This window comes from Flavonifractor sp. An100 (assembly GCF_002161175.1).
Classification (GTDB): Bacteria; Bacillota; Clostridia; order Oscillospirales; family Oscillospiraceae; genus Lawsonibacter.
In genome coordinates, this window is sequence record NZ_NFMA01000010.1 from 51819 (window position 1) to 93534 (window position 41716).

33 protein-coding genes and 1 pseudogene (1 of these 34 running past the window's edge) are annotated in these 41716 nt (G+C 62.6%); 23 read left to right on the forward strand and 11 right to left on the reverse strand.

The features are described from left to right. The 9 genes from recF to B5E43_RS07590 all read left to right on the forward strand — a co-directional run. Nucleotides 1–547 carry the 3' portion of a DNA replication/repair protein RecF gene (gene recF / locus B5E43_RS07550; RefSeq protein ID WP_087395263.1) on the forward strand. 557 nt of this gene lie to the left of the window's left edge, so 547 of the gene's 1104 nt are visible here — the last part of the coding sequence; its start codon lies off the left edge, out of view; the stop codon is at nt 545–547. 12 nt (nt 548–559) lie between these two features. Beyond that, nucleotides 560–823 carry a DUF370 domain-containing protein gene (locus tag B5E43_RS07555; RefSeq protein ID WP_087395266.1) on the forward strand — a complete coding sequence of 88 codons (264 nt, stop codon included), beginning with the start codon at nt 560–562 and terminating at the stop codon, nt 821–823. 91 nt (nt 824–914) lie between these two features. Then, nucleotides 915–2861 (forward strand): DNA topoisomerase (ATP-hydrolyzing) subunit B, encoded by a 1947-nt coding sequence (gene gyrB / locus B5E43_RS07560; protein WP_087395269.1) that lies wholly within the window; start codon nt 915–917, stop codon nt 2859–2861. Nucleotides 2862–2870: 9 nt separating this feature from the next. Then, nucleotides 2871–3533 (forward strand): hypothetical protein, encoded by a 663-nt coding sequence (locus B5E43_RS07565; RefSeq protein WP_087395272.1) that lies wholly within the window; start codon nt 2871–2873, stop codon nt 3531–3533. Nucleotides 3534–3562: 29 nt separating this feature from the next. Continuing rightward, nucleotides 3563–6145: a DNA gyrase subunit A gene (gene gyrA, locus B5E43_RS07570; RefSeq protein WP_087395275.1), complete on the forward strand. Its 2583-nt coding sequence runs from the start codon at nt 3563–3565 to the stop codon at nt 6143–6145. Nucleotides 6146–6183: 38 nt separating this feature from the next. Beyond that, the gene (locus B5E43_RS07575) at nt 6184–6654 is read left to right on the forward strand and encodes an SHOCT domain-containing protein (protein WP_087395278.1); all 471 of its coding nucleotides are present in this window, start codon (nt 6184–6186) and stop codon (nt 6652–6654) included. Nucleotides 6655–6687: 33 nt separating this feature from the next. Next, nucleotides 6688–7125, forward strand: a complete 438-nt coding sequence (rnhA, locus tag B5E43_RS07580) for a ribonuclease HI (RefSeq protein ID WP_087395281.1) — start codon at nt 6688–6690, stop codon at nt 7123–7125. A gap of 176 nt (nt 7126–7301) precedes the next feature. Then, a complete protein-coding gene (locus B5E43_RS07585) occupies nt 7302–8111 on the forward strand; it encodes a MoxR family ATPase (protein ID WP_087395284.1) in 810 nt (269 codons plus the stop codon). A gap of 150 nt (nt 8112–8261) precedes the next feature. After that, nucleotides 8262–9458, forward strand: a complete 1197-nt coding sequence (locus tag B5E43_RS07590) for a VWA domain-containing protein (RefSeq protein WP_087395287.1) — start codon at nt 8262–8264, stop codon at nt 9456–9458. Nucleotides 9459–10128: 670 nt separating this feature from the next. Here B5E43_RS07590 and B5E43_RS15240 read toward each other — a convergent pair. Together B5E43_RS15240 and typA are read right to left on the reverse strand one after the other, a co-directional pair. Beyond that, nucleotides 10129–10305, reverse strand: a complete 177-nt coding sequence (locus B5E43_RS15240; protein WP_164475081.1) for a YlcI/YnfO family protein — start codon at nt 10303–10305, stop codon at nt 10129–10131. 327 nt (nt 10306–10632) lie between these two features. Continuing rightward, the gene (gene typA / locus B5E43_RS07600; RefSeq protein ID WP_087395293.1) at nt 10633–12462 is read right to left on the reverse strand and encodes a translational GTPase TypA; all 1830 of its coding nucleotides are present in this window, start codon (nt 12460–12462) and stop codon (nt 10633–10635) included. A 289-nt stretch (nt 12463–12751) separates the two neighbouring features. Here typA and B5E43_RS07605 point away from each other — a divergent pair, with 289 nt between their 5' ends. Together B5E43_RS07605 and B5E43_RS07610 are read left to right on the forward strand one after the other, a co-directional pair. After that, entirely contained in the window at nt 12752–13030 is a 279-nt protein-coding gene (locus tag B5E43_RS07605; RefSeq protein ID WP_087395296.1) for a hypothetical protein, read from the forward strand. Nucleotides 13031–13323: 293 nt separating this feature from the next. Further along, a complete protein-coding gene (locus tag B5E43_RS07610; RefSeq protein ID WP_143382970.1) occupies nt 13324–14871 on the forward strand; it encodes a M23 family metallopeptidase in 1548 nt (515 codons plus the stop codon). Nucleotides 14872–14959: 88 nt separating this feature from the next. Here the strand turns inward: B5E43_RS07610 and B5E43_RS07615 are convergent, their stop codons facing one another. Continuing rightward, complete coding sequence (locus B5E43_RS07615; RefSeq protein WP_087395302.1) at nt 14960–16834, reverse strand: LTA synthase family protein; 1875 nt, start codon at nt 16832–16834, stop codon at nt 14960–14962. A 443-nt stretch (nt 16835–17277) separates the two neighbouring features. Here B5E43_RS07615 and B5E43_RS07620 point away from each other — a divergent pair, with 443 nt between their 5' ends. After that, on the forward strand, nt 17278–18699 hold the full coding sequence (locus tag B5E43_RS07620; RefSeq protein WP_087395304.1) for a glycine--tRNA ligase: 1422 nt from the start codon (nt 17278–17280) through the stop codon (nt 18697–18699). Between the two features lie 120 nt (nt 18700–18819). Here B5E43_RS07620 and argB read toward each other — a convergent pair whose 3' ends face one another. From argB to B5E43_RS07640, 4 genes are all read right to left on the reverse strand, one after another. Further along, entirely contained in the window at nt 18820–21192 is a 2373-nt protein-coding gene (argB, locus tag B5E43_RS07625; protein WP_087395305.1) for an acetylglutamate kinase, read from the reverse strand. A gap of 35 nt (nt 21193–21227) precedes the next feature. After that, nucleotides 21228–21947: an amino acid racemase gene (locus B5E43_RS07630; RefSeq protein WP_087395308.1), complete on the reverse strand. Its 720-nt coding sequence runs from the start codon at nt 21945–21947 to the stop codon at nt 21228–21230. Between the two features lie 245 nt (nt 21948–22192). Further along, nucleotides 22193–23410, reverse strand: coding sequence for an ATP-grasp domain-containing protein (locus B5E43_RS07635; protein WP_087395311.1), 1218 nt, complete (start codon nt 23408–23410; stop codon nt 22193–22195). 21 nt (nt 23411–23431) lie between these two features. Further along, the gene (locus B5E43_RS07640) at nt 23432–24499 is read right to left on the reverse strand and encodes an alanine racemase (protein ID WP_087395314.1); all 1068 of its coding nucleotides are present in this window, start codon (nt 24497–24499) and stop codon (nt 23432–23434) included. A gap of 232 nt (nt 24500–24731) precedes the next feature. Between B5E43_RS07640 and miaB the strand changes: the two genes are divergently transcribed. The 11 genes from miaB to B5E43_RS07695 all read left to right on the forward strand — a co-directional run bounded on the left by miaB (nt 24732) and on the right by B5E43_RS07695 (nt 39482). Beyond that, entirely contained in the window at nt 24732–26150 is a 1419-nt protein-coding gene (gene miaB, locus B5E43_RS07645) for a tRNA (N6-isopentenyl adenosine(37)-C2)-methylthiotransferase MiaB (RefSeq protein ID WP_087395317.1), read from the forward strand. 55 nt (nt 26151–26205) lie between these two features. After that, nucleotides 26206–28809, forward strand: coding sequence for a DNA mismatch repair protein MutS (gene mutS / locus B5E43_RS07650; protein ID WP_087395319.1), 2604 nt, complete (start codon nt 26206–26208; stop codon nt 28807–28809). A gap of 76 nt (nt 28810–28885) precedes the next feature. Beyond that, a complete protein-coding gene (gene mutL / locus B5E43_RS07655; RefSeq protein ID WP_087395322.1) occupies nt 28886–31042 on the forward strand; it encodes a DNA mismatch repair endonuclease MutL in 2157 nt (718 codons plus the stop codon). 336 nt (nt 31043–31378) lie between these two features. After that, nucleotides 31379–32323, forward strand: coding sequence for a tRNA (adenosine(37)-N6)-dimethylallyltransferase MiaA (miaA, locus tag B5E43_RS07660; RefSeq protein WP_087395325.1), 945 nt, complete (start codon nt 31379–31381; stop codon nt 32321–32323). 48 nt (nt 32324–32371) lie between these two features. Beyond that, nucleotides 32372–32608, forward strand: coding sequence for an RNA chaperone Hfq (hfq, locus tag B5E43_RS07665; RefSeq protein ID WP_087395328.1), 237 nt, complete (start codon nt 32372–32374; stop codon nt 32606–32608). Nucleotides 32609–32679: 71 nt separating this feature from the next. After that, the gene (locus tag B5E43_RS07670) at nt 32680–33942 is read left to right on the forward strand and encodes an HlyD family efflux transporter periplasmic adaptor subunit (RefSeq protein ID WP_087395331.1); all 1263 of its coding nucleotides are present in this window, start codon (nt 32680–32682) and stop codon (nt 33940–33942) included. Nucleotides 33943–33972: 30 nt separating this feature from the next. Further along, nucleotides 33973–34683, forward strand: coding sequence for a YggS family pyridoxal phosphate-dependent enzyme (locus tag B5E43_RS07675; protein ID WP_087395334.1), 711 nt, complete (start codon nt 33973–33975; stop codon nt 34681–34683). A 65-nt stretch (nt 34684–34748) separates the two neighbouring features. Next, nucleotides 34749–35228, forward strand: coding sequence for a cell division protein SepF (locus B5E43_RS07680; RefSeq protein ID WP_087395337.1), 480 nt, complete (start codon nt 34749–34751; stop codon nt 35226–35228). A gap of 64 nt (nt 35229–35292) precedes the next feature. Beyond that, complete coding sequence (locus B5E43_RS07685) at nt 35293–36048, forward strand: DivIVA domain-containing protein (protein ID WP_087395339.1); 756 nt, start codon at nt 35293–35295, stop codon at nt 36046–36048. Nucleotides 36049–36221: 173 nt separating this feature from the next. After that, entirely contained in the window at nt 36222–37670 is a 1449-nt protein-coding gene (locus tag B5E43_RS07690; RefSeq protein WP_087395343.1) for a nicotinate phosphoribosyltransferase, read from the forward strand. A 60-nt stretch (nt 37671–37730) separates the two neighbouring features. Then, the gene (locus B5E43_RS07695; protein WP_087395346.1) at nt 37731–39482 is read left to right on the forward strand and encodes an S-layer homology domain-containing protein; all 1752 of its coding nucleotides are present in this window, start codon (nt 37731–37733) and stop codon (nt 39480–39482) included. Nucleotides 39483–39611: 129 nt separating this feature from the next. Here B5E43_RS07695 and secG read toward each other — a convergent pair whose 3' ends face one another. The 4 genes and pseudogenes from secG to B5E43_RS07715 form a co-directional block, all read right to left on the reverse strand. Further along, nucleotides 39612–39860, reverse strand: coding sequence for a preprotein translocase subunit SecG (gene secG, locus B5E43_RS07700; RefSeq protein ID WP_242964759.1), 249 nt, complete (start codon nt 39858–39860; stop codon nt 39612–39614). Between the two features lie 181 nt (nt 39861–40041). Next, a complete protein-coding gene (locus tag B5E43_RS07705; RefSeq protein WP_087395354.1) occupies nt 40042–40419 on the reverse strand; it encodes a RidA family protein in 378 nt (125 codons plus the stop codon). An 82-nt stretch (nt 40420–40501) separates the two neighbouring features. Beyond that, nucleotides 40502–41398 carry an MBL fold metallo-hydrolase gene (locus B5E43_RS07710; RefSeq protein WP_087395357.1) on the reverse strand — a complete coding sequence of 299 codons (897 nt, stop codon included), beginning with the start codon at nt 41396–41398 and terminating at the stop codon, nt 40502–40504. Then, nucleotides 41395–41716 (reverse strand): annotated as a pseudogene (locus B5E43_RS07715) (tRNA uridine-5-carboxymethylaminomethyl(34) synthesis enzyme MnmG); the annotation flags it as partial. The gene B5E43_RS07710 and the pseudogene B5E43_RS07715, both read right to left, overlap by 4 nt.

Here is a 41716-nt window from a genome sequence, read left to right on the forward strand (position 1 = left end):
CCAGACGGGGGCCATCCTCATCCATTACCGGGCCCACTTTATCCGCCGCCTTTCGGAGCACGCCCCCGCCATCCACGCCGACTTCTCCGGCGGGCGGGAAGCGCTGGGGCTGGAGTACCAGACGGTGTCCACGGTGGCCGACCCGTTGAAAACGCCCCGGGAAATTTTAACCCACCTGCTGGACCACCAGCAGGCCCACCGCCAGGCGGAGCTGGACAGCCGGCAGTGTCTCTCCGGCCCCCACAAGGACGACCTGCTGGTGACCATCGACGGCGCCCCCGCCAAGGTCTACGGCTCCCAGGGCCAGACCCGGACGGCGGCCCTGTCCCTGAAGCTGGCTCAGCGGGAGATCTTTCAGGAGGAGACCGGGGAGTGGCCGGTGCTGCTGCTGGACGACGTGCTGTCTGAGTTGGACGGAAAGCGGCAATCCTTTGTATTGAACCGCATCCAGGGGGGACAGGTATTCATCACCTGCTGTGAGGAGGAAAAACTCCACGGCCTGGAGGGAGGCAGGGCCTTCCACATCCAGGGCGGACGGCTGGTGTGAGGAGGAAGTTTCATGTATCTCCATCTGGGCCAATCGGTGGTGGTGCCCCACCGGGAAATTTTAGGCATCTTTGATTTGGATAACGCCAGCTGGGCCTTTAAAACCCGGGAGTTTTTGGAACGGGCCGAGGCCGAAGGGAGAGCGGTGTGGCTGGGGGATGATCTGCCCCGGTCCTTCGTGGTGGTGGGCCGGCAGGGAGAGCCCCCCACCGTCTACCTCTCCCAGCTGTCCTCCGCCGCCCTCTCCCGGCGGCTGGAGCAGAACCTGATATCGTAAGTAAACAACCCAAGGAGCGGAGAGTGGAGAAGGAAGAACCACCCTCTCTTCCCTCTCCAATCTCCACTCCCAACTGATCCGGAGGTAAACTATGTCTGAAGAACTGAATGAACTGAGCTCCACCCAGGTGGACCACGAATACGGCGGCTCGGAGATCCAGGTCCTGGAGGGCCTGGAGGCGGTGCGCAAGCGCCCGGGCATGTACATCGGCTCCACCTCGGAGTCCGGTCTTCACCACCTGGTGTATGAGATCGTGGACAACTCCATCGATGAGGCCCTGGCCGGCTACTGCACCGACATCACCGTCACCATCAACCCGGGAAACACCATCACCGTTACCGACAACGGCCGCGGTATCCCCGTGGACATCCAGCCCCAGACCGGCCGGCCCGCTCTGGAGGTGGTCTTTACCGTCCTCCACGCCGGCGGCAAGTTCGGCGGCGGCGGATACAAGGTGTCCGGCGGCCTCCACGGCGTGGGCGCCAGCGTGGTCAACGCCCTCTCCGAGTGGCTGGAGGTCCAGGTCCACAAAAACGGGGAAATTTATGAGATGAAGTTTGCCCGGGGCAAGATTACCCAGGAAATGAAGGTGGTGGGCCGCACCGATCACACCGGCACCACCGTCACCTTCAAGCCCGACCGGTCGATGTTCGACACCCTGGAGTATAACTACGAGACCCTCCACACCCGCATGCGGGAGGAGGCCTTCCTCAACGCCGGCCTGCGCATCCAGACCGTGGACCTGCGTCCCGGCCAGGAGCAGGAGGACGACATGTGCTATGAGGGGGGCATCCGGGAGTTTGTCACCTTCATCAACCGGAACAAGGACCCCCTCCACCCCGAGGTCATCTACATGTCCGGGGCCAAGGAGGACTCCATGGCTGAGGTGGCCATGCAGTATAACGACGGCTACAACGAGATCATGGTCTCCTTCGCCAACAACGTCCATACCCCCGAGGGCGGCATGCACGAGGAGGGCTTTAAGCGGGCCCTGACCAACGTGCTCAACGCCTACGGACGGAAAATTAAGCTGCTGAAGGACGACGAGAAGGTCTCCGGCGAGGACTGCCGGGAGGGCCTCACCGTGGTCATCTCTGTGAAACTCACCGAGGCCCAGTTTGAGGGCCAGACCAAGGCCAAGCTGGGCAACAGCGAGATGCGCACCCTGGTCAACGCCATTGTCTCCGAGAAGCTGGAGACCTACCTGGAGGAGAATCCGGCGGTGGGCCGGGCCATTCTGGATAAGGCCCTCACCGCCAACCGGGCCCGGGAAGCCGCCCGGAAGGCCCGGGAGTCCATTCGCCGGAAGACTGCCCTGGGCGGGGCTGCCATGCCCGACAAGCTGCGGGACTGCAACGAAAATAACCCCGAGCTCACCGAGCTGTACATTGTCGAGGGCGACTCCGCCGGCGGCTCGGCCACCCAGGGCCGGGATTCCCGCTTCCAGGCCATCCTCCCCCTGTGGGGCAAGATGCTCAACGTGGAGAAGGCCCGGGCGGACAAGGTCTACGGCAACGACAAGCTCCAGCCCGTCATCACCGCCCTGGGGGCGGGCATCGGGGAGGAGTTCGACTCCTCCAGGCTGCGCTACCACAAGGTCATTATCATGGCCGATGCCGACGTGGACGGCGCCCACATCCGCACCCTCCTTTTGACCTTCTTCTTCCGCTTTATGCGCCCCCTCATTGAGGAGGGCTACGTCTACTCCGCCGTGCCCCCCCTCTACAAGCTCACCCGGGGCAAGACTACCCGGGTGGCCTTCTCCGACGAGGAACGGGATAAAATCTCCGCTGAGCTCCGGGGGGACAACCCCAACGCCAAGGTGGATATCTCTCGGTTTAAGGGTCTGGGCGAGATGAACCCCCACGAGCTGTGGGAGACCACCATGGACCCGGAGAAGCGTACCCTGCGGCGCATCGAGCTGGACGACGCCGTGGCCGCCGATGCCACCTTCAACATCCTCATGGGGGAAAAGGTGGAGCCCCGGAAGGAGTTCATTGAGAAGAACGCCAAGTACGCCGTGAATCTGGACTATTAAGGAGAACCTATGAGAAAAGTGATCTCAGCCCTGCTCTGCATGGCTGCCCTGACCCTGGCCCTCACCGCCTGCGGCAAGGAGAGCGGCGGGGAGCTGGAGTCCCTCCAGGCAGAAAACAGTCGCCTGGAGCAGCAGTTGTCCCAGATGGAGGAGGAGAAGGCCGCCCTGGAGGAGCAGCTCCAGAGCCAGACCCAGCAGCCCTCCCAGGAGGACAGCGCCCAGACCGGGAGCGACCAGGAGGAGGAAAATCCCATCGACACCTTTTATGACGGGGTGGACAGCGACGGCCCCACCGCCGTGCTGGACGCGGTAGCCGGCTGCCGGGCGGACGCCTGGCAGGCAGAGGTGCAGAACCTGGCCCGGGTGTTAAAAAGCCAGCTCCCCCTCCCCGAGGACCAGGGGCTGGTGGACGCCTATGTAACCGCCGCTCAGGAGCAGGTGGAACGGATGAATGTGATGGCCATCTACCCCATCTCCGACCTCACCCTCTCCCAGCAGGACCGGGTCATGACCTCGGGCACCCTGCGTGGGGTGCTGTGGGCGGGGAGCCGGGCCCGGATTTGGCGGGACACCTTCTACCAGCTCCAGGCCGCATCCCCTGACAGCTACACCTTCACCTTTGACCCAAGTGCCGCCCAGGCTCAGCTGGATGAGCTGCTCCAGGCGGGCTGATATCCCCATGTAAGGAGGCAATTTCACCCATGTCCAAGAAACCCCAATACGATCCGGAGGAGATTCGCTATCCCAACCAGATCATTGTCAACTCCCCCCTGGTGCCGGAGATGGAGAAATCCTACATCGAATATGCCATGTCCGTCATCGTGGGCCGGGCCCTGCCCGACGTGCGGGACGGCTTAAAGCCGGTCCACCGGCGCATCCTCTACGCCATGTATGAGGACAACCTCACCTCCGACAAGCCCTTTAAGAAGTCGGCCACCTGCGTGGGCGACGTGCTGGGCCGCTACCATCCCCACGGCGACGCCTCCGTCTATGACGCCCTGGTCCGTCTGGCTCAGGATTTCTCCATGCGCTACATGCTGGTGGACGGCCACGGCAACTTCGGCTCCGTGGATGGCGACCCCCCGGCCGCCTACCGTTACACCGAGGCCCGGCTGAGCAAAATTTCCAACGAGATGCTCCGGGACATTGAGAAGGACACCGTGGACTGGGACCCCAACTTTGACGAGACCCGGAAGGAGCCCAAGGTCCTCCCCTCCCGCTTCCCCAACCTGCTGGTCAACGGCTCCTCCGGCATCGCCGTGGGCATGGCCACCAACATCCCGCCCCACAACCTCAAGGAGGTCATCAACGCCACCATCTGCGTCCTGGACGACCCCAACGCCACCCTGGGCGACCTGATGGAGCACGTGAAGGGTCCCGACTTCCCCACCAAGGGAATTATCATGGGCCGCAGCGGCATCCGGGCGGCCTACGCCACCGGACGGGGTCGGATTATGGTCCGGGCCCGCCACGAGTTTGAGGAGTTCGGCAAGGACCGCACCCGCATCGTCATCACCGAGATCCCCTACCAGGTGAATAAGCGCATGCTCATCAAGAGTATGGCCGACCAGGTGGAGGACAAGCGGCTGGAGGGCATCTCCGACATTCGGGACGAGTCCGACCGCAACGGCATGCGTATCGTCATCGAGCTCAAGCGGGACGCCAATCCCCAGGTGGTCCTCAACCGCCTCTTTGCCCAGACCCAGCTGCAAACCACCTTCGCCATCAACATGCTGGCCCTGGTGGAGGTCAACGGCAAGCTCCAGCCCAAGATCCTCTCCCTGCGCCACATTCTGGACGAGTACATCGCCTACCAGGAGCAGGTCATCATCCGCCGCACCCGCTATGACCTGAAAAAGGCCCAGGAGCGGGCCCATCTGCTGGAAGGCCTGCTGGTGGCCCAGGACAACATCGACGAGGTCATCCGCATCATCCGCACCAGCTACGACAACGCCAAGGACCGCCTCATGGAGCGCTTTCAGCTGGACGACGTCCAGGCCCAGGCCATCTGCGACATGCGCCTGATCGCCCTCCAGGGCCTGAACCGGGAGAAGCTGGAGGCGGAGTACAAGGAGCTGGAGGAGCGCATCGCCTACTTCAACCAGCTGCTCTCCGACGAGGGCATGCTCCGGGGCGTGCTGAAGGACGAGCTCATCGCCATCCGGGACAAGTACGGCGACGAGCGCGTCACCGAGATCCAGGATGTGGAGGACGAGATCGACATCGAGGACCTCATCGAGGAGGAGCAGTGCGTCTTCACTCTCACCCAGGCGGGCTACATCAAGCGCACCCCCGCCAGTGAGTACGCCGCCCAGTCCAAGGGGGGCATGGGCAAGAAGGGCATCACCACCCGGGAGGAGGACTGCGTGGTGGACGTGTTCACCGCCTCCACCCACGACTACCTCTTCTTCTTCACCGACACCGGCAAGGTCTACCGCAAGAAGGGCTACCAGATCCCCGAGAGCGGCAAGACCGCCAAGGGCACCAATATCGTCAACATCCTCCAGGTGGAAAGCGGCGAGCGCATCCAGACCATGATCCACACCCGCCAGCTGGATAACGAGAACCTCTTCCTGGTCATGGTCACCCGCAACGGTACCGTCAAGCGCCTGCCCGTCACCACCCTGAAAAATATCCGCTCCAGCGGCATCCGGGCCCTGCGCCTGGAGGAGGGGGATGAGCTCATCTCCGTGCGGGAGACCGACGGCACCAAGAAGATCCTCATCGCCACCCACGACGGACAGGCCCTCTGCTTCGACGAGAACGACGTCCGGCCCATGGGCCGGGAGGCCGTGGGCATCCGTGGCATCCGCCTGCGGGAGGGAGACTATGTGGTAGGGGCCGCCCGGGCCACCGCCGGCAAGTCCGTCCTCACCATCACCGAGAAGGGCTACGGCAAGCGCACCCCCGTGGAGGAGTACCGCATCACCAACCGGGGCGGCTTGGGCATCAAGAACTACATGGTCACCGAGAAGACCGGTAAGATCGTGGGCATCAAAGTGGTGGACGGCAGCGAGGATCTGCTCCTGGTCACCCAGGCGGGCATCCTCATCCGCACCCATGTGGACGCCATCCGCATGGCGGGTCGGGCCACCCAGGGTGTCATCGTCATGCGCTTCAAGGAGGAGGGAGACCAGGTGATCTCCCTGGCCCTGGCTGACCGGGAGGAGACTGCCGACACCCAGCAGCCCCAGGAGCCCGAGGGGGAAGAACTTCCCGCCCAGGAGCCGGAGATGGACGCGACCGACGATCCCCAGGAAGAAGCTAAGTCCGAAGAGGAATAATACCGAAATAAAATACAATTAGGACAGGAGGAGAGGCCATGAGCCGGAGAAGACGGGGACGGTTTACCGTCCAGTACCAGCCCACCGGACCCGCCCGGGCCACCCGAAGGATGGGGGGCGCGGTCCAGGCCATCTTTGGATTTGTATTTGTGTGTGTCGCCATTGGACAGATCATGCCCATTTCTTTTCTGTTCAGCCTGCCTTTTTTGGCCATGGGCGGCTTTGCCATGGTGACGGGGCTCATCAACCTGTTCTCCAAAAACGGCTTTGCCCAGCGGGTGGGCTATGACGTGGAGACGGGAGTGGAGGAGGAGACCATCGTGGGCCTCATGGACGAGGTCACCAAGGAGGAGTCCTCCTCCCCCGCCCCGGAGGACCACGACCACATCCCCTCCACCGCCCTGGACGCCAAGGGGCGGCTGGAGCAGCTGGAGACTCTGAAAAAAGCCGGACTCATCACCCAGAAGGAGTATGAGGAGAAGCGCCAGGAGATCCTCTCCCGCCTGTAACGGAGGGAACCACACCAAAAAAGGAATCTGACCATGAAAACTGTCACCATCTACACCGACGGAGCCTGCTCCGGCAACCCCGGCCCCGGGGGCTGGGGGGCCATCCTCATGTACGGCGCCCACAAGAAGGAGCTGTCCGGGGGCGAAAAGCAGACCACCAACAACCGCATGGAGCTCACCGGGGTCATCACCGCCCTGGAGGCCCTCACCGAGCCCTGTATCGTGGAGCTCTACTCCGACTCCAAGTACGTCATTGACGGCCTGGGCAAGGGCTGGGCCAAGGGCTGGCGGGCCCGGGGCTGGGTGAAGAGCGATAAAAAGCCCGCCCTCAACCCCGACCTGTGGGGAAAGCTGCTGGACCTGTGTGAGCGCCACCAGGTGAATCTCCACTGGGTCAAGGGCCACGCAGAGAACCCCTACAACAACCGCTGTGACCAGCTGGCTGTGGAGCAGAGCAAGCGTTTTCAGTAACACCTGTGGAAGAAAGAAGCCGGACCGGGAAGAGAGTTTTCCCGGTCCGGTTTTGATGTGAAGTAGGGCTGTATTTTGAAAAACAAGGGGAAAGGGTTGCAATTTGGGGTAAAAAATTATACAATTCGGAGCATGAGTTTAAAAAGGCCCTCGGGGCCGGGAAGGATCGCAAAACGATGAAGGAATTTCACGGAAGTCAGAATTATGTGGCCGACCAGGAGCTGCTCCAGGCGGTGAATATTGCCATGGTGCTCCAAAAGCCCCTGCTCATCAAGGGGGAGCCGGGCACGGGAAAGACCATGCTGGCTGAGGCCATTGCCCAGGCCCTGGGGAAAAAGCTGATCATCTGGAACATCAAGTCCACCACCAAGGCCCAGGACGGCCTGTATGTCTACGACGTGGTCCAGCGGCTTTATGACAGCCAGTTCGGCGGAAAAAATGTGGATAATGTGGAGCAGTACGTGAAGCTGGGCAAGCTGGGCGAGGCCTTTACCGACGAGGAGCAGGTGATTTTGCTCATCGACGAGATTGACAAGGCGGACCTGGAGTTCCCCAACGACCTGCTGTGGGAGCTGGACCGGATGGAGTTCCACATCCCCGAGACAGGCCGGACGGTGAAGGCCAACCACCGCCCGGTGGTCATCATCACCTCCAATGCCGAGAAGGAGCTGCCCGACGCCTTTCTGCGCCGGTGTGTGTTCCACTATATCGCCTTCCCGGATAAGGAGCTGATGGCCCAGATCGTCCGGGTCCACTTCCCCGACCTGGACGACAAGCTCCTCACCCAGGTGCTGGAGGCCTTTTATAAGATTCGCCAGCTGCCCCAGATCAAGAAAAAGCCCTCCACCAGTGAGATCATCGACTGGATCCAGGCCCTGGTCCACGGGGGTGTGGACCCCAAACGGGTGGTCAAGGAGGTGCCCTACCTGGGGGTGCTGCTGAAGAAGAACGAGGACATGGACGCCCTGCGCCGCACCTGGCGGTGAAGTCCTTTTTCTTGAAAGAAAAAGGACGCAAAAAGAACTTCCACGGCTTCTCTTTGGACTGGATTTTTGTTTAGAACCCCATCGGTCTCTTGTCTGTGGTCCGGTCGGGTAAAAGAAATGTAGGAAACTGTGGATGGGAAAGGAAGCACCATGTTTGAGGATTTTCTCTATCTGCTGCGGAAAAATGGGTTAAAAGTCTCTCTCACCGAGTGGATGGCCCTGATGGAGGGGTTGGAAAAGAATCTTCACGGGGCCAGCTTCACCGGGTTTTACCACCTGTGTCGGTGCCTGCTGGTGAAGAGTGAGGCGGATTTTGACCGGTTTGACCGCTGTTTTTTGGAATATTTTAAAGACGTGCCCTTCCAGCAGGAGGTATCCCAGGAGCTGATGGACTGGCTGAACCGGCCCGACGTGCTCAACGACTACGCCAACTATGACGAGGCGGCGGCCCTCCGGGCCCTGGGGCTCAGCGAGGAAGAGATCGAGCGGATGCTCAAAGAGCGCATGGAGGAGCAAAACGAGGAGCACAACGGAGGCAGCTACTGGGTGGGGACCCACGGCATGTCCACCTTCGGCAACTCCGGTCTGGCCCCCAAGGGCATCCGGGTGGGCGGCCAGTCCATGTACAAGCGGGCCTTCCGGGTGGCAGGCGAGCGGAAATTTCGGGACTTCCGCCGGGACAACACCCTGGACACCCGCCAATTCCAGGTGGCCCTGCGGAAACTGCGGCAGTTCTCCGGATTGGTGGACCTCCCCCCTACCGAGTTCGATGTGGACAACACCATCAAGGACACCGCCGACAATGCGGGGATGTTAAAGGTGCGGTACAAGCGGCCCCGGGAGAATACGGTGAAGGTTCTCCTTCTCATGGACTCCGGCGGCTCCATGGACTACTACTCCCAGCTGTGCTCTGCTTTGTTCCAGGCGGTGAGCAAGTCGGGCCACTTTAAGGACCTGCGGGTCTACTACTTCCACAACTGCGTGTATGGGCGGCTCTACAAGGACCCCATGCTCCTCTCCCGGGACTCGGTGACCACGGACTGGGTACTCTCCAACATTGCCACCGACTGGAAGATTATCTTCGTGGGAGATGCTCAGATGGCCCCCTACGAGCTGATGGGAGGCTATTACGGCAGCGGGCGCAGCGACGGTCCCCAATGTGGGATGGATTATTTAAAATTATTCCGCGGCCGCTACCCCGGCTGCATTTGGCTCAACCCCAGCCAGCGGCCCCAATGGGGGCAATATTGGTCCCAGACCTACGACGACATTGCCCGCCTCATCCCCATGTTCCCCCTGACGGTGGATGGATTGGAGGAGGGCATGAAGAAATTATTGGCCCGGTGAGAAGAGATTGATTTTCGGCCGCCTGGGGGCGGGGGATTTTTCGCATGCAGGTTGGGGATATTTCGCCTGCGGGCGGGACGGGGATTGGGGATGTTTCGCCCTCCGGGGCGAGTGACTTTCTGGGCGCCCAGAAAGTCACCAAAGATGCGTTCAAGGGAAGGGGGATTTCGATTTCCCCCTTCCCTTGAAAATCCTATCCCCTTAAAACGACCAATCAGGGGGGGCTTCGGCCCCCCTATTGGATGTACCCCCGGGGAAAGCAGCTACCACCCGATGCGTAACGGCGGCCGAAGGCCGCCTTTTTCGTTCATTGTTCCTTTCATTTACAAGACAGTAAGTCAAAAACTAGAGCTGTTAAAAGAAAATAATCAGAACGAATTGTATTTTACCTTCTAAGCATGCATTTTATCAAAGCACTTCATTTTGATTGAGCGGTCCCTTTTCCGGGGGGTACATCCAATAGGGGGGACCGCAGTCCCCCCTGATTGGTCGTTTGTGTGAGAGGGGATTTCAAAGGGGAGAGAGGAATCGAAACCTCTCTCCCCTTTGACGGCTCTTTGGTGACTTTCTGGCCGGCCAGAAAGTTACTCGCCCCGGAGGGCGAAATATCCCCAACCCCCGCCCCGCCCACAGGCAAATAAAAAGACCCTCGAACCAAGCGGCTCGGGGGTCAAGTTTCTTCTTCTTTTAAGTTTTCCAAGGCTACGCGGACAGCTTCGATAACAAAGGCGCTAAAGGTACAGTTTGTTCCTCGAATGGCCTGCTCTACTTCTTCAATGACATCATTTGGAAAGCGAATACTCTTTGATGTGGTGGGCGGATCATTTGGAATTTTAAACTTTCTCATGTGCATCACCATGGTTAGTGTACACATATAAATGAATTACGTATGCAATACAAATGAATTGCAATAAATAGAAATGTATGCTACCATAAACAAAAGGTGGTGACTGAGTTGGATGAGTATAAAAAGCCATATTTTACCTTGTTTAATCAAATCACAGATGCTATGCAGGCATTAGAATCGAAAAAATTATGGTCAGGCAGAAGAAATTTTGCGTCGGGCCCAACAGCAGGCAGAAGAACAATTTATTTCCCAGAACGAACCGTAATATAAAAACTCCCTGTATTCTGCATGACGCAAAATACGGGGAGTTTCCCATTTTCCTAAGAATTAACCTTTTTTCTTAGAGGCAATCCGCATCCGCTCGCCGTGGTCCAGAATCCGCTTGCGCAGGCGGAGATTCTCCGGCGTGCACTCCAACAGCTCGTCGTCGGCCAGAAATTCCAGACACTGCTCCAGAGACATCTGCCGGGGAGTGGTCAGACGCAGGGCGTCATCAGAGCCGGAAGCACGCATGTTGGTCAGCTGCTTTTTCTTGCACACGTTGACGGAAATGTCCTCCTGCTTGGGGGACACGCCCACGATCATACCGGCATACACGGGAGTGCCCGCGCCGATGAACAGCTGGCCGCGCTCCTGGGCGTTGAACAGACCGTAGGTTACCGCCTCGCCGGTCTCGAAAGCCACCAGGGAGCCGGTGTTCCGGCGCTGGATCTCACCCTTCATGGGCTGATAGCTATCAAAGACGGAGGCCATGATGCCCTCGCCCTTGGTATCCGTCAAGAACTCATTGCGGTAGCCGAACAGGCCGCGGGAAGGCACCAAAAACTCCACCTTCATCCGGCTGCCCACGGGGGTCATCTCCACCAGATCGCCCTTCCGGGAACCGATCTTCTCCATGACCGGGCCCACGCAGTCGGCAGGCACATCTACCACCAGGCGCTCAATGGGCTCGCACTTCACCCCGTCGATCTCCTGATAGAGCACGCGGGGGGGCGAAACCTGGAGCTCATAGCCCTCTCGGCGCATGGTCTCAATGAGGATGGACAGGGACATTTCGCCCCGGCCCGCCACATTGAAGGAGTCGGTGGAATTTTCCACCTCAGTCACCCGCAGGGACACGTCCTTCAACGTCTCCCGGAACAGCCGCTCCCGCAGTTGACGGCTGGTGACAAACTTGCCCTCCCGGCCGGCAAAGGGAGAGTCGTTGACGGAGAAGGTCATCTCGATGGTGGGGGCGGAGATCTTGACAAACTCCATGGGCTCCACACAGTCGGGGACACAGATGGTGTCGCCGATGGTGATGTCCCCAATGCCGCTCATGGCAATAATATTGCCGGCGGTGGACTGCTGAACCGGGACCTTGGCCAGGCCATCAAACTCGTACAGGGCGGTCGCCTTGGCCTTCTTGGGGGCAGCGTCGGGGTCGTGGTAGTTGCACACCGCGATCTCCTGGTTCTGCTTGATGGTGCCCCGCTCAATGCGGCCGATGGCGATGCGGCCCACGAACTCATTGTAATCGATGGAGGACACCAGCATCTGGAAGGGGGCGTCCAAATCCGCCTCGGGGGCGGGAATATACTCCAGGATGGTATCGAACAGGGGCTTCAGGTCGCTGCCCGCCACGTCAGGCTGCACCGAGGCGGTGCCCTGCCGGCCGGAGCAGAAGAGCATGGGGCTGTCCAACTGCTCGTCGGTGGCGTTCAGGTCCATGAGCAGCTCCAACACCTCGTCGATAACCTCATACACCCGCTGGTCGGGACGGTCGATCTTGTTGACCACCACAATTACCCGGTGGCCCAGCTCCAGAGCCTTGGACAGCACGAACCGGGTCTGGGGCATGGGGCCCTCGGCGGCGTCCACCAGCAGGATGACGCCGTTGACCATCTTCAGAATGCGCTCCACCTCGCCGCCGAAGTCGGCGTGGCCCGGGGTGTCCACGATGTTGATCTTCACGCCGTTGTACTCCACGGCGGTGTTCTTGGCCAGGATGGTGATGCCGCGCTCCCGCTCCAGGTCATTGGAATCCATCACGCGCTCCACCACAGCCTGGTTCTCCCGGTAGACGCCCGACTGCTTGAGCATCTCGTCCACCAGGGTAGTCTTGCCGTGGTCGACGTGAGCGATGATGGCTACATTTCTTAGCTTTTCGTTGCGCACGTTTTCGCACCTCAAATCTTTGAATTTCCCATACAGACGTGGTATTATACCCCTTTTCTCACAAAAACGCAACGTCTTTCCACAAAAAAACCCGATTTGCCTGAAACGGCTCCCCCAGGGGCAAAAAAGGTCGAAAAAATGTTCGAATCCCTCTTGACAAAATCGAACGTATGTTGTAATTTAACGTTAGAACATTCGTTCCCAGAACGGGGGGCCGCAATGGTCCGGTTTTTGGGACATTTTGGGGAATAAACTGGGGAAAACAGACCAAAGTGGGAGGGAACACACCATGCAGACCATCTATTGTACCACCGCGAACATCACCAGCCGGCCGGAGAAGGTGGTGAATTTGGAGGACTACCGCCGCCGTCTGGAGCTGGAAGAGGAGGGGAGCTTAGCCCCTCAGCCCCGGGATTGGAAGGAGGATCCGGTGGTCCAGGGCCCCTGGGCCCCCCGGGAGCACCGTCCCCGCCGCCGCCGGTCTCTGCCCGCCCTGCTGGACCTGTGGTGCAGCCTGGGGGTGCTGGCCATGACCCTCACCTTTACTCTACGGGTACTTATTGCCTGAGCAGTCTTTGTGATTTCGACGAATTTACCGCCCTACTGGTTAGACTCCGGTGGGGCGGTCTTCTGTTTTTTGTGGGCGGTCCCCTCCCCCGCCGGTATGGGGCACAACATATAGAAAAATGGGGCTTGGGTAAAAATTTCATTTGATTTTCCAACAAATATCCAGCCAAAGCCAGGAAAAGGGTTGACGCAGGCCGGGAAAGCGTGTATAGTAACGTTGTTACCAATTTGTAACCCTTTTGTATGAATTGTTATTTTTTCCCCAGAAGCCAGCAAGAGATGAAAGAGGCGTCTATGGAACATATTTTGCATCCGATGGCGGAGGAGGATTTGACTCCCCAGCCGGAACAAATGAATCAGGAAAAAACCTCGCCCCGGTTCCAGTTTGACCGCCAGGCCTGGGAGGACCGCCGGAAGCAAGTGGTTCAGGACTGGAAGATTTTTCGGGAGTGGGCCCGCATCCACCTGCGCCGGGCAGCCCACATCACCCACGGCGCTCTGGCGGTGCAGCGGGCGGTGGGACCGGCCACCTTTTTGGGAATCGCCGCAGCCCTGGGTGTGGCCCTCACCCTGACCACCCTGTACACCCCCAGCTATGCCGTCACCTTGGACGGGGAGCCGGTGGGCGTGGTGGCCGACCAGGGGGTGGTGGAAAACGCCATCGACCAGGTGGAGTCGGCAGGCACCTCCCTGCTGGGCTATGACTACCAGGTGAAGGGGGATGTGGAATATCAGTTCGCCCTCACCTTAAAAAGTGACATCACTCAGGACTCCGATATCCAAAACTTTTTCTACGGCCAGCTGGATGAGGCCAGTGTCCACCTGCGGCAGTGCCAGGTGAGCGTGGGCGGCCAGGTGATTGGCGTGGTGAAGGATGAGGACGCCCTCAACGAGATGCTGGAGGAGCTGAAAAACCAGTACGTCAACGAGAACACCACCTCGGCGGAATTTGTGGAGGACGTGTCCATGGACTACGTCTACGCCGCCGAAAACCTGCTCACCACCGACGAAATGCGCCAGGCTCTGGAGGCCAACTCCACCGGCGAGACCACCTACACCGTGGTGAAGGGAGACACCTTCAACGCCATCGCCTACGCCAATGACATGTCGGTGAGCGACCTGAAGGCCCTCAACCCCGATGTGGACATTAACCGCCTGATGATCGGCGACGTGCTCAACGTCAAAGAACTAATTCCCGTTTTGTCGGTGCAGACCACCGAGCACCAGGTGTACACCCAGGCCATTGAGTGCCCGGTGGAAGAGGTGGAGGACAGCTCCATGTACAAGGGTACCTCCAAAATCCTCACCCAGGGCGTGGAGGGCGAGGCCCAGATCGAGGCCGACGTCACCTATGTCAACGGCTACGAGAAGGAGCGCACCGTGCTCTCCTCCACCACCCTCCGGGAGCCCACCACCACAGTGAAGGCTATCGGCACCAAGGAAAAGCCCAAGACCGCCTCCACCGGCAGCTTCTCCTGGCCCATTTCCGGGCGGATTACCTCCTACTTCGGCGGACGGTATATCTTCGGCAGCTACAGCTACCACTCCGGCTTGGATATCTCCTGCTCCTATGGAGCTTCCATCAAGGCCGCCGACGGCGGACGGGTCACCTTCGCCGGGTACAAGGGCTCCTATGGCTACCTGGTGATTATCACCCACGACAATGGCACCCAGACCTATTACGCCCATAACTCCTCCCTGCTGGTCTCCGCCGGCGACAAGGTGTATAAGGGTCAGACCATTGCCAAGGCGGGCAGCACCGGCCGGTCCACCGGCACCCACTGTCACTTTGAGGTCCGCGTCAACGGCAGTGCAGTTAACCCCCTCAATTACCTGAGATAATCTGCCAAATCCCGTACAACGAACAATCCCCGCAGGCCTGTAACAAGCCTGCGGGGATTCTTTGTGGAAAAACCTGTGCAAAATGTGACTAATTTCCGGGAATTATTTCCATTTCCCGGTAATATTGGGCACCCAGGAAGGCGCTGAGGAAGGTTTCTTTCCCCTCAGACAGGTGATCGGTGAGGGAGCCGTCCTGCCAGAAGAGATCCTGAACGTGGACCAGAGGGGTGATGTCCCGAAGCTGGCGGGAGAGCTGCATGAAAGCAGGGCCCTCCCAGGAGCACTGGTCGAAGAGCTCCGTCATGAGGAAGCAGGGGGAGAAGTCCCCGCCCTCCCCCACAAAGTCGTTGCCTAAGGTCTCCCGGGCCGCGGAGTTGGCCCAGATGAGATAGGGAGTGGAGTAGTAGTCGTAAAAGCCCTGGACGGTGGACACGTCAAAGTCCACCCCCAGCTGGGCGTAAGCGGAGTTGCCGTTGCCACCCCAGGGCTTGTGGTCCCCGAAGAGGACCAGCACCACCGGCTCCTCCAGCTGTTCCAGCCCTTCCACCAGGCCGGTCATGGCGTCGATGGTGTCCTTTACCCCTTTAAGGTAGTTGTTCCAAATGTTGCAGGTCTCAGCGGTGTAGCCGGTGGAGGCGGGGGTGAGATATTCCACCGCGGAGGTGAAGGTGGTCTCATAGGGGCCGTGGTTCTGGTAGGACACGGCAAAGGAGAAGCAGGGACCCTGGGAAATGTCTGCCTTCAGCTGTTCCAAGAGCTCCTCCACCAGGATGTGGTCGGAGTTATAGATGGCAGAGGTGGGGTCCACCAGCTCCCCGTAGCGGTTCTCGGTGAACCAGCTGTCCTCAAAGCCCAGGTACTCCACCACGTTCTGCCGGTTATAGAACCAGCCGTAGCCTGGATGGCTGAATGTGGTGTGGTAGCCCTGGTCCTGGAAGTACCACACATAGGAGTCGGTGTTTTTCCGGAACTCCTCGTGGTCGGTGTAGCCGGTGAGGAAGGCCCACTCGCTGTCCACCGTCCCGCCGGCGAAGATGTTGGTGAGCAAATCGCCGCTCACCGACTGCTCCTCCAGCTGGTGCCAGGGCTCGTACACCTTGGCCACCTCCGGGTGGTCCCCCAGAGCGGGGAAGTCGGTGAGGTCACAGAAGGCCTCCAGCATAATGCCCATCACCGACACCTGCTGTTCCGGGGGAATATCTGCATCGGTATAGGACCCCAGCAGCTGGGCGGCAGCGGCCTCCTCGTACCCCGGAGGGGGGGTGGGAAAGACATCCCACAGCGAGTAGAGAAAGGGGTAGATACAGCCCTTGGACAGGTAGACCTCCACGTCGGACCACTGGTTGATAAAGCGGTTGTTCTCTGTCTCGTCGTAGTGGACGGGGCTGAGAAAGAGCACCGGCAGAGCCACCCCCATAAGGGCCAGGCAGGACAGGGCCCCAAAGGTCCGCTCCCGCCAGCCCCGCAGGCCGTTGGGCATAAGGAAGATGGCAAAAAGCAGCCCAGCCACCAGACAGAACAGGGTGAACCAGGTCAGCCAGGTCACATCCAGGGAGTAGCCCCCCACAATGCCCCCCGCCTCGGCGGCCAGACGCAGATCCCCGGCCAGGAGGGGGTCGGAGCGCAGGCGGATTTTAAAATAGTTGACCATGGACAGCCCCACCACGGTACAGAAGCTGACCAGAAAGCCCGCCCAGGCCCGGCGGGTGAGAAAGTAGACCAGCCAGAGGATGAGCACAGGGGGCAGCAGGTTCAAAAACAGAATGAGGGGGTGGGTGAGGTAGGAGTAGAACATGGCCAGGCCGTTGAGCTTGAGGTAGGCGGTGGCGGCATAGAGCAGGGCCAGAAGGCCGATGCAGCAGCCCAGGCCGTTGAGCGACACCGCCAGCCAGACGGTGTGGGCGGTGGAGTAGCGCTCCTCCGAGCCCTTGGGCAGGCGGAGGATCTGCAGCAGGTGGTTCATGGTTTCGAACTTCCTCTTCCCTTCCCGGGAAAATCTCCCGGGCAAATTTTACGCAGATTATACCATACTTTAAAAAAAAAGAAAAGACAGCTCCCCTTTTCCACTGGGAATGGGGAAAAATCCGCCGCCTGGGCCTTGACAAGGGGGCTGTGTGTGTAATAGAATGTTGGGCACAGCGATGACAGGAAACAGTACCTCGTGCCGGGGCGCAAGAGAGAGGATGGCCGGTGCAAATCCTCCGAGGGCATGGTGGGAAAGGCGTCCTGGAGCGCGGGCAGGAAATGGCCCGCCGGTCCCCGCCGTTACCGGGAAGGAAGTGCGCGTACACCATACGCGAATTCAGGTGGAACCACGGACATGTTATTTGTTCGCCCTGAGCCCAAAAGGCTCAGGGCGTTTTTTATGCCCTGAGTCACAATTCAAGACGAGAAGGAGCTGGAAACATGAAGAACACGGAAAAGACCATGGAGAAGATCGTAAATCTGTGCAAAGGCCGGGGCTTTATCTTCTCCGGCAGCGAGATCTACGGCGGCCTGGCCAACACCTGGGACTACGGCCCCCTGGGTGTGGAGCTGAAGAACAACGTGAAGAAGGCCTGGTGGAAGAAGTTCGTCCAGGAGAACCCCTACAACGTAGGGCTGGACGCCGCCATCCTGATGAATCCCCAGGTGTGGGTGGCCTCCGGCCACGTGGGCGGCTTCTCCGATCCTCTGATGGACTGTAAGGAGTGCAAGGAGCGCTTCCGCGCCGACAAGGTCATTGAGGACTGGTGCCAGGAGAACAACTTCGACCTGGGCCACAGCGTGGACGCCATGAGCCAGGCGGAGATGAAGGCCTTTGTGGAGGAGCACAACATCCCCTGCCCCACCTGCGGCAAGCACAACTGGACGGACATCCGCCAGTTTAACCTGATGTTCAAGACCTTCCAGGGTGTCACCGAGGACGCCAAGAACACCGTGTACCTGCGTCCCGAGACCGCCCAGGGCATCTTTGTCAACTTCCAGAACGTCCAGCGCACCACCCGCCGGAAGCTGCCCTTCGGCGTGTGCCAGGTGGGCAAGTCCTTCCGCAATGAGATCACCCCGGGCAACTTCACCTTCCGCACCCGGGAGTTCGAGCAGATGGAGCTGGAGTTCTTCTGCAAGCCGGGCACCGAGCTGGAGTGGTTCTCCTACTGGAAGAAGTTCTGCCACGACTGGCTGCTGGGCCTGGGCATCAAGGATGAAAACCTTCGCCTGCGGGATCATGAGCCCGAGGAGCTCAGCCACTACTCCAACGCCACCACCGACTTTGAGTTCGTCTTCCCCTTCGGCTGGGGCGAGCTGTGGGGCGTGGCCTCCCGCACCAACTTTGACCTGACCGCCCACCAGAACACCTCCGGCAAGGACATGACCTACTTCGACCAGGAGGCCAACGAGCACTATATCCCCTACGTGGTGGAGCCCTCCCTGGGCGCCGACCGGGTGACCCTGGCCTTCCTGGTGGACGCCTACGACGAGGAAGTGGTGGACGAGGCCAAGAACGATGTGCGCACCGTCCTGCGCCTCCACCCCGCTCTGGCCCCCTACAAGTGCGCCGTGCTGCCCCTGAGCAAGAAGCTGGGCGACAAGGCCCGTGAGATCCAGAGCGAGCTGTCCAAGTACTTCATGGTGGACTACGACGACGCCGGCTCCATCGGCAAGCGCTACCGCCGCCAGGACGAGATCGGCACCCCCTACTGCATCACCGTGGACTTCCAGACCGTGGGCAGCGACACTGAGGAGGCCGACCACGCCGTCACCATCCGGGACCGTGACACCATGGACCAGGTCCGGGTACCCATCAGCCAGCTGAAGGCCTGGCTGGAGGAGAAGATGGCCTATTAATTTCCCATATGGATAAAAAAGGATGGCTGATTCAATCAGCCATCCTTTTTTCTAACGTTCTTTTGATTCTTTTCTTTCAAGAAAAGAATCCACAACCAAAACACATCCCAACGGGACCCTTCACCCAGTGATGGTGGTGCCCTGGAACCGCTGGCCCAGCATCTCCAGAAGGAGGGCATGCTCCACCCGGCCGTCCAGGATGGACACCGAGCCCACTCCGGCCCGGATGGCGTGGACGCAGCCCCGGACCTTGGGGACCATGCCTCCGGCGATGAGACCGGTGTCCATGAGCTCCTCCGCCCGTTTCACGTCCATGTGGGAGATGGCGGTCTTGGTGTTGTGGCTGTCGATGAGCACCCCCGGAATATCGGTGAGGAAGATGAGCTTATCCGCCCCCATGGCCTCGGCCACCGCCTGGGCGGCGTCGTCGGCATTGCAGTTGAGGGTGCCGCCGTCCTCCCCCAGGGCCACCGGGGAGATGACGGGTAAAAATCCGGCGTCCAGAAGGGTGTTGACCACCTTGGGGTCCACCCGGCGGATCTCCCCCACCCGGCCCAGGTTGGGGTCCTTGATGCCGGCGGTGATAAGGCCGCCGTCCTTGCCCGAGATGCCCACGGCGGACACCTCCAGCTTGGCCAGCTCCTGGACAATGCCCTTGTTTACCTGGGCGGACAGGGCCAGCTCGGCGCACTCCAGGGCGGCGTCGTCGGTGTAGCGGTAGCCGCCCACAAAGCGGGTCTCCACCTGCTGCTTCTTGAGCATGGCGGTGATGTGCTTGCCGCCCCCGTGGACCAGCACCACCCGGACCCCCACCATCCGCAGGGCGGCCACGTCCTGAAGGGCGGTGTCGGCCTCGGCCTGGGCCCCGATGGCGGAGCCGCCGTACTTCACCACCACCGTCTGGCCCTCCGCCCGGTTGAGCACGGGCAGCAGGGAGAGCAGGGAGCGCACTTTCTCCAGGCCGTCCAGGCCGTGTTTGACGTCGTACTCCTGGAGGAAGGTGTGGACATAGTCTACATCGGAAGGGGTGTCGATATACTGAGTGCCCCGCTTCTGGCGGGTCTCCGCACCCTTGCCGGTGATAAGGAGGACGGATGGCTCCGAACAGCCCAGAATGGCCTGGCGGATGGCCTCGCCCCGGTTGGGCTCGATGGAGTATTCACAGCCCGCCGCCGCCACGTACTGGGCGATCTCCTGGCAGATGGACCGGGTGTCCTCCTCCCCCGAGTCCTCCTCGGTGAGGACAACCAGGTCGGAGTACTTCCCCGACACCTCCCCCAGATCCTGCCGCCGGTCCAGGGCCTTCAGGCCGGGACAGCCGAAGACGGTGACGATGCGCCGACCGGGGTACTCGGCCTGGACGGAGCGGAAGAGGGTTTCAAAGGACATGCGGTTGTGGGCATAGTCCACAATGGCGGTGACGGTGTTGTCGGCGTTGGAGTAGACCTCCATCCGGCCGGGCACCCGGGCCTTCATCAGGCCCACATAGACGCAGCTTTCGGGGATGGACAGCCCCTCGCACACGGCGATGGCGGCCAGGGCATTTTCCACATTGAACAGCCCCGGCATGGTCAGCCGGAACTGGCGGAGGAAGCGGCGGGTGCGCACCCGGAAGAGGATGTCGTCCCCCCGCTTGTGGACCTGGGAGGCGTAGACGTCGGCGCTCTCATCTTTTTGGGAAAAGGTGATCACCGGCTTGCCCGTGTCCCGGGCGGCCTGGAGGATGCGCTGGGCGTGGTCGCAGTCCAGATTGACGCAGCACACCTTCCCCTGGGCGAAGATCTTCAGCTTGGAGGAGAAGTAGTCCTCAAAGTCGGGGTGCTCGATGGGCGAGATGTGGTCCAGGCCGATGTTCAAAAAGCAGGCGGCGGCAAAGTCGGTGCACAGGGTGCGGTGGTACTTCAGAGCCTGGCTGGACACCTCCATGGTCAGGTACTCCAGTCCCGCCTCCCGGGCGTTGGCGAAGTGGCGTTGCAGCTCCAGGGGCTCGGGGGTGGTGAGGTGGGACTCGAAGCGGTCCACTCCGTCGTAGGTGTCGATGGAGGAGATGATTCCCGTCTCCCCCTTCCCCTGCCCGGCGCGGTACTCGTCCAGAATATACTTCAAATAGTAGGCGGTGGAGGACTTGCCCTTGGTGCCTGTGATACCGATGACCTTCACGTCCCCGGAGGGGTGGTTGTAGTAGAGGTCGGCCAGGGGGGCGATGGTGCGGCGCATGTCGGAGACCAGGATGCAGGGCAGGTCCACCTGGGGATAGGCCTGCTCACTGACGTAGGCGGCGGCCCCCAGGGTCTGGGCCTGAGTGAGAAACTCCGGGCGGAAGTGGGCCCCCTTGCAGAGAAACAGGGTGCCGGGGACCACCAGCCGAGAGTCGTAGGACACCAGAGGGACCAAAGCGGACAGGTCCAGGGCGTCGGGGACGGGGGCGGCCAGCAGGCCGTCCTTCTCCAGCAGACGGAGATAGTCCCCCAGGGTGTGAAGGGTCAGGTCCATGGGAAGTCACCTCGTTATTGTAAATATAAAATGGTTTATTTCATGAAGATGGTGCGCAGGGGCTTGCCGCAGGCCTCTACCGCCCGCTCGGCCAGCACGGCCATGGCGTCGGTGTAGAAGGGGGGCAGGTGGTGCTTATCGGCGAAGACGGACAGCTCGGTGCAGGCCAGCACCCCGCAGTCACAGCCCTGGGCCACCAGGTCCCGGTGGACGGCGGCAAATTTCTGGGGGTCGCCGTCCCGGCCCGCCTTCACGTCGTCGTAGATGAGGGACATGACCAGTTTCTGGGCGGCGGGGGTGGGCACCACCGCCTGGATGCCCAAGGCGGCGAACTCCTTCTGGTACAGCCCCGTCTGGATGGTGCCGTCGGTGGCCAGGATGCCCGGCCGGGTGCGGCCCTGGGCGTGGAGGGCCTTGGCGGTCTCCCGGATCATGTGGAGGATGGGGATGGAGATCTCCTTTTGCACATCGTCCAGGAAGAAGTGTGAGGTGTTGCAGGGGACGGCGATGACGGTGCAGCCCGCCCCCTCCAGCAGCCGGGCGTCGGCCAAAAGACGCTGAAAGACCGCCCGGCGCGCCTCCTGGGTGCCCAGAATGGCTCCGGTGCGGTCGGGCATGCCGCTGTCGGAGAGGATCAGGGCGTTGACATGCTCCTGGTCGGTGGCGGCGTCGGTGCGGTCGATGACAAATTGATAGAAGGTGTTGGTGGCCTGGGGGCCCATGCCGCCCAGGACACCGAGACGGTAATCAGGCATAGATACGCTCCTGTCGTAGGTGGGGCCCCATCGCAGATGGGGCGGCGCCTTTGCGCCGTAAATTCGGAGCCGCCCAGGGGCGGCGGAGAATTGCGCAGGCGGAATTTACTTCCGCCGAGCATTTAAGAGAAAAGGGGTCCCCGCCCGGCCTGCCGGGTGGGGAGGGCCTGGGGGCCCATGCCGCCCAGGACACCGAGACGGTAATCAGGCATAGATGTTCTCCTATAATGTGTGGGAGGAAAGGGTCAGTCCTGGGGGACCTTGTTGTACTGGTCGAAGCGCTTGATGTTGCCCAGGTGATTTTTCCACACCCGCAGGCGGCGCTTCAGGGAGTTATCCCCGGAATAGACCAGGGAGTGGGTGTCCGCCCCGGCCCGGATGAGGGCGCGCATCTCCTGGTGGTACTTCTTGGGGGTGAACTTGAAGGCCACCTTCTTGGGCACCATCCGCCACAGGGAGCGGTTTTCCGTCATGAGGAAGGGCAAGTCCTTCCCCTCCACCCAGTCGGCCACCACCAGCTTGGCGATGTTGTGGCCGGCGCCGGTGACGTAGTAGTTGCTCCGGCCCTGGCGGCAGTTGATCTCAAAGGCCTTGTACTTCCCATCCCGGCTGTCGTACTTGATGTCGAAGTTGGAGAAGCCGGTGAAGTGGAGGGCCTCCAGCAGACCCTTGATCTTCTCCTCCAGCTCCCGGTCGCACTCGGTGAGGATGACGGCGTGGTTGCCGATGCCGTGGGGGGAGTGCTCCTCCAGCAGCACGTGGCCCAGACACATGAGCTTGACCTGGCCGCTGCGGTCGGAGTAGTTGGTCAAAACCCGCATGTAGCTGTCGTCCCCGGGGATGAACTCCTGGAGCACCATGTGGTCCTGGTAGCCGGCGGCGTAGACGTGGTCCAGGCTTTGGAGCAGCTCCTCCCAGCTCTGGCAGATGTACACCTTGGAAAAGGAGTGGTCCCCGCAGCCCCAGTAGGCCACGCTGTCGGCGGGCTTGGCGATGTAGGGAGGGCCCCAGGGGAGGGTGAAGTCGTGGCCCATGGACTTGTCGTAGATGAAGGTGGCCGGGTGGTCGATGCCGTACCGGTCGCACAGCTGGTAGAATTTCTCCTTGTTGATGAGGGTGTCCAGCAGCTCCCCGTCAATGTAGGGGGCGATGACGTTGTCGGGCAGCTCGTCCTTGCAGTGGGCGGCCAGCTGGACATAGCTGTCCCCGCAGCCCAGGAGGATGACCTTCTTGTCCGAAAATTCCTGGGCCACCGCCCGGGCGTTGCGGAGGAAGGCCTCCCGGCTCTCGTTGTCCGGGCACACCCGGTAGTCGATGATGGCGCTGCCGTGGCAGGGGAAGGAAGGATACTTGCCGAAGGCCACGCTCTTGACCCCGTAGGCCTCGTGGAAGGCCCGGGCCACACTGTATACGTTGATGTCGCCGCCGAAGAGCAGCGGCTGGAAGGGCAGGGATGTATTCATAACAGAACCTTCTTTTTTGTGTTATCGAAATTCCGGAGTAAACCCTTTGGCGAAGAGGGGGTCCATCTCAAAGGTGGCCAGATCCCCGGCGGAGCAGCGCAGGTTGGTCACGTCCAGGATGGTCTGGGTGGCCCCGATGGCCCCCAGCACCCGGGCACGCTGCTCCCCAATGCGCACGGTGCGCCGCCTCTGGCGGCGCCAGCGGCGCACAGCGGCCCAAAAGCCCGTCTCCCGGGGCCGGGTCACCCCGAAGCCGTTCTGGTAGCCCACGGGGAGGACGGCCACCCGGGTGGGCTTTTTCAGCACCAGGGGCTTGTCTGTACCCAGGGTGTGGCCCTTGGGCAGCCAGCGAACCTCGCTTAAGGAAGCCTGGCCGTAGCCCACGGTTTTCAGGTTGTCGTCCTTGGTGCGGCGGCACCGGCCCAGAATGGCCGAGCCCACCCGCACCCCGTCCAGGCGGGGCAGATCGCTGTGGAGAAGGGCGAAGGAGCCGGCGGCGTGGACCATGCCCGTCTCAAACCCGGCGGCATGGATGTTGGCCAGCACCTGCTGGAACTGCTTGAGCTGCTCCCTGGCCTCCGGGTCGTTGGGTCGCCCGGCGTGGAGCTGGGTGTAGATGCCTGACAGGGCCACGTTGGGCAGGGAGCGGTAGGCCAGCAGGATCTTCTCCGGCTCCCCCACCAGAAAGCCCCCGAAGCCCATCCCCGTGTCCACCTGGATGTGGGCCTCCACCACGGTGGAGCGGTTCTCCGCCAGGGCGTTGAGGGCCATGCCCGTGTCCACGGAGGAGATGGTGCACACCACGTTCAGGTCCACCAGCCGCTGCAGCTCCTCGTGGTCGGTGGTGGAGCGGAGCATGAGGATCTCCTCGTCCACAAACCCCGCCTTGCGTAGAGCCTCTGCCTCACTCACCTCGCTGACGGCGAACCGGCCGATGCCCTCCGCCCGGAGCAGCCGGGCCAGAGGCACCACGCCGCAGCCCCCTCCGTCTCCCGTGAGGACCCCGTAGATGGCGCCCCCGGCGGCCTTCGTCTTGAGGACGGACAGGTTGTGTTTGACAGCGGAGGTTTCAATGACCAGCTTGCGCATAGGGGGTGCTCCCTTCTCTTTCTCTCAAAAACTGGGATGGACCATGTGGGTATTGTAACCAGGTAACATCTTATTTTATCACCTCCCTGTCCAAAAGGCAACGGAAAGGTGGCGTTTAGCTGGAAAAGGAGGCGGCTCCCGCTTGAGTTTTCGGGGAAAAAATGATATGATATAAGCTCTGAACCCATGCCCCCGGCTGTGGGGCGGACTACCCCCAAAGGGAGGCTCATCTATGAATCGACAGACTACCACCATCCCCCCCGCCGACGTGGAGCGCCAGCTGGCCTGCTGCCGGGAGGTGGCCCAGCTCACCAGCCAGTGGCCCCAGCAGCCTCTGGCCTTTGTGGACACCTACGGCTGCCAGCAGAACGAGGCCGACTCCGAGCGCATCCGGGGCTACCTCCGGGAGATGGGTTTTGGCTTTACCGACGATGAGGAACAGGCCCGGATCATCGTCATCAACACCTGCGCCATCCGGGAGCACGCCGAGCAGCGGGTGCTGGGTAACGTGGGCGCTCTGGTCCACGTCAAGCGCCGCCACCCCGAGCAGCTCATCTGCCTGTGCGGCTGCATGATGCAGGAGCCCCACGTGGCCCAGAAGATCCGCCAGTCCTACCGCCATGTGGACCTGGTCTTCGGCCCCCACGCCCTGTGGAAGTTCCCCGAGATGGTCCGGGACCTGCTCCAGCAGCGAGGCCGCATCTTCTCCGTGGCCGACGAGGCCGGGTCCATCGCCGAGGGCATCCCCGTGGTGCGCCAGGACAAGGTGAAGGCCTGGGTGTCCATCATGTACGGCTGCAACAACTTCTGCTCCTACTGCATCGTCCCTTACGTCCGGGGCCGGGAGCGCTCCCGGAAGCCCGAGGACATTTTGGCCGAGGTGCGCCAGCTGGCGGAGGAGGGGTACAAGGATATCACCCTCCTGGGCCAGAACGTGAACTCCTACGGCAAGGACCTCCCCGAGCCCATGGACTTTGCCGACCTCCTCCGGGCGGTGAACGCCATCCCCGGGGACTTCCTCATCCGCTTTATGACCTCCCACCCCAAGGACGCCACCCACAAGCTCTTTGAGACCATGGCCCAGTGCGAGAAGGTGGCCCCCGTCCTCCACCTGCCCTTCCAGGCGGGCAACGACCGGATTTTGAAAGCCATGAACCGCCGCCACACCCGCCAGGAGTATTTGGCTAAGATCCGGGACCTGAAGGCCCTCATCCCTGACATCGTCCTCACCTCGGACATCATCGTGGGTTTCCCAGGGGAGACAACGGAGGAGTTTGAGGACACCCTGAAGGTGCTGGAGGAGGTACGCTTTGACGCCCTGTTCACCTTCATTTTCTCCCCCCGGGTGGGCACCCCCGCCGCCCAGATGGAGGACTCCATGCCCCGGGAGGAGAAGCTGAAGAACTTCAACCGCCTGGTGGAGCTCCAGGACTCCATCTCCGAGGAGAAGCACGCCGCCTATGTGGGCAAGACGGTGCGCTGCCTCATCGACGGGGTGTCCGACGACGCCCGCTACGACCTCACCGCCCGCACCCCCGGCAACCGGCTGGTCCGGGTGGTGGGCCCCAGCCAGGCGGTGGGCCAATTCCGGCTGGTGAAGATCACCGACTCCAACAAGTGGTCCCTCTACGGGGAGCTGGCGGAGGACTGACCCCCTCCCCTAAACAATTCTCCAGTGAGTTTTGAGAAAGAAAGACGGTGAACCCATGGCAGAGATGACCCCCATGATGCAGCAGTACCTGGCTATGAAGGAGCAGAACCCCGACTCCATCCTCTTTTTCCGGCTGGGGGATTTTTATGAGATGTTTATGGAGGACGCCAAGCTGGTGTCCAAGGAGCTGGACCTGACCCTCACCACCCGGGACCGGAACAAGCCCCCGGAGGAGCGAGTGCCCATGTGTGGGGTGCCCTACCACTCCTGCGACAGCTACATCGCCCGGCTCATCGCCAAGGGGTACAAGGTGGCCATCTGCGAGCAGACCGAGGACCCCGCCCTGGCCAAGGGACTGGTGGACCGGGACATTATTCGGGTCATCACCCCGGGCACCGTCATCGCCTCCTCCATGCTGGAGGAGGGGAAAAATAACTACATCTGCGCCATCTTAGCCGACGAGGAGCAGTTCGGCCTGTGCCTGTGCGACATCTCCACCGGGGAGATGCACGCCACCTCCTTCCCCGCCGGGGAGGAGGCTCTGGAGCACCTGGAAAACGAGCTGGGCCGGTTCCACCCGGCGGAGGCGGTGCTCTCCGACGGGGCCTGGAAGACCCCCGGCCTGGTGGAATTTTTGAAGGAGCGGCTGGAGTGCCCCTGTGAGAACGCCGGGGAGGCCCGCTTCCGACTGGACGCCGCCCAGCCCCTGGTAAAGAAGCAGTTCAAGACGGGTCTGGACACCCTGCCCCCCGGAGATGAGGGGGCAGTGCGGGCGGCAGGCGGCCTGCTGTCCTACCTCTACGAGACCCAGAAGACGGACTTGGGCCACATCGCCGCCTTCTCCTACTACACCTCGGGGCAGTACATGGAGCTGGACCTCACCGCCCGGCAGACCCTGGAGCTCACCGCCACCCTCCGCTCCAAGGACAAGCGGGGGAGCCTTCTCTGGGTGCTGGACAAGACCAAGACCGCCATGGGCGGGCGGCTCATCCGGGGCTGGATGGAGCGGCCCCTCCTCTCCCCTGTCCAGATCGCCCGGCGGCAGCAGGCGGTGGGAGACCTGGTGGAGGATATCATCACCCGGGAGGAGCTCTCTGCCGTGCTGCGGGAGGTCACCGACCTGGAGCGGCTCATCGGCCGGGTGGTCTACGGCTCCGCTGGGGGCCGGGACCTGGTGGCTCTGGGGACGGGGCTGGGCAAGCTGCCCCAGATCCGGTCCCTGCTGGACCACTGCTCCTCCGCCCTTCTCCAGAGCCTGAAGGAGGAGCTGGACGACCTGCCCGACCTGCGGGAGGAGCTGAGCCGGGCCCTGGTGGACGAGCCCCCCTTCTCCGTGCGGGAGGGCGGCTTCATCCGGGAGGGCTACGACGCTGAAGTGGACAAGCAGCGGAACATTTTAAACCACTCCGCCGAGCTGCTGGCCGACCTGGAGGTGCGCACCAAGGAGCAGACGGGTATTAAGAACCTGAAGGTGAAGAGCAACAAGGTCTTTGGCTACTACATCGAGGTGGCCAAGTCCCAAATTGACCTGGTCCCCGCCGACTGGACCCGGAAGCAGACCACGGTGAATGCCGAGCGGTATATTTCCCAGGAATTGAAGGAGCTGGAGCATGCCATCCTCTCCGCCCAGGACCGGGTGACCGCCCGGGAGTACCAGCTGTTCTGCCAGCTGCGGGAGCAGGTGTGTGAGCGGGTGGACCAGGTCCAACACTCCGCCGCCGCCGTGGCCCAGGTGGATGTGCTCAACTCCTTTGCCACCGTGGCCGCCGCCAACGGCTACTGCATGCCCCAGGTGGACGACTCCAGCAGCCTGACCATCGTGGAGGGCCGCCACCCGGTGGTGGAGAAGGTGCTCAAGGGGGCACCCTTCGTCCCCAACGACACCCACATGGACTGCTCCGGGGACCTGTGCGCCATCATCACCGGCCCCAACATGGCGGGCAAGTCCACCTACATGCGCCAGGTGGCCCTCATCGTCCTCATGGCCCAAATGGGCTCCTTCGTCCCCGCCAAGTCCGCCCACATCGGGGTGGTGGACCGGGTGTTTACCCGCATCGGGGCCAGCGACGATTTGTCCTCCGGCCAGTCCACCTTCATGGTGGAGATGAATGAGGTGGCCGCCCTGCTGAAAAACGCCACCAAGAAGTCCCTGCTCATCCTGGACGAGATCGGCCGGGGCACCTCCACCTACGACGGCATGGCCATCGCCCGGTCGGTGCTGGAGTACTGCGCCGACCAAAAGCGGCTGGGGTGCAAGACCCTCTTTGCCACCCACTACCACGAGCTCACCGCCCTGGAGGGCCAGATCCCCGGGGTGAAAAACTACAACATCGCCGCCAAGAAGCGGGGGGGCGAGGTCATCTTTCTGCGAAAGATCGTCCGGGGCGGGGCCGACCAGAGCTACGGCATCGAGGTGGCCAAGCTGGCCGGGGTGCCCGACCGGGTCATTAAGCGGGCCCGGGAAATTTTGCAGGAGCTGGAGAGCGGCAGCGGGGTCCAGCCCGCCGCCCCGGTGCCTGCCCAGGAGCCCCAGCTCTCCCTCACCGACCTGGGGGGACAGACGGTGCTGAAGAAGCTGCGCATGACCGACGTAAACATCCTCTCCCCCATCGAGGCTTTGAACCTGCTGGCCGAGCTGAAGCAGGATTTGAACGGGTAAGGGCGGGAGAATCCATCCGTTTAAGAACCAGTCCGGGGGCGGAAGGCCCACGCAGAGAGAACATCGGGAGGTAGCTATGCCCAACATACAAGTGTTAGATCCCCATGTGGCCGACCTGATTGCCGCCGGCGAGGTGGTGGAGCGGCCGGCCAGCGTGGCCAAGGAGCTGATGGAGAACGCGGTGGACGCCGGGGCCTCCAAGGTGACGGTGGAGATCAGCCACGGGGGCATGGCCTTCCTCCGGGTCACCGACGACGGCAAGGGCATCCCCGCCGGGGAGCTGAAGACCGCCTTCCTCCGCCACGCCACCAGCAAGCTCCACACCGAGTACGACCTGGAGGCCATCGGCACCCTGGGCTTCCGGGGAGAGGCCCTGGCGGCCATCTCGGCGGTGTCCCGGGTGGAGGTGATGACCCGCACCCCCGATGCCCCCCTGGGGTCCGCCCTCACCCTGGAGGGGGGCGTGCCCGGTGAGGTGGAGGAGGCGGGCTGTCCCCTGGGTACCACCATGGTGGTGCGGGACCTCTTTTATAACACCCCCGCCCGGCTGAAATTTATGAAGAAGGACTCCGCCGAGGGGGCGGCGGTCTTTTCCGCCGTCCAGCGCCTGGCCCTGTCCCACCCCGAGGTGAGCGTGAAGTTCATCCGGGAGGGCAAGCAGGAGCTGCTCACCCCCGGGGACGGCAAGCTGAAAAGCGCCGTCTACGCCGTTTTGGGCCGGGAGCTGGCCCTGGGATTGCGGGAGGTGAAGGGCAGCGGAGAGGACATGACCGTCACCGGCTTTGTCTCCCTCCCCGCCTGCTGCCGCAACAGCCGGGGGAACCAGTACTTCTTCGTCAACGGCCGCCAGGTGAAAAGTCCCCTCATGATGGCCGCCCTGGAGGAGGCCTACCGCAACCAGCGCATGGTGGGCAAGTACCCCGCCTGCGTCCTCCACCTGACCACCAAGTTAAACGCCGTGGATGTGAACGTCCACCCGGCCAAGACGGAGGTAAAGTTCGGCCAGGAGCGGCAGGTGTTCTCCGCCGTCTACCACGCCGTCCTCTCTGCCCTGGAGGGGGACCGCAGCCACCCCGCCCTCACCCTGGAGGGGAGCGGGAAGGGCCGGGAGACCACCCTCCCCGGCTGGAAGAGCACGGATACCGTCACCCCCAACCAGACCACCATCACCGTTCAGCCCGGGAAGGCCCCTTCCCAGATGGAGGAGAGGGCCTCGGCTCGCCCTGCGGCGGCGCCCTCCGCACCCCCTGCGGTGCCCACTGCAGCCGCACGGCCCGGTGTTGGGCTGGAAGCGGGTGGAGCGGTCCAGGTTTCCACCCCTGCCGTCGCTCCCTCCGCCCCCGTCCGGAGCCAGCCGGGCAAGGGGGCCTCTCCCCTGTTTGGAAAGTCCCGCCCCCGCAGCCGGGGGGTGGATGTGTTCTGGGACGAGCCTGAGGAGCCCGTTGCCCCCAAGGAGCCGGTGCGGGTGATTTCCCAGATGTCCCCCGCCGCCCCGGTGGCTCCCATCCCGGAGGAGAAGGAGCCGGAGAAGGCCGCTCCTCAGGAGAAAGTGGTCCCCTCCCCCGCCCCGGCCCAGCCTTCGGTGATAAAGGAGGCGGTTGTTGCCCCGGCCCCGGCCTCTCCCATTGGGGAGGAGCCCTCCAAGGAGGAGGAACCCCTGCGGGAGGAAGAGCGCCCCTGGCGCATGGCCGGGGAGGTGCTGAACACCTACATCATCGTGGAGCAGGGGGACCAGGTGTTCTTCATCGACAAGCACGCCGCCCACGAGCGGATGAATTTTGACCGGATGAAGGCCCAGGGCTACGACCCCATGGCCCAGTCCCTTCTGGCCCCGGTGGTTTTTCGACTGGAGCCGGAGGAGCAGCAGGCTCTTCTGGAGCGGCGGGAGCTGCTGGAGGAGTTCGGCTTTGAGGTGGACGAGCTGGGGGACAGTCTGGCGGTCCGTCAGGCCCCCTTCGACGTGGCGGTGGAGGACATTCCCTCCACCCTGGCGGAGCTGGCCCACAAGCTGCTCACCACCGGCACCGCCGACCCCGCCGCCGCCCGGGACGAGCTGCTCCACACCATGGCCTGCAAGGCGGCCATCAAGGGGGGCTGGAAGACCAGTCCCCAGGAGCTGGAGCGGGTGGCCCGGGCCGTGATGGACGGCGCGGTAAAATATTGTCCCCATGGCCGTCCGGTGGCCATTGAGCTGACCAAGAAGGAACTGGAGAAGCAGTTTAAGAGAGCTTAAGGGGGACAATATTTTACAAGGCGCAGCCGCCGCAGGGGGGAATTTACTTCCCCCCGAGGACAAAAGAACAGGGGCCCCCGGTAGGCGCGGAGCGCCTGTTGGGGAAAAATATTGCCCCCACGGCCGTCCGGTGGCCATTCAGCTCACCAAGAAAGAATTGGAAAAGCAGTTCAAGAGAGCGTAACCCCGCTTTCTTGAAAGAAAGCTTGGCAAAGAACTTTGTGGGAAGCTCCGCTTCCCTTCGGCCCCGTAGGGCAAAGGAGCTGGGGAGGCAAGAGCGGCCCCTCGCCCGGACGGGGAAAGTAATATAGAGGAAAACGAGAAGGAGGTGGCACCATGCCCCCCAAAATTTTAGTCATTGACGGCCCCACGGCCTCGGGCAAGACCGCCCTGGCGGTGGAGCTGGCCCTGCGCCACAACGGGGAGGTGGTGTCCGCCGACTCCATGCAGATCTACCGCACCATGGACATCGGCACCGCCAAGCCCACTCCGGAGGAGATGCGGGGGGTGCCCCATCACATGCTGGACGTGGCCGACCCCTGGGAGGACTATTCCGTAGCCCGGTATGTGGACCAGGCGGCCGCCTGTGTGGAAAACATTTTGGCCCGGGGCAAGCTGCCCATTGTGGCGGGCGGGACGGGGCTGTACATCGACTCGCTGCTCTCCGGCCGCACCTTTGCCGCTTTCTCCCCGGACAGCTCCCTGCGGGGGGAGCTGGAGGAGCGCTACCGCAGGGAGGGCGGGGAAACCCTGCTGGCGGAGCTGGGGTCGGTGGACCCGGAGAGCGCCGGGCGGCTCCACCCCAACGACGGCAAGCGCATCATCCGGGCCCTGGAGGTCTACCGCACCACCGGCAAGACTATCTCCTGGCACAACGCCCAGACCAAGGCCATCCCGCCCCGGTACGACGCCCTCACCCTCACCCTGGCCTTCACCCGCCGGGAGGACATGTGGCAGAGGATTGACCGGCGGGTGGATGAGATGATGGCCCAGGGCCTGGTGGCGGAGGTGGAGAGGCTTTTGGCATCCGGTGTGCCCAAGGGCTGCACCGCCATGCAGGCCATCGGCTACAAGGAGATGGTGTCCGCCCTGGAGGGGGACGGAGACACCACCACCGCCGCGGAGGAAATTAAACTCCGCTCCCGGCAGTACGCCAAGCGTCAGATCACCTGGTTCCGGCGCAAGGAGGGGGCCAAATGGCTGTTCTGGGAGGAGCGGCCCGATTTTGAAAAAGCCTGCCGGGTTTCGACGGAATATATGGAAGAATTTGGTATAGTATAAAGGCACTCAGGCCCCGTCCGGGGGTTACAGAAAAAAGGAGTGCTACATATGCAGAAAACCAACAATCTTCAGGAAATCTTTCTCACCCAGCTGCGGCGGGAGCGCCGGGCCGTCACCGTATTTTTGATGAACGGCTTTCAAATGCGGGGCTATGTCACCGGCTTTGACGCCTTTTCCGTGGTGCTCACCAGTGACGGCAAGCAGATGTTCGTCTACAAGCACGCCATTTCCACCATCACCCCCGAGCGGCCGGTGCCCTTGACGCAGCCGGGGGGCGAGGACTAAAATAAGACAAACCTCCACAGCCCCGGTGGTCTCCGCCGGGGCTTGACGCAAAAACAGAAAGAGAGAGCTCCATGAAGCAAGGAACACCAGTGATTACCGTTGTCATGGTCGCCATTGCGGCGGCTATGGTGGTATATTTCGGCTATTACGTCTTTGACACCTTCAACGACCCCTTCACCACCACCCTGGCCTACTCCTACACCGTGTCCAACAGCGTGGAGGCCGACGGCATGCTGGTCCGGGACGAGGTGGTCCTCCCCGCCCAGAGCGGCATTGTGGACGTGACCCGGGGCGAGGGAGAAAAGGTGGCCGCGGGCAAGCAGGTGGCCCTGGTCTACCGGGACACCCAGGCCCAGGCCGACCAGGCCCAGCTGGACCAGCTGGCCCTGGAGATCCAGCTGCTGGAACAGGCGGCCGTGGGCTCGGGCAGCGTGGAGTCGGCGGCCAAGCTGGACGAGGAGATCCTCCAGTCGGTGGTGGAGCTGCGCTCCTCCGTGGCCCTGGGGGATTTTAACCAGCTGGAGGACCAGGTGCTGGCGGTGAAGAGCGGGGTGCTCAAGCGGGGCTATACCTACGGGGACGGCCTGACGGCGGAGAGCCTCACCCAGCGGCTGAGCGAGCTGAAAAGCCAGTACAGCGCCCTGCGCACCCAGACCTCCACCGCCACCACCCGGGTGACCGCCCCCCAGGCAGGCACCTTCTCCAATCTGGTGGACGGCTACGAGGAGCTGCTCACCCCCCAGACGGTGTTTCAGCTCACCCCCTCCTCCCTGGAGGAGCTCATGGGCCGGAGCGTGTCCGGCGGGGGGCTGGGAAAGCTGATTTTGGGCTACTACTGGTACTTTGCCGCCGCCCTCCCCCAGGAGGTAGCCGACACCCTCATCGAGGGCAGCACCGTTACCATGCGCTTTACCGGCGACTTCAACCAGGATGTGGACATGCAGGTGGAGCAGGTCGGAGCGCCGGAGGAGGGCGAGTGTCTGGTGGTGTTCTCCTCCGATGAGTACCTGTCCCAGACCACCCTGCTGCGCCGGCAGACGGCGGAGCTGGTCTTTGAGAGCTGGTCGGGCCTGCGCATCCCCAAGGAGGCCCTGCGCCTGGAAAAGGTCACCTACACCGATCCCGACACCAGTCAGGAGCAGGAGAGCACCCGGCTGGGGGTCTATGTGCTGGTGGGCGGCCGGACGGAGTTTAAGGAAGTGAAGGTGGTCACCGAGGGGGCGGACTACTATGTAGTGGAGGCCGCCGATCACAGCAGCAGCGCCCTGCGCGCCGGAGACGAAGTGATCGTGGAGGGCGTGGGACTGTATGATGGGCAGCTGTTAGAGTTCTAATTGATCCCAAGAAAGAGAGAGGGTAGTACCATGGATGTATTGCAGCATGTACAGGCGGTGCGGGAAAAGATCGCCGCGGCGGCCCGGGCGGCGGGCCGGAGCAGCGAGGAGATCACCCTGTGCGCGGCCACCAAGGTCCAGACCGATGAGACCATCCGGGCGGTGATTGCCGCCGGAGTGACGGTGTGCGGAGAAAACCGGGTCCAGGAGCTCACCGCCCATCTGGAGGCCAACGCCTACCGGGGGGCCCAGGTCCACTTCATCGGTCACCTACAGACCAACAAGGTCAATAAGGTGGTGGGCAAGGTAGATCTCATCCAGTCGGTGGATTCCCAGCATCTGCTCCGGGCCATTGACCGCCAGGCCGTCAAGCTGGGGATCGTCCAGGACATTTTGCTGGAGGTAAATATTGGCCGGGAGGAGAGCAAAGGGGGCTGTCTGCCCGAGGAGGTGGAGGCCCTGGCTCGGCTGACGGGAGAGCTGGAGGGCGTGCGGCTGCGGGGTTTGATGGCCATCCCCCCCATTTCCCAGGAACCGGGGGCAAATCTTCCATATTTTTCCGCTATGCGTCAGCTTTTTGTTGACATAAGAGGGAAAATGTCGGATAATCAGAATGATATCGACTGTCTGTCTATGGGGATGAGCGGCGACTATGAGGATGCCATTGCCCAGGGCGCCACATTGGTGCGGGTAGGCACTGCCCTGTTCGGCCCCCGGCCACCCATGCATCCCTCCCTGTGAGGGAGCGGACATGGACAGGCTGACATAACAAATGAAAATACCCGGAAGGAAAAGAGGTATTTGCCATGGGAATTTTTGATGAATTTAAGCGCCTGGCCCATCCCTATGAGGATGAGGAAGAAGACGAGTTTGAGGACGAGTTTGACGCCCAGCCCCCTGCCCGTACTGAGCGCCGGGAGCGCGGCGCCCGGCCGGAGCCCATGTATGATGTTCCCCCCGCGGTCAGCGACGACCGCCGCAGCAACAAGGTGGTGAACATCCGGGCGGCCACCCAGCTACAGGTGGTGCTGGTGAAGCCGGAGAAGTTTGAGGACGCCTCCGCCATCGCCGACCATCTGCGGGAGAAGCGCACCGTGGTGCTCAACCTGGAGTCCACCAACAAGGAGATTGCCCGGCGGTTGCTGGACTTCTTGTCCGGCGTGGCCTACGCCAACGAGGGCAAAATCAAGAAGGTAGCCATCTCCACCTACATCATCACCCCCTACAATGTGGATATTTTGGGGGATCTTATCGACGAGCTGGAGAACAACGGCCTGTATTTCTAAGACAAAGAATCATACACCCTCAGCCCTCCCCCGGAGGGACTGGGGATGAATCGGGGGGAATCTTATGCTTACGCCACAGGAGGTCTCCGAGCGCGCCTTCCAGAAGGCGTCCTTCGGCGGCTATAATATGTCCCAGGTGGACGAGTTTTTGGACGTGCTCACCGGGGACTATTCCGCTTTGTACAGTGAGAACGCGGTGCTCAAGAGCAAGATGAAGGTGCTGGTGGACAAGGTGGAGGAATATCGCTCCACTGAGGAGGCCATGCGCAAGGCTCTGATGACCGCCCAGCGCATGGCGGACGACCTGGTAAAGGAGGCCGAGCGGAAGAAGGCCGAGCTGCTACAGCAGGCGGAGGGGGAGGCCCTGCGCCGGAAGAAGGAGCTGGAGCAGACCCTGGAGGCGGAGGAGTACCGCCTGGCCCAGGCCCAGAAGGCCACCGCCGCCTTTGTGGAGAAGGTGCGGGCCCTCCATGCCAGCCAGGAGGAGTATCTCTCCAAGCTGGGAGAGCTGTGTCCCCCTCAGGCCGCCGCCCAGCCCGATCCGGTGGAGGAGGCCGCCTCTGAAATTGACGACAACGTCCAGCGCCTGTTGGCCCAGGCCATGATGGACGCCACCGCGGAAAATCTGAAGGCCCGGCAGGAGGAAGAGGCCCCCGAGGACCTGGATGATACCGCGGAGTTTGACCCCGTGTCCGACCGGGAGGAGCCTGAGGTGGACGAGGAGGAGCCGGAGGAAGAGGACGAGGAGGAACCCCCTGTCCGGGGCAGCCGCATTGATTTCGGCAAACTGCAATTCGGGCGGGACTACCAGATCAAATAAGGGCCCATCGTTGACCCCTTGAAAGAGGGAGGCCGCCCGGAAGGGCGGCCTTTTCCCTATCCATGGGGATGGAAAAGGAGGCGGGGTTTTTCTTGCCTTTTTTCGGGACAGCGGGTATAATATGGACAAACCGGGGGTGTCTTGTCACCCCCTTGAAGGAGGCTTTCTCAGGGATGAAAGCGAAAACGAACCTGACCATGCTCTGCGACTACTATGAGCTGACCATGGCCAACGGCTATTTTCAGACCGGCCTGAAGGACCGGATCTGTTACTTTGACGTATTCTACCGCACGGTACCCGATAAGGGTGGCTTTTCTCTGGCCGCCGGCCTGGCCCAGGTCGTCGAGTACATCCAGGAGCTCCACTTTGACGAGGAGGATGTGGCCTACCTCCGCTCCAAGGGCTGCTTCAGCGAGGAGTTTCTGGCCTTTTTGGCTGACTTCCGGTTCACCGGAGACATCTGGGCCATGCCCGAGGGCACCCCGGTCTTCCCCGGCGAGCCCCTGCTCACCGTCCGGGCCCCGGCCATCCAGGCCCAGTTCGTGGAGACCTTTCTCCTGCTGACCCTCAACCACCAGAGCCTCATTGCCACCAAGTCCAACCGCATCGTCCGGGCCGCCGAGGGCCGCCCGGTGGCCGAGTTCGGCTCCCGCCGGGCTCAGGGCTCCGACGGCGCCCTCCTGGGCGCCCGGGCCAGCTACATCGCCGGCTGCTCCGCCACCGCCTGCACCATGGCCGATCAGCGCTACGGCTCCCCCGCCACCGGCACCATGGCCCACTCCTGGGTACAGATGTTCCCCGACGAGTACACCGCCTTTAAAACCTACTGCGAGCTCTACCCCGACAACGCCACCCTCCTGGTGGACACCTATAACGTCCTGAAGTCCGGCGTCCCCAACGCCATCCGGGCATTCCGGGAGGTCCTGCTCCCCAAGGGCATCACCAAGTGCGCCATCCGTCTGGACTCCGGCGATCTGACCTACCTGTCCCAGAAGGCCCGGCAGATGCTGGACGAGGCCGGCTTCCCCGAGTGCAAGATCGTGGCCTCCAACGCCCTGGACGAGTACATCATCCGGGACCTGGTGCGCCAGGGGGCCCGCATCGACTCCTTCGGCGTGGGCGAGCGGCTGATTACCTCCCGGTCCGAGCCGGTGTTCGGCGGGGTGTATAAGCTGGCCGCCATCGAGGACGACCAGGGCAACATCATCCCGAAAATCAAGATCAGCGAAAACGCCGCCAAGATCACCACCCCCCACTTCAAAAAGGTATACCGCATCTTCTCCAAGGACACGGGCAAGGCGGAGGCCGATCTCATCTGCCTCCATGACGAGAAGATCGACTTTACCCAGCCTCTGGAGCTCTTCGACCCCGACGCCACCTGGAAGCGGAAGGTGTTTACCGACATTGAGGCCAGGGAGCTGCTGGTGCCCATCTTCCAGGGCGGCCAACTGGTGTACCAGGTGCCCGATCTCCAGGCCAGCCGGGCCTACTGCCAGCGGCAGGTGGATGCCCTGTGGGACGAGGTGAAACGGTTTGAGAACCCCCACAACTACTATGTGGACCTGTCTCAGAAGCTGTGGAACATCAAGCGGACCCTGCTCAACAGCCATGATATGACCTGAAACCAGGCGGGGGACGGTGTGAAGCCGCCCCCCGCTTTTTGTCCAGTAAGGAGGTAGCATATGAAGCATATCCCTTGGAAGCGTTGGCCCGCCCTGGCTCTGGCCCTGTGCCTGACCCTGGGGCTGACGGTGCTGCCCTCCGCCGCCCTGGGGGACAGCGGAGCCACCGTGAGCTGGGGCTCCAACCACGGCCTGGCCCTGAAGGGGGATGGCTCTTTGTGGGCCTGGGGGAGCAACACCCAGGGTCAGCTGGGCACCGGACAGGCCGGCGGGAGCCAGTCCCGTCCGGTGAAGGTGCTGGACCAGGTGAAGTATGTCAGTGCCGGGGGGGCCTTCTCCCTGGCCCTGAAGACCGACGGCACCCTGTGGGCCTGGGGGGACAACAGCTGCGGCCAGCTGGGCACCGGCGCCGCCGGCGGACAGGAAGACAGCTTTGACTCCGGCGTGGACCGCGCCAGCCCCGTGCAGGTGCTGGACCAGGTGGTGTCCATGAGCGCGGGGACCAGCCATGCCGTGGCGGTGCGCGCCGACGGCACCCTGTGGGCCTGGGGGGACAACACCTGGGGCCAGCTGGGCACCGGGAGAAGCGGCGGCGGCGCCGCCGCCCTGGATGCGGGCATTGACGAGACCCGGCCGGTGCAGGTGCTCAGCGGGGTGTCCCTGGCCTACGCGGGGGCCAACCGCACCCTGGCCATCAAGACCGACGGCACCCTGTGGGCCTGGGGAGGCGGCCTGCTGGGAGACGGCACCAGCCAGGGGCGGGTGCAGCCGGTGCAGGTGCTCAGCGAGGTGAAGATGGCCAGCCTGGGCAGCTCCCACACCCTGGTGGTGAAGACCGACGGCACCCTGTGGGGCTGGGGGAGCAATTTCCTGGGCCAGATGGGCAAGGGCTCGGCCACCGATACCCCCTACCTCTCCCCGGTGAAGATCATGGATAACGTCACCTGGGCCAGCGCCGAGGAGCGGTACAGCCTGGCGGTGAAGGCGGACGGCACCCTGTGGACCTGGGGGGACATGATGTGGGGCACTGCCCAGAGCGACAATGTGATCACCGAGAGCGACTGCATCCCCCTGAAATTGCTGGACCAGGTGGCCCTGGCCAGCGCGGGGTCCACCCGGGCGGCGGCCATCCAGACCGACGGCTCCCTGCTGACCTGGGGGGCGGGACACAGGGGAGAGCTGGGGAACGGCAGGAGCGCCCCGGCCGGCTCCACCTACTACAACATGACCCCCACCCGGATCATGACCGGGGCCTCCACTACGCCGGGCCAGGTGACCCCCTCCGACCCCAAGGACATCCCCTCCTCCTGGGCCCAGAGCCGGGTGGAGCAGGCCATCACGGCGGGCATTGTTCCCTCTGCCCTCCAGGGGGATTACGCCCGGGCCATCACCCGGGAGGAGTTCTGCGCCCTGGGGGTGGCCTTATATGAGACGGTCACCGGCGCCCCCATCGCCGGACGGCAGAGCTTCCAGGACACCCAGAACGGGAATGTGGAAAAGCTGGCCTTCCTGGGGGTGGTCAGCGGGGTGGGGGACGGAAAATTTGCCCCCCAGCAGAAGCTGAAGCGGGAACAGGCCGCGGCCATGCTCTCCAAGCTGGCCCAGGCCATGGGCAAGCCCCTGCCCGCTTACAGCTCCACCTTCGGCGACCGGTCCAGGATGTCCTCCTGGGCGGTGGCGGCGGTGGGTCAGGTCCAGGGGGCGGGCATCATGTCGGGGACGGGAGGCAACCTCTTCTCCCCCGCCGCCTCCTACACCCGGGAGCAGAGCATCGTTACCATGCAGCGCCTGCTGGAGTGGGCGCGGCAGTAAGAAAAAGAGAACCGGCGGCCCTGACCTGGGGCCGCCGGTCTGGTCTGTGGCCCGGGAAAGAACGGGCCTTTGGGGAAAGAAAAACCCGCCCGGTCCCATGGGACCGGGGCGGGTTTTGGTTTCAATCCCTTACAGTACGCACAAAGCCAGGGTCAGGACCACCCAGAGGATGGCCACCCACTTGGTCATCTTGGCCAGCTTGGCGTCCACGCTCTTGGCCTTGTTCTTGGACAGGAAGGTGTCAGCTGCGCCGGAGATGGCGCCGGACAGGCCCGCGCTCTTGCCGGACTGGAGCATCACGATGGCCACCAGGGCCAGGGAGCACAGCACCTGGAGAATGGTAACAGCCAGATTCATAACAATCATCGTTCCTTTCAAAGCCCTGTGGGCGAAAAATCAGAAATCCGCCCGGGGCGCCCGGACGCAGAGTATAGATTAGCATACTTTCCCGCCAAATGCAAGCCTTTTCCCGGTCAATTTCCCAAAAAGGAGGGATTTTTCTCCCCGATCCCGGCAAATTGTGGCCGGAACGGGAGGGAGACACAAGATAGCCGGGGGGTTACAGAGCGGCGATGGCCTCGATCTCCACCAGCACGTCCTTGGGCAGCTTGGCCACCTGGACGGCGGAGCGGGCGGGGCAGTCGGCCTGGAAGAAGGACTGGTACACCCGGTTCATCTCCACAAAGTCGTCCATGCTCTTGAGGAAAACGGTGGTCTTGACCACGTTGTCCAGGGAGGCGCCGGCGGCCTCCAGCACGGCCTTCACATTTTCCAGGGAGCGCTTGGCCTGGGCCTGGATGGTGGGCTCCACCACCTCGCCGGTGGCGGGGTCCACGGGGATCTGGCCGGAGACGAACAGCAGGTCGCCCGCCCGGATGGCCTGGGAATAGGGGCCGATGGCGGCGGGGGCGTTCTGGGTGGAAATAATCTGCTTCATAGCACAAAACTCCTTTTCAAATCAAACATGGGGTGGAATAAGCTTTAGTTTACCACAGGGGGAACCGGCGCGCAAGCCTCCCTCAGCCCTGGGCGGGGCGGTAGTAGGTGACCCCCTTCTGGCACACCAGCTCCAGCTGGCCGGAGTCCACCATGTACTCCAGAAAGAAGCGGATGTTCCGCTCAAAGCGCAGGGACCGGGGGGGCTTGCGGGTGAACAGCTCATACAGCCCGCAGATCTCCGCGGCGATCTGGCTGGCGGTCATGGGGCGGGTGATGAGCTCCAGGATCTCCCGGCAGCGGCGGTTTACCAGGGCGTGGTTTTCGTCTATGAGACCGTCGATCTCCTCGGACGTACACATCCCCCGGTGGGCCATGAGGTAGAGGTCGCAGCCCAGGCCCCGCAGCTTGTCCCGGCTGGCCTGGGCCATGGTGTGGCACAGGTTGTAGGGCAGCTTGGCGGTGAGCAGCTCGTGGCTGAGGAGGGCGTCGGCGGTGTAGCAGACGTTGTCCGGGGTGATGACGCACACATGCTGGGAGGAGTGGCCGGGGGTGTGGAGGATTTGAAACTCCGCCCCCAGGAAGGAAAAGGGGCCGTCCTGGGCGGGGACGAGGACGTCGGGGGTGTGGATCATGTGGCTCGACTCCCGCTCCACCGTCCCCGGGGAGAGGAGGAGAAAATAGCACTTGAGGTTCAGCAGGCTACAGCACATTCCCGCCTCCGCCGGGGTCATGGCCACCTGGGCGCCGTATTTCTCCTGAAAATAGCGGTTATTGCCGCAGTGGTCCACGTGGGCGTGGGAGTTGAGGATGCCCGCCGGGGTCAGACCTGCCGACAACAGAGCCTCCTCCAGCTCCTCCTGCTCCTGGTGCAGGCCGGTGTCCAGCAGAATGCACCGGCGGTCGTCCAGCTTATAGAAGGGGATCCACTCCATCCCCTCCGCCACCCAGGTGTTTCCTTTGATGGGTGTGAGCTTCATGTCGTCCTCCTTTGCTGTGGGGCGGGAGCTTCTCCCTCCCCCTGCTTCAAATAGACCATCAGCACCGCCACATCCGCCGGGGACACCCCCGACACCCGGCTGGCCTGGCCCAGGTTTTGGGGCCGGATCTCCTGGAGCTTCTGCCGGGCCTCCATGCGTAGGCCGTGGATGGACAAGTAATCCAGTCCGGCGGGGATGGGCCGCTCCTCCAGCCGCCGCATCTCCTCCACCTGGCGCAGCTGCCGGTCGATGTAGCCGGCGTATTTAATAGTAATCTCCGCCTCCCGGCGAATGCTGGGGGGGAGCTGGGGCCGGGTG

Bases quoted from the DNA above. Each gene is read 5' to 3' on its own strand.
- gyrA (WP_087395275.1), top strand. From the start codon at position 3,563: ATGTCCAAGAAACCCCAATACGATCCGGAGGAGATTCGCTATCCCAAC.
- B5E43_RS07615 (WP_087395302.1), bottom strand. From the start codon at position 16,834: ATGAACCACCTGCTGCAGATCCTCCGCCTGCCCAAGGGCTCGGAGGAG.
- B5E43_RS07640 (WP_087395314.1), bottom strand. From the start codon at position 24,499: ATGCGCAAGCTGGTCATTGAAACCTCCGCTGTCAAACACAACCTGTCC.
- B5E43_RS07590 (WP_087395287.1), top strand. From the start codon at position 8,262: ATGTTTGAGGATTTTCTCTATCTGCTGCGGAAAAATGGGTTAAAAGTC.
- mutL (WP_087395322.1), top strand. From the start codon at position 28,886: ATGCCCAACATACAAGTGTTAGATCCCCATGTGGCCGACCTGATTGCC.
- B5E43_RS07635 (WP_087395311.1), bottom strand. From the start codon at position 23,410: ATGAATACATCCCTGCCCTTCCAGCCGCTGCTCTTCGGCGGCGACATC.
- B5E43_RS07675 (WP_087395334.1), top strand. From the start codon at position 33,973: ATGGATGTATTGCAGCATGTACAGGCGGTGCGGGAAAAGATCGCCGCG.
- B5E43_RS07585 (WP_087395284.1), top strand. From the start codon at position 7,302: ATGAAGGAATTTCACGGAAGTCAGAATTATGTGGCCGACCAGGAGCTG.
- B5E43_RS15240 (WP_164475081.1), bottom strand. From the start codon at position 10,305: ATGAGAAAGTTTAAAATTCCAAATGATCCGCCCACCACATCAAAGAGT.
- argB (WP_087395305.1), bottom strand. From the start codon at position 21,192: ATGGACCTGACCCTTCACACCCTGGGGGACTATCTCCGTCTGCTGGAG.
- B5E43_RS07630 (WP_087395308.1), bottom strand. From the start codon at position 21,947: ATGCCTGATTACCGTCTCGGTGTCCTGGGCGGCATGGGCCCCCAGGCC.
- B5E43_RS07565 (WP_087395272.1), top strand. From the start codon at position 2,871: ATGAGAAAAGTGATCTCAGCCCTGCTCTGCATGGCTGCCCTGACCCTG.
- B5E43_RS07670 (WP_087395331.1), top strand. From the start codon at position 32,680: ATGAAGCAAGGAACACCAGTGATTACCGTTGTCATGGTCGCCATTGCG.
- B5E43_RS07610 (WP_143382970.1), top strand. From the start codon at position 13,324: ATGGAACATATTTTGCATCCGATGGCGGAGGAGGATTTGACTCCCCAG.
- miaB (WP_087395317.1), top strand. From the start codon at position 24,732: ATGAATCGACAGACTACCACCATCCCCCCCGCCGACGTGGAGCGCCAG.
- gyrB (WP_087395269.1), top strand. From the start codon at position 915: ATGTCTGAAGAACTGAATGAACTGAGCTCCACCCAGGTGGACCACGAA.
- B5E43_RS07605 (WP_087395296.1), top strand. From the start codon at position 12,752: ATGCAGACCATCTATTGTACCACCGCGAACATCACCAGCCGGCCGGAG.
- B5E43_RS07705 (WP_087395354.1), bottom strand. From the start codon at position 40,419: ATGAAGCAGATTATTTCCACCCAGAACGCCCCCGCCGCCATCGGCCCC.
- B5E43_RS07555 (WP_087395266.1), top strand. From the start codon at position 560: ATGTATCTCCATCTGGGCCAATCGGTGGTGGTGCCCCACCGGGAAATT.
- rnhA (WP_087395281.1), top strand. From the start codon at position 6,688: ATGAAAACTGTCACCATCTACACCGACGGAGCCTGCTCCGGCAACCCC.
- B5E43_RS07620 (WP_087395304.1), top strand. From the start codon at position 17,278: ATGAAGAACACGGAAAAGACCATGGAGAAGATCGTAAATCTGTGCAAA.
- B5E43_RS07680 (WP_087395337.1), top strand. From the start codon at position 34,749: ATGGGAATTTTTGATGAATTTAAGCGCCTGGCCCATCCCTATGAGGAT.
- hfq (WP_087395328.1), top strand. From the start codon at position 32,372: ATGCAGAAAACCAACAATCTTCAGGAAATCTTTCTCACCCAGCTGCGG.
- miaA (WP_087395325.1), top strand. From the start codon at position 31,379: ATGCCCCCCAAAATTTTAGTCATTGACGGCCCCACGGCCTCGGGCAAG.
- B5E43_RS07575 (WP_087395278.1), top strand. From the start codon at position 6,184: ATGAGCCGGAGAAGACGGGGACGGTTTACCGTCCAGTACCAGCCCACC.
- B5E43_RS07695 (WP_087395346.1), top strand. From the start codon at position 37,731: ATGAAGCATATCCCTTGGAAGCGTTGGCCCGCCCTGGCTCTGGCCCTG.
- B5E43_RS07685 (WP_087395339.1), top strand. From the start codon at position 35,293: ATGCTTACGCCACAGGAGGTCTCCGAGCGCGCCTTCCAGAAGGCGTCC.
- B5E43_RS07710 (WP_087395357.1), bottom strand. From the start codon at position 41,398: ATGAAGCTCACACCCATCAAAGGAAACACCTGGGTGGCGGAGGGGATG.
- mutS (WP_087395319.1), top strand. From the start codon at position 26,206: ATGGCAGAGATGACCCCCATGATGCAGCAGTACCTGGCTATGAAGGAG.
- B5E43_RS07690 (WP_087395343.1), top strand. From the start codon at position 36,222: ATGAAAGCGAAAACGAACCTGACCATGCTCTGCGACTACTATGAGCTG.